This window comes from Larkinella punicea (genome assembly GCF_003334855.1).
Lineage (GTDB): Bacteria > Bacteroidota > Bacteroidia > Cytophagales > Spirosomataceae > Larkinella > Larkinella punicea.
Genome location: NZ_QOWE01000024.1, coordinates 1 through 57,256, shown reverse-complemented (window position 1 = coordinate 57,256; position 57,256 = coordinate 1). Strand labels below are relative to the sequence as shown.

General features: G+C 53.7%; 53 protein-coding genes (1 of these 53 cut by a window edge). 22 read left to right on the top strand and 31 right to left on the bottom strand.

Annotation, left to right across the window (positions count from 1 at the left end; genetic code table 11):
* The 5 genes from DUE52_RS24885 to DUE52_RS24865 all read right to left on the bottom strand — a co-directional run.
* On the bottom strand, positions 1-443 hold the 5' portion of the coding sequence (locus DUE52_RS24885; RefSeq protein WP_114408786.1) for a sterol desaturase family protein. The gene continues 178 nt to the left of window position 1, outside the view; only the first 443 of its 621 coding nucleotides appear in the window; its start codon is at positions 441-443; the stop codon falls past the left edge of the window.
* A 109-nt stretch (positions 444-552) separates the two neighbouring features.
* Positions 553-1,884 (bottom strand): NAD(P)/FAD-dependent oxidoreductase, encoded by a 1,332-nt coding sequence (locus DUE52_RS24880; RefSeq protein WP_114408785.1) that lies wholly within the window; start codon positions 1,882-1,884, stop codon positions 553-555.
* Between the two features lie 113 nt (positions 1,885-1,997).
* Positions 1,998-2,921: a bifunctional metallophosphatase/5'-nucleotidase gene (locus tag DUE52_RS24875; RefSeq protein ID WP_114408784.1), complete on the bottom strand. Its 924-nt coding sequence runs from the start codon at positions 2,919-2,921 to the stop codon at positions 1,998-2,000.
* Entirely contained in the window at positions 2,899-3,663 is a 765-nt protein-coding gene (locus DUE52_RS24870) for a 5'-nucleotidase C-terminal domain-containing protein (protein ID WP_114408783.1), read from the bottom strand. Before DUE52_RS24870 ends, DUE52_RS24875 begins: the two co-directional genes overlap by 23 nt.
* Positions 3,664-3,667: 4 nt before the next feature.
* Entirely contained in the window at positions 3,668-5,350 is a 1,683-nt protein-coding gene (locus tag DUE52_RS24865) for a M1 family metallopeptidase (protein ID WP_114408782.1), read from the bottom strand.
* Between the two features lie 139 nt (positions 5,351-5,489).
* On the opposite strand from DUE52_RS24865, the gene DUE52_RS24860 reads away from it, so the two are divergent.
* Entirely contained in the window at positions 5,490-6,146 is a 657-nt protein-coding gene (locus tag DUE52_RS24860; protein WP_114408781.1) for a DUF3267 domain-containing protein, read from the top strand.
* A 107-nt stretch (positions 6,147-6,253) separates the two neighbouring features.
* On the opposite strand, the gene DUE52_RS24855 is transcribed toward DUE52_RS24860, so the two are convergent.
* Together DUE52_RS24855 and DUE52_RS24850 are read right to left on the bottom strand one after the other, a co-directional pair.
* A complete protein-coding gene (locus DUE52_RS24855) occupies positions 6,254-7,300 on the bottom strand; it encodes a response regulator (RefSeq protein ID WP_114408780.1) in 1,047 nt (348 codons plus the stop codon).
* On the bottom strand, positions 7,278-8,894 hold the full coding sequence (locus tag DUE52_RS24850; RefSeq protein WP_114408779.1) for a sensor histidine kinase: 1,617 nt from the start codon (positions 8,892-8,894) through the stop codon (positions 7,278-7,280). The genes DUE52_RS24855 and DUE52_RS24850 overlap by 23 nt, the downstream gene beginning before the upstream one ends.
* Before the next feature lie 250 nt (positions 8,895-9,144).
* Between DUE52_RS24850 and DUE52_RS24845 the strand changes: the two genes are divergently transcribed.
* The gene (locus tag DUE52_RS24845) at positions 9,145-9,534 is read left to right on the top strand and encodes a thioredoxin family protein (protein WP_229312295.1); all 390 of its coding nucleotides are present in this window, start codon (positions 9,145-9,147) and stop codon (positions 9,532-9,534) included.
* Positions 9,535-9,544: 10 nt separating this feature from the next.
* On the opposite strand, the gene DUE52_RS24840 is transcribed toward DUE52_RS24845, so the two are convergent.
* The 5 genes from DUE52_RS24840 to DUE52_RS24820 all read right to left on the bottom strand — a co-directional run bounded on the left by DUE52_RS24840 (position 9,545) and on the right by DUE52_RS24820 (position 15,224).
* Positions 9,545-11,257, bottom strand: coding sequence for an Ig-like domain-containing protein (locus DUE52_RS24840; RefSeq protein ID WP_133299942.1), 1,713 nt, complete (start codon positions 11,255-11,257; stop codon positions 9,545-9,547).
* Positions 11,258-11,382: 125 nt separating this feature from the next.
* Positions 11,383-12,327, bottom strand: a complete 945-nt coding sequence (locus DUE52_RS24835; protein WP_114408777.1) for a 1-phosphofructokinase family hexose kinase — start codon at positions 12,325-12,327, stop codon at positions 11,383-11,385.
* 92 nt (positions 12,328-12,419) lie between these two features.
* Entirely contained in the window at positions 12,420-13,175 is a 756-nt protein-coding gene (locus tag DUE52_RS24830) for an SDR family NAD(P)-dependent oxidoreductase (protein ID WP_114408776.1), read from the bottom strand.
* 24 nt (positions 13,176-13,199) lie between these two features.
* Positions 13,200-14,027 (bottom strand): universal stress protein, encoded by an 828-nt coding sequence (locus DUE52_RS24825; RefSeq protein WP_114408862.1) that lies wholly within the window; start codon positions 14,025-14,027, stop codon positions 13,200-13,202.
* A 96-nt stretch (positions 14,028-14,123) separates the two neighbouring features.
* Positions 14,124-15,224: a hybrid sensor histidine kinase/response regulator gene (locus DUE52_RS24820; protein ID WP_114408775.1), complete on the bottom strand. Its 1,101-nt coding sequence runs from the start codon at positions 15,222-15,224 to the stop codon at positions 14,124-14,126.
* A 382-nt stretch (positions 15,225-15,606) separates the two neighbouring features.
* On the opposite strand from DUE52_RS24820, the gene ppsA reads away from it, so the two are divergent.
* Positions 15,607-18,003 carry a phosphoenolpyruvate synthase gene (gene ppsA, locus DUE52_RS24815; protein ID WP_114408774.1) on the top strand — a complete coding sequence of 799 codons (2,397 nt, stop codon included), beginning with the start codon at positions 15,607-15,609 and terminating at the stop codon, positions 18,001-18,003.
* 218 nt (positions 18,004-18,221) lie between these two features.
* Here ppsA and DUE52_RS24810 read toward each other — a convergent pair whose 3' ends face one another.
* The 7 genes from DUE52_RS24810 to DUE52_RS24780 form a co-directional block, all read right to left on the bottom strand.
* Positions 18,222-19,895 carry a SusD/RagB family nutrient-binding outer membrane lipoprotein gene (locus DUE52_RS24810; protein ID WP_133299941.1) on the bottom strand — a complete coding sequence of 558 codons (1,674 nt, stop codon included), beginning with the start codon at positions 19,893-19,895 and terminating at the stop codon, positions 18,222-18,224.
* 12 nt (positions 19,896-19,907) lie between these two features.
* Entirely contained in the window at positions 19,908-23,507 is a 3,600-nt protein-coding gene (locus DUE52_RS24805; protein ID WP_165841026.1) for a SusC/RagA family TonB-linked outer membrane protein, read from the bottom strand.
* 237 nt (positions 23,508-23,744) lie between these two features.
* Positions 23,745-24,833: a FecR family protein gene (locus DUE52_RS24800; protein ID WP_114408771.1), complete on the bottom strand. Its 1,089-nt coding sequence runs from the start codon at positions 24,831-24,833 to the stop codon at positions 23,745-23,747.
* Positions 24,834-24,924: 91 nt separating this feature from the next.
* A complete protein-coding gene (locus DUE52_RS24795; protein ID WP_114408770.1) occupies positions 24,925-25,539 on the bottom strand; it encodes an RNA polymerase sigma factor in 615 nt (204 codons plus the stop codon).
* A gap of 478 nt (positions 25,540-26,017) precedes the next feature.
* Complete coding sequence (locus DUE52_RS24790; protein ID WP_114408769.1) at positions 26,018-26,893, bottom strand: universal stress protein; 876 nt, start codon at positions 26,891-26,893, stop codon at positions 26,018-26,020.
* A gap of 99 nt (positions 26,894-26,992) precedes the next feature.
* The gene (locus tag DUE52_RS24785; RefSeq protein WP_114408768.1) at positions 26,993-27,811 is read right to left on the bottom strand and encodes a universal stress protein; all 819 of its coding nucleotides are present in this window, start codon (positions 27,809-27,811) and stop codon (positions 26,993-26,995) included.
* A gap of 51 nt (positions 27,812-27,862) precedes the next feature.
* Positions 27,863-28,108, bottom strand: a complete 246-nt coding sequence (locus DUE52_RS24780) for a hypothetical protein (RefSeq protein WP_114408767.1) — start codon at positions 28,106-28,108, stop codon at positions 27,863-27,865.
* A gap of 211 nt (positions 28,109-28,319) precedes the next feature.
* Here DUE52_RS24780 and DUE52_RS24775 point away from each other — a divergent pair, with 211 nt between their 5' ends.
* The 4 genes from DUE52_RS24775 to DUE52_RS24760 all read left to right on the top strand — a co-directional run bounded on the left by DUE52_RS24775 (position 28,320) and on the right by DUE52_RS24760 (position 31,234).
* A complete protein-coding gene (locus tag DUE52_RS24775; protein WP_114408766.1) occupies positions 28,320-29,444 on the top strand; it encodes a L,D-transpeptidase family protein in 1,125 nt (374 codons plus the stop codon).
* A 5-nt stretch (positions 29,445-29,449) separates the two neighbouring features.
* Positions 29,450-29,899 carry a pyridoxamine 5'-phosphate oxidase family protein gene (locus DUE52_RS24770; RefSeq protein WP_114408765.1) on the top strand — a complete coding sequence of 150 codons (450 nt, stop codon included), beginning with the start codon at positions 29,450-29,452 and terminating at the stop codon, positions 29,897-29,899.
* 96 nt (positions 29,900-29,995) lie between these two features.
* Positions 29,996-30,688 (top strand): hypothetical protein, encoded by a 693-nt coding sequence (locus tag DUE52_RS24765; RefSeq protein WP_133299940.1) that lies wholly within the window; start codon positions 29,996-29,998, stop codon positions 30,686-30,688.
* 18 nt (positions 30,689-30,706) lie between these two features.
* A complete protein-coding gene (locus tag DUE52_RS24760; protein WP_114408763.1) occupies positions 30,707-31,234 on the top strand; it encodes a hypothetical protein in 528 nt (175 codons plus the stop codon).
* A gap of 192 nt (positions 31,235-31,426) precedes the next feature.
* Here DUE52_RS24760 and hemN read toward each other — a convergent pair whose 3' ends face one another.
* A complete protein-coding gene (gene hemN, locus DUE52_RS24755) occupies positions 31,427-32,788 on the bottom strand; it encodes an oxygen-independent coproporphyrinogen III oxidase (protein WP_114408762.1) in 1,362 nt (453 codons plus the stop codon).
* Between the two features lie 132 nt (positions 32,789-32,920).
* On the opposite strand from hemN, the gene DUE52_RS24750 reads away from it, so the two are divergent.
* The 3 genes from DUE52_RS24750 to DUE52_RS24740 all read left to right on the top strand — a co-directional run bounded on the left by DUE52_RS24750 (position 32,921) and on the right by DUE52_RS24740 (position 36,065).
* On the top strand, positions 32,921-35,386 hold the full coding sequence (locus DUE52_RS24750) for a heavy metal translocating P-type ATPase (RefSeq protein WP_114408761.1): 2,466 nt from the start codon (positions 32,921-32,923) through the stop codon (positions 35,384-35,386).
* Positions 35,387-35,490: 104 nt separating this feature from the next.
* The gene (locus tag DUE52_RS24745) at positions 35,491-35,748 is read left to right on the top strand and encodes an AbrB/MazE/SpoVT family DNA-binding domain-containing protein (RefSeq protein WP_114408760.1); all 258 of its coding nucleotides are present in this window, start codon (positions 35,491-35,493) and stop codon (positions 35,746-35,748) included.
* On the top strand, positions 35,742-36,065 hold the full coding sequence (locus tag DUE52_RS24740; protein WP_170315709.1) for a type II toxin-antitoxin system PemK/MazF family toxin: 324 nt from the start codon (positions 35,742-35,744) through the stop codon (positions 36,063-36,065). Before DUE52_RS24745 ends, DUE52_RS24740 begins: the two co-directional genes overlap by 7 nt.
* A 70-nt stretch (positions 36,066-36,135) precedes the next feature.
* On the opposite strand, the gene DUE52_RS24735 is transcribed toward DUE52_RS24740, so the two are convergent.
* Positions 36,136-36,885 (bottom strand): acyl-CoA desaturase, encoded by a 750-nt coding sequence (locus tag DUE52_RS24735; protein ID WP_114408758.1) that lies wholly within the window; start codon positions 36,883-36,885, stop codon positions 36,136-36,138.
* Between the two features lie 194 nt (positions 36,886-37,079).
* On the opposite strand from DUE52_RS24735, the gene ccoS reads away from it, so the two are divergent.
* The 7 genes from ccoS (at position 37,080) to DUE52_RS24705 (ending at position 43,402) form a co-directional block, all read left to right on the top strand.
* Positions 37,080-37,274 (top strand): cbb3-type cytochrome oxidase assembly protein CcoS, encoded by a 195-nt coding sequence (ccoS, locus tag DUE52_RS24730; protein ID WP_114408757.1) that lies wholly within the window; start codon positions 37,080-37,082, stop codon positions 37,272-37,274.
* On the top strand, positions 37,271-39,469 hold the full coding sequence (gene ccoN / locus DUE52_RS24725; protein WP_114408756.1) for a cytochrome-c oxidase, cbb3-type subunit I: 2,199 nt from the start codon (positions 37,271-37,273) through the stop codon (positions 39,467-39,469). Before ccoS ends, ccoN begins: the two co-directional genes overlap by 4 nt.
* A 100-nt stretch (positions 39,470-39,569) precedes the next feature.
* On the top strand, positions 39,570-39,740 hold the full coding sequence (locus tag DUE52_RS32515) for a hypothetical protein (RefSeq protein WP_165841025.1): 171 nt from the start codon (positions 39,570-39,572) through the stop codon (positions 39,738-39,740).
* Positions 39,741-39,754: 14 nt separating this feature from the next.
* Entirely contained in the window at positions 39,755-40,597 is an 843-nt protein-coding gene (locus DUE52_RS24720; protein WP_114408755.1) for a cbb3-type cytochrome c oxidase N-terminal domain-containing protein, read from the top strand.
* A 12-nt stretch (positions 40,598-40,609) separates the two neighbouring features.
* A complete protein-coding gene (locus DUE52_RS24715; RefSeq protein ID WP_114408754.1) occupies positions 40,610-42,151 on the top strand; it encodes a 4Fe-4S dicluster domain-containing protein in 1,542 nt (513 codons plus the stop codon).
* Between the two features lie 122 nt (positions 42,152-42,273).
* Positions 42,274-42,699, top strand: a complete 426-nt coding sequence (locus DUE52_RS24710) for a FixH family protein (RefSeq protein WP_114408753.1) — start codon at positions 42,274-42,276, stop codon at positions 42,697-42,699.
* Between the two features lies 1 nt (position 42,700).
* Positions 42,701-43,402, top strand: coding sequence for a sulfite exporter TauE/SafE family protein (locus DUE52_RS24705; protein ID WP_114408752.1), 702 nt, complete (start codon positions 42,701-42,703; stop codon positions 43,400-43,402).
* 99 nt (positions 43,403-43,501) lie between these two features.
* On the opposite strand, the gene ahcY is transcribed toward DUE52_RS24705, so the two are convergent.
* The 5 genes from ahcY to ruvX form a co-directional block, all read right to left on the bottom strand.
* Positions 43,502-44,818 (bottom strand): adenosylhomocysteinase, encoded by a 1,317-nt coding sequence (gene ahcY, locus DUE52_RS24700; RefSeq protein WP_114408751.1) that lies wholly within the window; start codon positions 44,816-44,818, stop codon positions 43,502-43,504.
* A 123-nt stretch (positions 44,819-44,941) separates the two neighbouring features.
* The gene (locus tag DUE52_RS24695; protein WP_114408750.1) at positions 44,942-46,159 is read right to left on the bottom strand and encodes a pyridoxal phosphate-dependent aminotransferase; all 1,218 of its coding nucleotides are present in this window, start codon (positions 46,157-46,159) and stop codon (positions 44,942-44,944) included.
* Positions 46,160-46,324: 165 nt separating this feature from the next.
* Positions 46,325-47,095 (bottom strand): amidohydrolase, encoded by a 771-nt coding sequence (locus DUE52_RS24690; protein WP_114408749.1) that lies wholly within the window; start codon positions 47,093-47,095, stop codon positions 46,325-46,327.
* Positions 47,096-47,222: 127 nt separating this feature from the next.
* A complete protein-coding gene (gene def / locus DUE52_RS24685; RefSeq protein ID WP_114408748.1) occupies positions 47,223-47,795 on the bottom strand; it encodes a peptide deformylase in 573 nt (190 codons plus the stop codon).
* Positions 47,795-48,208: a Holliday junction resolvase RuvX gene (ruvX, locus tag DUE52_RS24680; protein ID WP_114408747.1), complete on the bottom strand. Its 414-nt coding sequence runs from the start codon at positions 48,206-48,208 to the stop codon at positions 47,795-47,797. The genes def and ruvX overlap by 1 nt, the downstream gene beginning before the upstream one ends.
* Before the next feature lie 92 nt (positions 48,209-48,300).
* Here ruvX and DUE52_RS24675 point away from each other — a divergent pair, with 92 nt between their 5' ends.
* A complete protein-coding gene (locus DUE52_RS24675; protein WP_229312294.1) occupies positions 48,301-48,789 on the top strand; it encodes an NUDIX domain-containing protein in 489 nt (162 codons plus the stop codon).
* A 39-nt stretch (positions 48,790-48,828) separates the two neighbouring features.
* Here DUE52_RS24675 and DUE52_RS24670 read toward each other — a convergent pair whose 3' ends face one another.
* The 4 genes from DUE52_RS24670 to DUE52_RS24655 form a co-directional block, all read right to left on the bottom strand.
* Positions 48,829-49,212 (bottom strand): hypothetical protein, encoded by a 384-nt coding sequence (locus DUE52_RS24670; protein ID WP_114408746.1) that lies wholly within the window; start codon positions 49,210-49,212, stop codon positions 48,829-48,831.
* A 346-nt stretch (positions 49,213-49,558) separates the two neighbouring features.
* A complete protein-coding gene (locus DUE52_RS24665; protein WP_114408745.1) occupies positions 49,559-49,939 on the bottom strand; it encodes a VOC family protein in 381 nt (126 codons plus the stop codon).
* A gap of 12 nt (positions 49,940-49,951) precedes the next feature.
* Positions 49,952-50,407, bottom strand: coding sequence for a GyrI-like domain-containing protein (locus DUE52_RS24660; RefSeq protein ID WP_114408744.1), 456 nt, complete (start codon positions 50,405-50,407; stop codon positions 49,952-49,954).
* A gap of 79 nt (positions 50,408-50,486) precedes the next feature.
* Positions 50,487-51,449 (bottom strand): helix-turn-helix transcriptional regulator, encoded by a 963-nt coding sequence (locus DUE52_RS24655; RefSeq protein ID WP_114408860.1) that lies wholly within the window; start codon positions 51,447-51,449, stop codon positions 50,487-50,489.
* 206 nt (positions 51,450-51,655) lie between these two features.
* Here DUE52_RS24655 and DUE52_RS24650 point away from each other — a divergent pair, with 206 nt between their 5' ends.
* From DUE52_RS24650 to DUE52_RS24640, 3 genes are all read left to right on the top strand, one after another.
* A complete protein-coding gene (locus DUE52_RS24650) occupies positions 51,656-52,837 on the top strand; it encodes an LA_2272 family surface repeat-containing protein (RefSeq protein ID WP_114408743.1) in 1,182 nt (393 codons plus the stop codon).
* Positions 52,838-53,208: 371 nt separating this feature from the next.
* Positions 53,209-53,478 (top strand): ArsR/SmtB family transcription factor, encoded by a 270-nt coding sequence (locus tag DUE52_RS24645; protein ID WP_114408859.1) that lies wholly within the window; start codon positions 53,209-53,211, stop codon positions 53,476-53,478.
* A gap of 74 nt (positions 53,479-53,552) precedes the next feature.
* Positions 53,553-54,644: an alkene reductase gene (locus DUE52_RS24640; protein ID WP_114408742.1), complete on the top strand. Its 1,092-nt coding sequence runs from the start codon at positions 53,553-53,555 to the stop codon at positions 54,642-54,644.
* A 64-nt stretch (positions 54,645-54,708) separates the two neighbouring features.
* Here the strand turns inward: DUE52_RS24640 and DUE52_RS24635 are convergent, their stop codons facing one another.
* Complete coding sequence (locus DUE52_RS24635; protein ID WP_165841024.1) at positions 54,709-55,986, bottom strand: alpha/beta hydrolase family protein; 1,278 nt, start codon at positions 55,984-55,986, stop codon at positions 54,709-54,711.
* A 224-nt stretch (positions 55,987-56,210) separates the two neighbouring features.
* On the opposite strand from DUE52_RS24635, the gene DUE52_RS24630 reads away from it, so the two are divergent.
* Positions 56,211-57,083: a DUF4595 domain-containing protein gene (locus tag DUE52_RS24630; RefSeq protein WP_114408741.1), complete on the top strand. Its 873-nt coding sequence runs from the start codon at positions 56,211-56,213 to the stop codon at positions 57,081-57,083.
* Positions 57,084-57,256: the final 173 nt, after the last annotated feature.

Sequence of the window (57,256 nt, the reverse complement as noted above, 5' to 3'; positions counted from 1 at the left end):
AGAAAACCGGGGAAAAAGGCATACGAAGCTTCGCCCAGCAACAGAAAAAGGACACCAAACAAGGCCGACGCCACGAATACAGCCGCAGCCGGGGGCATTGCCAGCCGGGTTTTGTCTTTCGGATACTCGTGGTGAATACCGTGGAAGGTATACTGAATCTTAGCCTTCGTCGGTGTGTCGGTTTCCATGTGGAATACGCCCCGGTGAACGGCGTATTCGACCAGCGTAAAAATGGTGATGCCCGCAAAAAAGAGGAAAGTAATCCAGAGAGCCGACATCTCCGTATACGCAAAAGCGTACCAGCCAAAGAGCGTCGATGTTACCAGGTAAATGGTGATCGGAACCGCAATGTGGGTACGTGACAACCGTTCGAGAATCGGGTTCTCAAACAACGGCTTGGTGCCACTATTTTTAGGTCTGGTTTTGGTTATCGTTTGTTCCATACTATAAAGAATTAAATGCCGCCAAAACGTGGGGAACGCCGGGGCGCGGGTGTGTAAACTGCAAATTTAAACTACTTTTCAATAGATGGTCAAACAAGTTGACCATTTATTATTTTGTGATTAACTGGTCTTCTACTTTCTGCTGAATGGCTTCCATGTTGCCTTTCGGGAGTTTGGGTTTGATAATCAGCCGCAGCGATTGGTCGTCGCTGAGGTAATTCCACGCCCAGTTGACCAGAATGAGCAACCGGTTCTTAACGCCAACAATGGCCATAAGGTGCACAAAAAGCCAGACCATCCACGCAAAAACGCCCTGAAAGCTCCAAAAAGGCAGATCAACGACCGCTTTTCCGCGACCAATCGTCGCCATCGTTCCCAAATCCTTATACGTAAACGGCTCCATCGGCTGATCCTTACCCATCCGCACCAGGTTTTTTGCGAGGTGTTTGCCCTGCTGAATCGCCGGTTGGGCAATTTGCGGATGACCATTTGGATATTTCTCTTCCGTCATCAACGCAATGTCGCCCAGCGCAAAAATATCCGTGAATCCCTGCACCTGACTGAACCGGTTGACGAGCAAACGCCCCCCACGGCCCGTCGCTTCGGTCGGCAGTCCGTTCAACGGATTGGCTTTTACGCCAGCCGCCCAAACCAGGTTGTTCGTCCGAATCGTGGACCCATCGGCCATGTGAACCAGCCGGCCATCGAAATCCTGAACGCGGGTATTGAGTTTAACGACGACACCCAACTTTTCGAGATATTGCTGCGATTTTACCTGCGACTCCACCGACATCGGCCCCAGCAATTCCGCCCCGGACTCGACCAGGTAAATCTGCATCATCCTGAAATCCAGTTCCGGGTAGTCGCTCGGCAGAACGGTTTTCCGCATCTCCGCAAAGGTTCCGCACAATTCGACACCCGTAGGCCCTCCTCCCACTACGACCACATTCAAAAAACCTTCTTTTTCATCTAAGGTATCGACGGAAAGGGCATCTTCAAAATTTTGCAGCACCCGGTTCCGGAGCGCAATAGCCTCAGAGACAGACTTCATCGGCAAAGCACGCTCGATGATGTTCTTCATGCCGAAAAAATTGGTATCGGCTCCGGTGGCCACCACCAGATAGTCGTAGTCGATGGGGCCTAAATCGGTATCGACGGTTTTGGTGTCGGGATGAACCGCCGTCACGGTGGTCACGCGGATGTGAACGTTCTTACAATTTTGAAAAACCGCCCGCAAGGGAAACAGGATGGAACTGGCTTCCAGCCCTGAGGTTGCCACCTGGTAATACAGCGGCTGAAATTCGTGGAAGTTATGCTTGTTGATCAGAACGACCTGAAATTCTTTGCGGCTGGAAAGTTTGCGCGCCAGTTGCAAGCCGCCGAACCCTGCTCCCACAATCACTACGCGTTTGCGGTCGGTACGTGGAATATTTGGGTTCATACGTCGGAGAATTAAGCCTTTTGACAGAATAACTGCAATCGTTTCCGTAAGGTTTCAACCGCTTACGCGAATCGGTCGATTTTCGCCGAAACTGCTTCTGAACGGTTCCGTCCTCACGATTTCACTTCCACCGCTTTGCTTTCCATCACCGGTTTCGCTTTTCCGCGCTCAAACGTCAGGTCGATCCGGCCCAGGTAAATCCCGGCAAACCCCACCTGATTGATCAAAACCGGGAGTCCGTCCTGGCTCAGTACGTTGACGGGTGCTTCCAGAAACGTATGCGTATGACCGCCGATGATCAAATCGATATTCTTGCTTTTGGAGGCAAAAACCCGGTCCGACACGGCTTTGTCGTTGTATTGGTAGCCCAGGTGCGACAGACAGATGACGTAATCGCAGTTCAGGTCATTCCGCAGCTTCGCGGCCATGTCGTTGCCGGTTTCGATGGGGTCCAGATACCGGGTTTCCCGGAATAACTCCTTCGGAATCAACCCTTCCGGTTTAATACCCACGCCAAAGACACCAATCCGCAAACCGTCTTTTTTGAAAACCCGGTACGGTTCCGTGCGGCCGTCCATCGCCGTGTTTTTAAAATCATAATTGGCAATCAGGAATGGAAATTTCGCTTTTCCGAACTGCGTCACCATGTTGTCCATGCCACCGTCGAAGTCGTGGTTGCCGATGGTGCTGGCGTCGTAGCGCATCTGGTTCATGGCCTGCACCTCGGGTTCGCCCTTGTAGAGATTGAAATAGGGCGTTCCCTGAAACAGATCCCCCGCGTCGAACAGCAGCACATTGGCTTGTTCGCTCCGAATCTGGTTGATCAGCGTGGCCCGGCGGACAACACCGCCCCGCCCGGCATTGCGACCGCCATCCATCGGAAACGGTTCCAGCCGGCTGTGTACGTCGTTGGTGTGCAGAATCGTCAGTTGGGTGAGCTTCGGTTTGGCCAGGGCTTCCGGAGCAAAACCGCCCACCACGGCAGCCGTACCGAACAGCTTCAGAAACTGGCGTCTATTGGATTGAAATGCGTCCATCGGTTGTCGGGTTTATGGGTTGACCGGGTTTGCCAAGCTGTCGAAAATAATCAATGAAAACGTCCCGGATGGGAACGTTGAAATTCTTCCGGGCCACGGCATCCTTCAAAAACGCCGTTCCTCCGCCCCGATCGGCCACGTAATCGCTCATCAAAACCGTATAGTTCTGGTTGGGATCGAACTTCTTCCCGTTTGTAAAGGCGATGTCGGTCAGGATGTTATTCTTGATCACCACCCGAACGCCACCCACCACCAGCGATTTTTCATCGATTTCACTGCCTACAAAAAACTCGAAAAATTCCCGCAGCATGGAGCCTTTCAACGTCAGCATCACCAACTGGTTGTCGAACGGCATCACCTCGTAAATGCTGCCAATCCGGATCGTTCCTTTGGGCAATCCCGTCCGAATCCCGCCATAATTCAGGTGCGAGCAATCGGCGGGTTGCCCCAGCTTCTGCTGTGCATACTGCAACATGGCGTCGGTGAGCATGTTGTTGAGGGCGCATTCCGGTTTGGAACGATTCAGAGGCACCGCCGACTGCACCAGCACCTCGTTCATGGTTTGATCCATCTGCTGCTTGTAGGGTTGCAGAAAACGGGCCATGCTGCTATCGGCCGGTGCCGCCAGCGAGTCGATCACGACGCGTTTATAACCCTGATCGGTCAGGTGGTAGCCCGTCTGGCAAGCCGTGGTCAGCACGACCAGTAGCGGAAGAAACCGTAGTTTTGAGAAGCGCGTCATAAAATTATTCCTGAGTTTTCTGAGCGGTTTCGACCAGGGGCCGGGCACCGAAATATTGCAATTCATACGCAAAATTCAACCACCCCTGCGACCGGCGGATGAGCATCGTCTGCCATTCCCGCGTGGTAAACAGGGTGTGCCAGGGGCCGTAGGCAAACCGGTATTTCAACGGCATGTTGAAACCGGGGGCATCGGCAATCCAGCGGTGCTGCACTTCGATGAAGTCCCCTTTTTCGGTCACCTTGTATTCCAGAACGGGCGGGGCGGCATAGTTCAGAAACTGATCGAAGATGGGGCGTAGGTCCTTTTCGGTTTCGCGGCACAAAATATCGATGATCTGTTTGGTGTTCACCAGCGAGTGTTTTCGTTCCAGTGCCACTTTCCGCAGCGCCATAAACCAGACATTGTCGTCGTCGACCACACACCGCATGGAATGCAGCATCCACGCTCCTTTGTAATAAATATCCGTATCCTTGTGCTGGAAATTGACACCCCGCGGTCCCATGAGCGGGAATTTGTTTTTAATCAGCGGTTTTTGCGTCATCAAATACTTGATTGCCTGCGGGGGGCCGTGGGTGTTTTCCACATAAATCGATTCCATGTAGGTGGCAAACGATTCGTGAATCCACATTTCAGCGGGGTCCGAGACACTCAGGCTGTTGCCAAAATACTCGTGCGCACTTTCGTGAATCAGGATGAAATCGAAGCCGAAAGGATTGTTCTGGTATTTATTTCCGTAGCCAATGGCACTCTGGTGTTCCATGCCCCAATACGGCGTTTCGACCACCGAATAACCGTCGCGCCAGTAGGGATAATGCCCGAAATACCATTCGTAACAATCGAGCATCCCGATCACCTGCTCGAAGTGTTTTTTGGCTTTTTCTTCGTTGTAGCGCAGGACGTGGTAGTTCAGATCCAGATACTGATAATCCCGGCTCCGGTATTGCTCCTGAATCGTGACGTAATCGCCCAGATTGAAGGTGACGTTGTAGGTGTTGATGGAATAGGAAACCGCCCATACGAACTCCGTCTGGTTGTCGCCCACCTCCCGCTCTTCCTGAAGCCTGCCGTTCGAGACGGCTTTCAGGCCCCGGGGTACGCGGAAAGTCATCTGCATCGACTCGGGTTCGTCGGACAGGTGATCCTTGCAGGGCCACCACGAACTGGCGCCCAGCCCCTCGCAGGAAACGCCCACCCAATCGTTGCCGGTGCTGTCTTTGCTCCAGGAAAAACCGCCATCCCAGGGCGGATTTACGGCTTCGCGGGGCTTTCCGTGGTAGGCTATTTTTATTTCTTCGACGTTATCTTTTTCCTGTGATGCCTTCATGGTCACAAAAATGGCGTTGCCTTCGCGGGTATACCGCAGGGATTGGCCGCCCTGCGTAATCGCATCGATGGTCAGGTTTTCAAACAAGTCAATTTGCATCCGTTTGAAGGGCGTTCGCACCCGATACCGGATGGTGTTGCTCCCCGCAATGCTTTTCGTTGCCGGATCGACGGATAAATTGAGGTCATAAAAAAGGACATTGTAACAGGTACGTTCCGGACGGAGCGAGCCCCGCAGCGAATCCTGCCGGGTAAAGGTGTCAGGCGTAAGCCGTTCGGGTTCAGAAGGTTGCTTCGGTTGTTGAGCAAAAAGAGGAAATACGCACCAAAAGGCCAGCAGGCCCACTACCCATTGTTTCATGTAAAGAAGCTGCAAATTGTATACAATGATAACAAATTATTGCCCGCCAACCAGTATTGTACCCCAAGGTTCGCTATGAATTCCGACCCATTCCGTCTTATCTTTAAGAAAGCAAAAAGCCCTCCGTATTTCCAGCGTTATGACCAAACCCCGCATTGCCGACTTTCAGGACGCCAGTCGGTTTCACCTCGTTGAATCATTCTCCGTCGACGACATGAAAGTGTTTCTGCTGCGCGAACTGGGCCTGAATCCGTCCGCAGAAAAGAAACCGGCCCGGCTAACCGTCAAGTCAGCCATTTCTGTTCTGATCATGGCAGGCTTTGGCGGTATTTTCGGCTTTCTGCTGGCGAAATCCGCTGTTTCGGTTCCGTGGTGGCACATTCCCGCAGCCTTCGCCGGACTGCTGCTGCTCCTGCCCATTCACGAAGGCATTCACGCCCTGGTTTTCAAGGCCCTTGGTGCGCCCGAGGTGGGCTTTGGGTATTCCATTAAAAGTCTGATTGTGTATGCCTACGCGCAGCGGTTTGTGATGACGCTCCGGGAAAATGCGCTGGTGGCCGTCATGCCGTTTCTGGTCATTACCACGGCTTTGGTGCTGGCCTGGATCGTCTGGCCGTCATGGGGCATGATCTGGGGAATTGTCCTCCTGATGCACACGCTGGCCTGCATCGGCGACTACGTGCTGGTGCGATACTCCATTAAAAACCGCCACCGAACAATGTTTACCTACGATGATCTGGACGAGCGGAGATCGTATTTTTACGAACAGACCGACGAACCGCCGATCCTACAGTAACTTCGAAAGGTTCACTTCCAGACCCGGCAGAACCGATTCGCCCGAAAGCGTTTCGGTAAACGATCGGGTTTCCGGTTCTTCATCCGGGCGGTAGATGGTGGTTTGTTTCACCAGTTTGCCTGGCGCAGTTTTTCGGGCTGCAACACCCGGATGGTGCCCGTTGAAGCGATTTCGAGCAAACCGTCCTGCCGGAACTCGCTCAGGGTGCGAATCAGGGTTTCGGTGGCGGTGCCGACAATGGCCGCCAGGTTGTCCCGCGAAAGCTGAATAACGCCTTCCGGATCTTGCCGGTAGAGGTTCAGGAGCGCGTCTGCCACCCGGCGCCGGATGGAGTTGTAGGCCATGTGCAGCAACTGCTCTTCGCGCTCGCCGACGTGTCCGGCCAGCATTTTAATGAACTGCCCGCTCACCGTGGAATTCGCCAGGAGCAATTGCTGAAAATCTTCTTTCGGAATGTACACCAATTCCGAATCCTCCAGCGTTACGGCGGAGTCGCCGTAATCCCGGTTTTCGAGCAGGGCGAGATACCCGAAAAAGTCGCCCGACTGGTAGAGTCCGGTGATAAATTCTTTCCCGTCGGTGTTGGTGCGAACGGTTTTGACCTTCCCGGATTTCAGAAAATACAGGCGCGTTGGCGTATCGCCTTCCGTGTAGACAAACTGCTTTTTGCGCAGCGGATGGGCTTTTCGATCCACCGACAGGCTTTCCAGATTGCCCGTGTGCCGGGCATCGTTCAGAAACTGGTCGAGACCGTCCTGTTGCAGGTTGTAGGTAGGCCCGACGTTGCGGAAGCGGTTTAACCGCCCTTCAATCGCGCTGAGCAGTTCCGACTCCTCGAAGGGTTTGGTCAGGTAATCATCGGCGCCCAGTTCCATGCCTTTGCGGAACTCCGTCCGCTCGGTTTTGGCGGTCAGGAAAATGAACGGAACACCAGCCAACTGGGGGTTTTTATTGAAAATATGCAGGACGCCATACCCATCCAATACGGGCATCATGATGTCGCAGATGACCAGATCCGGCTTTTCGGCCAGGGCTTTTTCAACGCCCACTTTCCCGTTTTCGGCCGTTTGAACGGCATAACCGACCAATTCCAGAATCTCGGCGGTATTTTCGCGAATGGCGTCGTTGTCTTCAATCAAGAGAATGGTTTTCATACGGAATAAATAATGTAACGGACGTGCCCTGATCCAACTCACTTTTTAACGATACCTGACCACCCATCAACTCCACATACCGCCCCACAATGTGCAGACCGAGCCCGGTGCCCGATATATCGGTCACATTTTGAGCCCGGAAAAACCGCTCGAAAAGGTGTTCCTGGTCTTCTTTGGAAATCCCCACGCCCTGGTCTTCCACCACCAGCTTCATCTGCCCGTCGGTGCAGGAGGCCCGGATGGTCACCGTCGATCCCGGCCCCGAATACTTGACGGCATTGGAAAGGAGATTCACCATAATTTTACGCAACAGAGACGGATCAATCCAAACCGATGTTGGGCACGACAGCTCGGTTTGGATCGTTTGTCCGGGTTTCAACAGACTCTGCATATCGGCCACAGTTTCGCCAACCAGTTGGGCAACCGCCACTTCAACAGGGTGAGCAACGACTTTTCCCTCTTCGAGTTTATCGACGGACAAAAACTCTTCGAGGATGTCGTTCAGGTGATTGACCGACGCCCGGATGCGGTCGAGGTGTTTCTGCCGGTTGCTTTGGTGTTCACTACCGGCGTAGCGTTCGATCAGCGCGGCCGAGGTCAGAACCACCGTCAGCGGGGTCCGAAACTCGTGCGAAGCCATCGACACGAAGCGCGATTTCAACTCACCCAGTTCCCGCTCCACCGCCAGGGCCTTCGCCAGTTCATCTTTTGAGTGTTCCAGTTGTTCCAGGGTGGTCATGAGCGCCTGGGTGCGGTCGGCCACTTTGTGTTCCAGGTCGGCATTGAGCCGCTCGATGTGGTCGCGGTGGGAAAGCAATTGCCGCTCGGCTTCTTTCTTAAACGTAATGTCAATAATATAGGCAACGGCGTGCAATTCGTCTTCCAGCCGGAAGTAACTCAGACTAATTTCAACCGGAAACACCGAGCCGTCTTTCCGCTGGGCGTGCAGATCGCGGTTGTGACCCATCGCCCGCACCTGCGGGTTTTCGTTGAAAGATTGCCGGAGTTTTTCGTGGTAACTGCTCACTTTCCGCGGAACCAACTGCTCGATGGTCAGGGCCATCAGTTCATTCGGGGCATACCCAAACAACTGTTCCGCCAGTTGATTGGCCGACACGATCTGACCCTGCTGGTTGCACACGATGATGCCAATGGTGGCATTGGAAAAGATGCCCTGATACCGCCGGACGCTGTTTTCCAGCTCGCGCTCGGCCTGGTGTAACGGCTCCTGGTCGATGAGCTGAACGAGTGCGTAGGGCCGGTCATATACCTTAAAAGTGCTGATGATGAGATGCCCCCAGAACATCTGCCCGTTTTGCCGCTCAATGGGTGTTCGTTCTTCATAGTGCCCATCGCGCAGGAGCTGCTCGATCAGACGATTGCGGTCTTCGTCCGGCACAGGCTGCGTCCGGATGGAACGGGAACGAACCGGGTCGGCCAGCAAGGCCTGCTCCGAAGCAAAGCCCAGCATCTGAACACCCGCCGGGTTGACATGGACAAAGTGTTCTTCGCTCAGGTCGTAAATGCCGAAAAAGTCGTCACTTTTTTCAAAAAGTAAATTGGTTAAGGCCTCAGAGTATAGATTGACTAACATAGGATACGGCTATACTGCGGTAAAGTCTCCATCGGCACCAGCCGGGCTGAACGAATACACGTACAAAGTTACTAAATAGACCTTCCAAGTTACTCCATTCTGCTTACAATCGTCTATATACGTTGACTTTTTCAAAGAATGATCATCAATTTGGCAGGAGCATTTCAATTGGGCTTCCTCCGCCAAGAATCATGACTGATCCTAACCAACATCAGTCTTTTTGGTCAACCAAATTACCACATTTGTACCCATGAGGGCAATGACCCCGGTTGACGAACGAATGTGGCAACGCAAGCAAATGAACTTTAAAGATCCATACCCGGTGCAGACGCCCACCCGCCTGGCGGTTTTGCTCCTCTTCATGCCCTCGGAGCGGACCGACCGCATGCAGCAGGCGTGGCTACGAACCCTGGCCGATTCGCTGCAACACCAATTGTCCAGCCAGGTGCAGGTTTTGAAAATAGATGAACTCGCCCACCAGGATGTTTTCCGAAGCTTCGATATTACCCAGACGCCCTCGTTCGTGCTGGTGCAGCGGGGCGTCGAACTCTGGCGGCAGGTGGGAATGCCGCAGGAAGACCTCTCGGCGTTGCTGTCGGAACGCCTGGTTGCGGCAAGCGCCCAGGTCTTCAAGGCCTAACGGCAACCGCTCAATTTTTAATCAGGTAGTTGACAGGGGCTGGTAGACAGGGAGTTAAAGAACCTGCCTTAGAGGCCGGAGAAACCGAAAGATTCGGTGCGCCTTTTGCAGCCACCCGGCCTTTGGGGCTGGATGCGTTCAAATCCGTACAGTCGAAGTTTTCGGGCGATACGGTGCGGGTTAAAAGATAAAAATAAGGACTTCTCGAAACGTTTCGAATGTCCCAGAAAGTCAAATGCGTATCGGGATAGGTGATGTATCCGGTCCACATCAGGGCCGTATGATCACACGGAACACCCGGTGATTCGCAGCCCGCGGGGTGTGGAAGTCCAAACGCATGACCAATCTCATGCCCCAGCCCACCGACATACCGGCCAATGCTTTCGTTTTCGTAATAGCCCCGCCCGCCCGAAACGCCCCGAACGTCGTATCCCGACAGCACCACCACACTCCCGGCCGCGGCACCTCCCCCCTGCCCCTCCGCCGGATCGGCGTCGATGTAATAGACCCAAACCGTTTCCGGGTCGTCGTAACGCCCGTCGGTTAACGCCATGCCCTCGTTGGCAGCATTGTACCAGAACCACCACTGCTGGCTGTCGCCGATGGGGGTGGTTGCATACCAGCTTGCGGGATGGGCGGTTTTGATCACTTCGACCACCGGATAGCTGATGCTAAACGTCTGAAAACCGCTCAGTTGCTGCTGATACCAGATTTGCAGGTGTCGAATGGCGCGTTCCATGCCTTTCACCGCCGTTGGGTTCACCACCCGGTCGGCAGGAACCAGGTAAACCAGCCGGACCCGGTGTTTGTAGGTTACGATGTTCAGGTTCTGCGTAAAAGCCCGTTCCTGGCTGCCGGTTTTGGTCGTGATGGAAAAGGACGTTTCGCCCAGGCTGGCGGTAGACGCGCTAACCGACACCATGACTTTCGCTACGCCGTCTTTCGGAACTACCACCGGGTTGGCAAAGGGCTCGACGGTGATGCCGGCCGGTACATTCTTAAAAACCAGGGTGGTGGGACCGCTGAATCCGTAGACGGACCGCAATTCCAGCAGCATCGTCGCGGTGGTGGCCTGCGGCAACACCAGCGGTTTGGCGGGTAAGGTGCTGACGATCGCTTCGGGGGTATTGACGACGGCAACGACGGTGGCGGTTTTTCCTTCGCAGGAAGCCGTGATGGTCACGTAGGCGGAAACACCGGCCAGGGCCGTCAATCGTCCGGTTGACGAAACCCGCACTTTGGTCGAATCCGAACTGGTCCAGGTCACAACCCGATCCGTTACAACTACGCCATTTGCGTCTTTTATCGCGGGTTTCAGTTGCGTTTCCGAACCCACGTTCAATGCCAACGAATCCGATGGCAGACTGACCGAAGCGACGGGAATTTTACTGATGGTGAGCACCAAAAAGTTGCTTTTCCCCTCGCTGGTAGCCGTAATCCGGACGGTTCCGGGGGCAATCGTTTTGACTAACCCGGTTTGATCGACGGTCGCCAGCGCCGGGTTGTCGACGGTCCAGGTAATGACCCGGCCCGTCAGCAGATTGCCAGCCGCGTCGTTGAGGATAGCCGTCAGGGACAAGGGCTGCCCTACGGTCACGGTCGTACCCGGAGCCACCACCCGTACCGAGAAAACCGGGGCCGGATCGACCTGTTCTTTGCAGGAAAAAATAACTACCTGCCCGATCAGGCAGAGGAAAATGAATAAGCGAAGGGAACGGTTCATGGTCGGGAGGTGCGATGCTCCGGCGAATGGAGCACCGGTTTCTTTTCCCAAAACAACAACCGAACCCCCTGATTTACTATGACTTATGTCACATCCGGAAATGAGAATAAACGATCAGGGTTCACTCACTGCCGAATCCATCTTAGCAGCCGCTCTACATCGTCTTTGTGGAACAACTCGGTGCCGGGGTTCATCGTAGCCGCCGTTCCGCAGGCCACGCCGAGCCGCAGCATTTCTTCGTAGGAATGGCCTTGGGATAACGCGAAAACCATTCCGCCGACCATGCTATCCCCCGCGCCGACGGTGGTTTGCTTTTTAACCGTTGGCGCCGGAACCCGGAAGCTCCTGCGCCGGTGTTCCTTGTGGTTTTCTTTCGTCACCAGCAAAGCCCCTGCCGGGCCCAGTGAGACGGCCATAATCTCGCACCCACCCTGTTGAATCACCGACCGGGCGGCTTCTTCCACTTCCTCCAGTTCCAGTTTCTCAACGCCGACTAGGGAGGCCAGTTCGCCCAGATTGGGTTTCAGCAAAAAGGCCCCTTCCCGAATCGCCCGTTTTAAGGGTTCGCCGGAGGTGTCGAGAACCAGCCGGATGTCCCGCTCCTTCGCCAGTTGGGCAATGGCTGCGTAATAGTCCGGTGGCAAACCGGGCGGCAAACTGCCACTGACCACCAGATAGTCGATCGGTTCGGAAAAATCGCGCAAGCTGTTCAGCATCTGTTCGCCCTCAGCCGCCGACCAGGTGGGACCCGGTAAGCCAAACCGGAACTGTTGTCCGGTCGACGTCTCCAGAACGACAAAACTTTGCCGGGTCCAGCCCGCCATCGGAATCGCCCGGTAATCAATCCCCTGTTCGGCCACCAGTTGTTCCAGCCATTGACCCGTGGCACCACCCGCCGGAAAAACCGCCCGGGATTTTGCACCCAGCCGAAGCAGGGCTTTGGAGACGTTGATGCCGCCCCCGCCGGGATCGTAGCGGGCGGTTTCACAGCGCAGTTTGTGTTCGGGCACCAGGCGGTCGATGGTGGTGCTGGCATCCACGGCGGGATTCAAAGTAAGTGTGAGAATCATCCTTTTAAATGGAAAAGCAACCCGTTTCGAAGATTACCGGACTATCCGGCGATCTCCGAAACGGGTTGCGTAAGGTACGATGTATTGCTGAATTACCGCGCCAGATAACCGCCGTCGATCGGATAATACGATCCCGTTACGAACGAGGCTTTGTCTGACGACAGCCAGATCACCAGTTCGGCCACTTCCTCCGACCGGCCCAGCCGTCCGATGGGGTGCAGGTCGACCAGCATCGTTTTGACTTCCGGCGGCAACACACCCAGCAAAGGCGTATCGATGTAGGCCGGGCCAACCGAATTGATCCGGATTCCGCGGGCGGCATACTCAATGGCGGCCGTTTGGGTCAGGCCCACCACCCCGTGTTTGGCCGCTACGTAGCCCGGCGACTGCGCCGTTCCGACCTGCCCCAGAATGGAGGCCATGTTGACGATGGACCCGGTTTTGTTCTGTTTCAGCATCGCTTCCAGTTCGTATTTCAAACAATAGAAAACGCTGTTGAGGTTGACGTTGATGATTTTCTGCCAGCCTTCCAACGAATAATCCGCCGTCAGGTTCAGTTCTCCGCCGATGCCCGCATTGTTGCAGGCCATATCCAGCCCGCCAAACGCAGAGACGGTTTCCGAGACGAGTGCTTCACACTGCGCCGGATCGCCGACATCGGCCTTGAAAAACCGGGCAACACCCCCATCGGCGGTAATCTGGTCAACCACTTTCTGCCCCAGTGTTTCGTTGACGTCCGACACCATCACACTGGCACCGTGCTGGCTATACAAAACCGCAATCGCCTGGCCAATGCCCGAAGCGGCCCCGGTTACCAGCGCCACTTTACCTTGTAAGTCCTTTTCCATGCTAAATTTAATTAAAAAGTATCCTTAAGCGCGCATGATCAAAACCGGTATGTCGGCATGATTCAGCACATCTTCGGCCACGCTGCCCTGAATCCAGTGGCGAATGCCGGTATAGCCGTGGGTGTAGAGCACGATCAGATCGGCTTTTACGTCCGTGGCATAATCCAGAATGCCCTCCGGAATGGACCGGTACGGCCATATCTGAAATTTAAAATGATCGATGCCTTTGCTCAATGCGTATTCGTCCATCCATTCCCGGATGCCCTCGGGTTGCCGGCCGTCGGTGGGCGTCAGCACATAGACAAACTGACGAAGGCCCTGATCCGTTAGCTGAAACGGATACGGATGACGTTGCTTCAGCTTGTCATCCACATCGATGGCGCAGACAATGTTCTGAGGCTGAAAGTGTTCGATGGGGTGTTTGACTACCAACACCGGGCAGTTGGCGTGCCGGACAATCAACTCGGCGTTCGAGCCCTCCAGCCACTCCGTCAAACCGGTGGCCCCTTTGGAAGCTAAAACGATCAGATCGGCCGGTTGTTCGGTAATGTTCCGAATTAAGCCATCGAGGCTGCTGCCCAGTTTCGTTTTGATGGTAACATCCGCGTATTTCGGATTGGCCGCCAGCTTCTCCAGGGCTTCTTCGGCTTCTTTCCGGGCTTCGCCGTAGTTCTCCGTAACCATCAGCGACAGTTCCGGGGTGTAGTCTATGGCGGGCTGCGGAATCAGTTGGTAGAGAACGGTATGCAGGAGGATAATTTCGGCCCGGTAGGTTCGGGCCAGGCCCACGGCTACGTCCAGTGCATAAGAGGTCATGGGGCTTAAATCCGTGGGAACCAGTATTGTTTTCATCGTGAACATCCGTTAGTTTGATAGCTCAAAGCACGTTGAAAACAGACGCTCTTCCCATGACGGAACGCACCCGGTTTGTTGAGAAAAGTCACTGGTTCAGTTGACGGATTGGCCGGGCAGCCACACCATCGCTTTCGTCCAGCCATCGGGGTAACAGCCGATGGATAAGGAACCGTGGTTCAGTTCAACCAGCTTTTTTACAATCGCCAGCCCCAGCCCAAAGCCCTGCTGCTCAAACTCCTGCCGGTCAAACTGCGTATAGGGTGCAATCTGGGCGACGTGCTCCGGTTTAAACGTCCGTCCTTTGTTGCCCACCGTAAGCCGGTATTCTTCACCTTCCAAATACCCTGTGACAACGATGCCGGTCTGATCCGAAAACTTGATGGCATTATCGATCAGTTCGTCTACAATAAGGGTCAGGTTTTCCTCCGAAATTTGTAGTGTCGCTTCTTCCACATCGACCCGCCAGCTAACTTGTTGCTCCTGCCGGTTTTCCACCAGCCGAATTTGCTCTTTCACCCGTTCCGGCCGAAGGGTGGTGGTGCCACTCGTGAAAAAGGCGTAGGACTTCTGCGAAGGATCGAGGTGCAGCAGGACGCCCATCCGGTGAACATTGTCCAGCGACCGTTTGAGCCGCAGTCCGCACACCCGGATCGTCTCCAGCATCGACACCGTGTCCTCATCATCGAACTCGTCCAGGTGATTCGCCAGCAGGGTCGACATCCCGATAATCCCGTTGAGGGTGGTGTTGTATTCGTGGCCGGCCGTCTGGGCCATCTTGAGGTGCTGTTCGGCCAGTTGAGCCTGCAGGCTGGCTTTTCGCAGGGCCTCCCGTTGCAGGCGGTTTTCGACAGCCAGGAGCAGGCTTTCGCCCGTAAACGGTTTGGTCAGGTAATCATCGGCTCCCAGCGACATTCCCCGGCGCACATCTTTCAGATCGGTTTTGGCCGTCAAAAACATGAAGGGAACCGTGGTCAGAGAACGATTGCTGCGGATGGTTTCCAGCACCTGATACCCATCCATGTGCGGCATCAGAACATCGCAGAGGATCAGATCCGGTCGTTCCAGAATGGCCTGGGTAACGCCCTGTTTTCCGTCTGGAGCGGTTTCTACCTCAAACCCATTCAGCCGCAGCCACTCGGCCACATTTTCACGAATTTGTTCCTCGTCCTCAATAATCAATATTTGTGTCGACATAAAATAGGGTAAAACAGAGAACCATCCTGTACGGACGACAGAGAATAAACGGTTCGATTTGGAAAGCTAAATAAAGTTGAAAATCAGAAACTTAATAAAGAATATGGGTGGATTTATTGAACAAAACTACGTCGCATGAAGTCCCGTTTACATGACCTGATCTATGTAACAGTATGACAAAAATCAGTAACATAGCTTTCGTAAATCATAAAACAGCACCTCTTTTCTCCGATGAAAAACCAGACTATCCTGGCTTCCAGTTCCGCATTCAGCGTCCTGCAACAAGCCGGTAATGAGCATCAGTAAACCGCCTGAGTAACGTCATAGCGGCAAGGAGGTTCGTCCGCTAGTTTGCATCCGCATCTTAAACCCTTGAACGGACATGAACACCTGGGTACTTCCTTTCAGCCAGATCAACAACGGAATGATTGCCAAAGTGGGCGGCAAAAATGCCTCGCTCGGCGAAATGTTTAACGGACTGCGGTTTTACGGCGTCCGGATTCCCGACGGTTTTGCCCTCACCACCGATGCCTACTACGAATTCCTGCATCACAATGAATTGCGGATGCCCATTCAGGCGTTGGTCGGCGAACTGGACACCCGGACGTTTTCCAACCTTCACGACATCGGCCACCAGATCCGGAGCCTGATCCGGAAAGCCGATTTTCCGCCGGTTCTTGCCGAAGCCATCAGCAAAGCGTTCATCGACCTGAAGCACCATTTTCCGAACCCGATTCAGGTAGCCGTTCGCAGCAGCGCCACCGCCGAAGATCTGGTTACGGCCAGTTTTGCCGGCCAGCACGAATCGTTCCTTAATATTCAGACCGAAGAGCAGTTGCTGCAAGCCTGCCAGGCCTGCTACGCGTCCCTGTTTACGGACCGGGCCATCAAATACCGGCATGACAATGGTTTCGATCACCTGAAAGTGGCACTTTCCGTGGGCGTTCAGAAAATGGTGCGCTCCGATCAGGCATCGGCCGGCGTCTGTTTTACGGTAGACCCTGACACCAGCCATGAAAACCTGATGCTGATTACAGGAAGCTGGGGATTGGGCGAAAACGTGGTGCTGGGCAATGTCAACCCCGATGAATTTTACGTCTTCAAACCGTCCATTGCCAAACGACCCAACGCCATCGTCAGCCGGAAAGTGGGCGAAAAATCGGTCACGATGGTGTATGCCGATTCGCCCGAAGCCAGTCAGCCGACTGTCAATACCGATACGCCCCCGGAACGCCGGGATGCCTTCGTCCTGACGGATACCGAGGTAAACCAGCTCGCCAGTTGGTCGCTGATCATTGAGGAGCATTATCGCAAACCGATGGACATCGAGTGGGCCAAGGACGGCATCGACCAGCAACTATACATTGTGCAGGCCCGGCCCATTACCGCCTTCGGATCATCGACGCTGCAACTGACCGAATACCGCCTGCAGGCGCCGGGCAAAACTCTGACGCAGGGAAAAGGCATCGGCCACCGGATCGTTACGGGAACCGCCCGGGTGGTGGCGTCGCCCAAAGATGTGCCGGCCACCATCGGCGCGTCAGACATTCTGGTTACTGACATCACCACGCCCGACTGGGACCCGATTCTCAAAAAAGTGTCAGCCATTATTACCAACCGGGGTGGCCGGACGAGCCACGCGGCCATTGTGGCCCGCGAAGTGGGCGCGCTGGCGGTGGTCGGCACCAACAACGGCACGCAGGTCATTGCGGACGGAGCTACCATCACGGTTTCCTGCGTCGACGCCCAGGACGGTTTTGTGTATGAAGGCGCGCTGCCCTTTACGCAGGAAACCATCGATCTGACGGAACTGCCCAAACCCCGCACCCAGTGCAACCTGATTTTGGGCGACCCTTCTCAGGCCCTGCGGCTGTCGCAACTCCCCAGTCAGGGCGTGGGGCTCATGCGGCTGGAATTCATCATCACCAATGCCATTGGCATTCACCCGATGGCGCTGGCGCGTTTCGACCAACTGACGGATGAAACCGTGAGACAGGAAATTACGCAGCTCACCCACCATTACACCGATAAGAAAGAATTTTTTGTGGATAAACTGGCCCAGTCCGTCGCGCTGGTAGCTGCCAGTTTTTACCCCCGGCCGGTGATCGTTCGCATGAGCGATTTCAAAACCAACGAATATGCCAACCTGCTGGGTGGTCGTGATTTCGAGCCCAAAGAAGAAAATCCGATGCTGGGCTGGCGCGGGGCGAGTCGCTACTACGATCCGCGGTACCGCGACGGGTTCCGGCTCGAATGTGACGCCATGCGCCGGGTGCGCAACCAGATGGGGTTCACCAATGTCAAACTGATGATTCCATTCTGCCGGACGGTGGAAGAAGGCAAGCGGGTGCTTCAGGTGATGGATGAATACGGTTTGGCGCGGCACGAAAACGGGCTGGAGGTGTATGTGATGGCCGAAATCCCCAGCAACATCATCCAGGCGGAAGCATTCGCCGAACTCTTCGACGGTTTTTCGATTGGTTCCAACGACCTGACCCAACTGGCGCTGGGTGTCGACCGGGATTCCTCGACCGTGCAGGGGCTTTTTGACGAAAACAACCCCACAGTGCAGACGTTGATTGCCATGCTCATCCGGAAGGCCCACCATGCCGCCCGCCCTGTGGGCATCTGTGGACAAGGCCCCAGCGACAATCCGGCTTTTGCGCGTTTCCTGACCGAAGAAGGCATCGACAGCATTTCGCTCACGCCCGACGCTTTTCTGCGCGGACTCACCACCATTCATGAAGCCGAAATCATGCTGGCACTCGATGCGTTGTAACGGAAAGAGGCTTAAAAAAGGCGGATGTAAAATTTCAAATGATGAACATTGAATGTAAAAGTGGAAGCTGGCGGGATACTTTTAGAGAAGGTTTTGAATCGATCAATTACACTATTGCCTGCAATTTGAGGTTGCATGGCATGCGCTCTCCTGGCGAACCAGGCAGGCTACGTATTAAACAGATGAGCCCGGTCTGGACGCAGACCGGGCTCATCTGTTTAATACGGTTTGTTTGTACCTTGTATGAGCCACATCTTGGCATAATGGTGATCCTTACTTTGGCCGGCCGGAATAAAGTTGGTATTGCCCAACCGGCTTACGGCATCCGTGTAATTTGCGATGTATTTGGGATCCAGGTTGGGCGTAGGGTACATGTAACGGATCGGCAGTGCCGGGCCGAACTGTGCTACCGGACCGGTTTTCAGTGCGGGGTAGCCCGTCCGTCGCCAGTCGAACCAGGATTGGACGCTGAACCAGGACGAGATCCATTTTTGCTCCAGAATCCGTTCCTGCTTGTTGCCGGCGCTGGCGTAGCTTACTCCGGGTTGCGCATAATACGTTTCAAAGTTGAATGAGGTGGCCGCCAGCGCCCCTTCTTTGTCCATCGACGCCTGGACGGCTTTTTTATAGTGACCTTCCGCGTCAGTGGCGCCAAAACCGCCCAATAAGGCCGCTTCAGCCAGAATAAACTCAACCTCGGGGTAATTCATAAAATTCATCGCCACGTAGGGGTCGGTGTTTTTACGGTATCGGTCATGGATGAACGAAATGTAGGGATTCTGTTCGTTGGGATACACCGACACGTCATTTCCTTTGTTGTAGACGATTCCCTGCGTAATGGGAAGACCGACGGGCAAACCCACATACAGGTTGGTATCGGCACTGGAGGCCACACTCGGCACATAGACGACGGAATATGTTTCGCCGAAGAGGTTCGTGACCGTTCTGGTGGTTACCTGGGTCACGTTGGCATCCCATTTTCTCCGCACCGGATTGGCCCAGCGCTGCAACCTCGGATCTTTCAGTTGAAGCAACTTGTCGACGAGTGGTTTTGCCGGTTTTGTCAGCCAGTTGAAGGTAGCCGATGCCAGCGGGCCACCGGGTTGGGTGTTGTCGGAGTTGGTACCCAGAAAAGCAAGGGTTGCATCGTCAGCCTTGCTGGTGAATGCTCCGGCGGCAGCCTCCTTAAACTCGGTTTCAAGATTGATACCCAATGCCGCCATTTCCGCCTTTTTATCCGCCAGGCGAAGGGCGTAACGCAGACGCAACGAATTGGCAAACTTTCTCCACTTCGCGGCATCTCCCTTGTACATTACATCGGAAGTTGCGCTCACCACATCCTTGGGCGTCAGGTTTTGAAGCAGCTCGTTGGCTTGTTTCAGGTCAGTCAAAATGCCCTTGTAGACATCGGCTTGTTTGTCATATTTTGGAAAAAACGCTCCGGTGCTGGCCTTCAGTGCCTCGCTGTACGGGATGTCGCCATAGAGGTCGGTCAGCAACCCGAAGAGCATGGCTTTCATGGTCAGCCCGATACCCTGGAACAGTTTGTTGTCATCCCGCACGCCATTGTCATAAATGATCTGCACGTTCCGCAGGATATCGTAGTAGCTGCCCCAGCCTTCCTGACCCCACGCATACTGGTTCGTTTCGGCAGCCCCTTCGTTTGTTCCCGCCTGCATGTACTGCATGGTAGCTGCGATTTTGGAACTGTTCTTACCCAGACCAAAGACGAGCTTTCCACTATTGACCAGTGAATAGGTGAGGACGTAATTCGACGACACATTTTCAGGACTGTTGGGGTTTTTGTTAACCTCGGTAAGATCCTCACAGGCGGATAGCCATAGACCCATTATCGCCAGTAGGGGAATTCTCAATGCTTTTATCGTTTTCATGTTCACTTCCAATTAAAAGTCCACGTTCAATTTAGCCCCGAACGAACCCGTGAAAGGCAATACGTTGTAATACTCCACCCCCTGCGTCCAGCCCACACCGTTGGGTCTGAAAGCCCGTTCGGGATCAAGTCCCTTAATGCCCGCTGCCGTCCACATGAAGATGTTGTTGGCGACGAACCCCACCGATGCATTCTGCAAATGCAGCCGATTGACAAACGCTTTGGGCAGGCGGTAGGTAATCGAAACTTCCCGCACTTTCACGTAGGTGGCACTGTACATGTTCTTTTCGGCAAACGGACGGTTGGCGTAGCGGTAGGCACTGAAAGGATCGAGCCATTTGCTACCCGGGCCTCCCAGGTTTTCGGTATAAACCGTATTGCCGTTGGCATCTTTGGTGGCCAGTACGCCGGGATTAAGGCTGGCATCCTGCACCCTTCGGCTTGCTTCCACACTGCCTTCCGGCCAGGCAAACCCGTGGTATTCGGCATTGCGGCCACCCACCCAGCTTCCCAGGTATTTATCCGGATTTTCCTTGATCTGCTCGGCCAGGCTGCGGTTCGGATCGTAGCTTTCACCCGTCAGGGTCTTTTCCAACTGTCCATTGTTGCCCAGGAACATCATCGTATTGGAGTAGAATGACCCGCCCAGGCGCCAGTCGACATTGGCGAACAACGTTATATTTTTGTAGGTGATCGACGGCTGAACGCCCATCAGGAACTTGTGGTTAAAGTTTCCGATCTTTTTCAGGTTGTTCACATCGTTATCAGTCTGGTAAAGTCCTCCATTGGTCACGATCGGGTAGCCGTAGTACGGGGAATTGGTATCTTTCACCCGCAGGATCGGTGCGGCATAGATATCACCCAACTGGTCTCCTTCGTAGGTCCGAACTTCAGCCCCTGAGTAAGACGCAAAAGAGAAGTACTTGATCCCGTCCGCCAGTCTGGTGATGTAGGTGCGGTTGCGGGTCAATGTAAAATTCATGTCCCAGGTAAAGTTCTCGGTTTTGATCGGGGTCGTGTAAAGGGCCAGTTCAAAGCCTTTGCTTTCCACCAGTCCGGCATTGATCTGCTTGGTGTTCGCACCGGATTCAATCGGTGTCACGATCGACAGTACCTGGTTTTTATTCCCTCGCTGATAGAAGGTTGCATCCAATCCCAGGCGGTTGTTCAGAAACTTCAGGTCTACACCGATTTCGCCGGAAGTGGCGATCTCAGGTTTCAGATCCGGGTTGGTAAGCGTTCCACCCATATACATGCTCTTGGCAGCGCCCCAGTCGAGGGCGGTCTGGTAGATACGGCTGTAAGCGTAAGGGGCTACATCGTTACCCACCTGCGCGTAGCCCGCCCGTACTTTGGCAAAACTTACCCAACGCGGCATGGTGAACATTTCCGAAGCGATAACGCTCAGCGAAGCGGATGGATAAAAATAGGAATTGTTCCCTTTCGGCAGGGTGCTGGTCCAGTCGTTACGCGCGGTCAGATCGAGGTAGACCCTATCTTTGAACCCAATGGAGGCCGATCCATACACGCCGTAAAGTTTCTTCCGGTTCAGCAGGCTGTTGTAGGAAACCGCTCCCGGCGCGCCATTGGAGATGTTGTAAACCCCGGGCACCACCAGGGCGGTTGCCGAGGTCGCCAGGCTCCGTCCATATTGCTCCAGCCGGTTTAACCCGGCCAGTGCGTTCAGGCTCCAGGCTTCGCCAATGTTTTTCTTGTAGCTCAGGATCAGATCCAGGTTGGTTTCCTTGTTGTAGTTGTTTGAAACCTGGTAGGCTCCATTCACAGCCTCGAAGTTGTTGTAGGCCTTTTTCGCTTCCAGAATCTCGGTATACGAGTCACGCGAGTACCGGCCGATGATCGAGAACTCCTTCGTGATGTCGTAGTCGAGTTGGATCTTGCTCACAACCCGGTCACGTTTAAAGCCGGTGGGATTTTCGTACACCAGGTAGAAAGGGTTATTTTGTTTGTCTTTGTACTTCCGCTGCGCAATGCCTTCCTGGCCGGGAAGCCAGTAGTCGCGCAGGTCATTGATGTTTACCTGGGAGCCGGTCTCGTATACGCTCCGTACGACGTCATTGCGGCTTTGATCGATGATCGGCCGGTTGTCGGAACCCGACTCGGTGAGGTTCACATTCACCGAAGCCCGCAGCTTGTCGGTCAGGTTATAGGTGGTATTCAGGGCGATCGTCAGGCGGGACAGATCCGTGTTCGGGATGATGCCGGTATTCTTCATATTCCCGAGCGACAGCCTGAAATTTCCTTTTTCGTAGTTACCATTGACCGAAACGTTGTTCGTGTTGGTGATGCCGGTTTGGAAAAAATCCCTGAAACGGTTGGGATAAGAAACCAGGGGCACTTTTTGTCCGTTGCTGTTCCACAACGCCCACTGTTCCCCTTTGTCAAGTGCGGCTCCCCAGCTTTCATTTTCCGGCTCCTCCAGAATGTGCGCACCCGTTTTGCCCGATCCAAATTTGTTTTGAACCGCCACATACTGCAAAGGCACATCCGCCACCACCGAGGTGTTCAGAGACACACCAATCCCCTTTTTACCACCCGTGCCGGATTTTGTCGTGATCAGAACCACTCCGTTGCCGGCTCGTGAACCATATAGGGCTGCGGCACTGGGTCCTTTCAGGATCGACACATTGGCAATGTCGTTCGGGTTGATATCGGAAATGGGATTACCCATGTCAGCGCCGGCAAAACCGTTGGAAAGCTTGTTGGCCACCGGTACCCCGTCGATGACAAAAAGCGGCTGGTTGTCGCCATTCAGCGAGTTGGCACCGCGGATGATCATGCTCACCGAAGACCCAACGCCCCCGCCCATCTGCGAAATCTGGACACCGGCGATCTTGCCGGCCATGGCGTTCAACACGTTATTCTGAGGGGTTTGCGTAATGGACGTTCCTTCAATCGTGCCCACGGAGTATCCGAGCGACCTTTTATCGCGCTTGATACCGAGGGCCGTCACGACAGCTTCCTGTAGGGTGTTGACACTTTCGACCATCACCACGTCAATCACGCTGCGATTACTGACCGCAACCTCCTGTGTCTGGTAGCCGATATAGGAAAAGATCAACACGGCGGCCTCGCCGGTGACGTCCAGGGAAAACCTACCCGTAGCATCGGTGGTTGTTCCGGACTGTGACCCTTTCAGGATGACGTTCACGCCCGGTATTCCCGCCTTGTCTCCACTGGAAGTAACAACGCCTGTCACCGTTTTTGCCGGTGCTGTACGCGCTTCGGACACCGGGATGGTCACTGCCCCTGATTCATGGGGTGCGTTGCTGATCTTTTTGAAAAGCAGGATTTGTTTTCCTTTCACCTCATACCCGGTCTGCAAAGGGCTAAGCAGTTTGGTCAGCACATCACTCAACCGCTCGTGACGGGCAGAGATGTTCACTTCCAGAGACGACTGAATTTCGCCGGGGTTGTACACAAAACGGGCGTCCGACCGGGTTTCGAGCGCTAAAAGCACCTTTTTCAAGGTCATGCCCTCCATTTGAAGGCTTATTCTTTTCTCAAGGATTTCTTGTCCACGCGCGTCGGCGCCGGCAAAAGAAAGGCTGGAAAAAACAAGGGCGATACAGAGCTGGAGTACCGATAGTTTCATAGTAGTGCGCCATAGGGTTTTGAAACGCTGGGTTTGGTTCATATTTTTAACTGTTTTTACAACACGTGCTAATGGGGCAAAAGACCGCTGTTTACCCGGATCAAGGCCTTGTCAACGGAAGAGGTTAAAGAGGTTTAGGAGTGAATGATGGTTGCGACATCATTTGTTTTTTGCAGATCAGGTTTTATTCATAGGGTTAAGGCAGGGTTTTGTGAATTAATGAGGCTTCTGAGGCAGTTATCGATCGGTTTCAATGATCACCCTGCCTTCTTCAATATGATAGGTGCCTTTGATAATGCGGCAGATGAGATGCAACTCGTCATGCAGGCTCATCTCCGAAAATGTGGCTGTCAGCCGATAGCCGTCCAACTTTTCAGGCTCGTATTCAATGTCGATCCCATACGCTTTTTCAAGGGCGCTAAAAACGTCTGCAACGGGTGTTTCGTCGAACGAAAACCGGGGCGGATGATACAGGTTAGCCAGCCCTTGAATCCTTGATTTGGTAAACCTGGCCTTATTCTGACTAAACGTAACCTGCTCATTGGGCGATAGAACCAGTCCGCCCGCCCCCGGGCGGATCGCTATCCTGTCCATTTTTTCCAGGTCTTTTTTCGTAAATACGGTAACCTTGCCCGTGAGCACGCTTACCGAAGCCTGTTTTTCCCGCTCATAGGCCACTACGCGAAAAGAAGTACCCAAGACTCTGGTAATTAGCTGGTTTGAATAAACGAAAAAAGGGTGAGCCGGATCTTTCACGACATCAAAGAAGGCCTCGCCGTCGAGATACACGATGCGTCTGGGCTCTTTTTCCAAAGCCGAACTGAACGAGAGCCGGCTGCCCGGCTGCAAGATGACGGTACTCTTGTCACCCAGCAGCACCGTCATCGGCCGGTCTGTATCATTGGTTCGTTCCACACGGATTTCCGACGGTGATGACGTTGTGGAGATTGCCTTGAAAGAAGCACCCAAGGGAAACTTTTGCACCAGCCAGCCAAGTCCGGCTACCACCAGAACAGCGGCTGCCACCCTCGCCCACACCAGATACATCCGCCTGACGGTTGGCTGGCCCGTTTCCGTGTTACTGCTGAGCTTCCCAAGCGTGCCTTCGACGATCGTGTCGAGTTCATCGTCGGAAAGCATTTGTCGTTTTTCAGCCATCGCCAGCAAAAGCGCTCTCGCGTCCTCAACCATTGCCGACCGGTCCGGATTGCCAGCCAGCCAGTGTTGCCAGAAATCGGTCGCCTGGGCGTCACCGTTCAGGACCCATGCCCTGAACAGAGGGTCGGTCAGAAAATCTTCGACGATAAACTTGCGGTAATCGGTCATAGAAATAGGCTTCAATGATGAGATGCAGGGAATGCGTCTCCCATACCAGATTTTTGTATTATTTTTTGAAAAATTATGGGGAAGGCTTTTCCTAGACCAAAAACAGGGTCAATATGATGAAGAGGCTGATCGCAACCGTCTTGATACGGTCCCGCAGATTCACGAAAGCCAGATGAATCAGGTTCGATACCGTTTGGGGAGAAATGGACATAACCTGCGCGATTTCATCCCGGCTGAGTTCCTGATAGTATTTTAAATAGATCACCTCGCGTTGACGCTTGGGGAGGAGGTTGAGCAGGTGTCCCATTTTTCGGGTACGTTCTGCCAGACTTTCTTCTTCAATGAGCCACCATTCCGGGGAAAATTCAACGTGTAGACCGCTGTCTTCGGCATCCGCGCTTTCAGGGTGGGAGAAAAGCGGGAGTTTGTGAACCTCCCGGTATATTTTGCGCCGGAGTGAAGAAAAAAGATAGGCTTTGACGTTGTCGGGGCTCGACAGCGTTTGTCTCCGGTTCCAGATTTCGATGAACAATTCCTGGATGCAATCCTTGAGGAATTCTTCGTCCCGGTTAAATTTTTGCCCGTAATTCAGCAAAGACCGATAGTAGATCCGCATGAGAGATCCCAACGCCTGCTCGTTGCCAAGCACAAGATCTTTCCAGAGCTGGGAATCTCTCGATCTGTTGGTTTCAGGCAGATTGGACATGGTTTCGGGCTTAGCTGATGGTAAGGGGTCAGAAGGGAGTGGTTCCCCGGGAAAGCGTGTGGCTGTTTATCGTTTCAATATTAGGAAAAGTACGAAAGAAATGACGCTGCATCAACATCTTTGTATTAAGAAAAAGTGAACCCTTGCGATCGGAATAGATGCCCAATTTTTATTCCCTGGTTAGCAAACTGACAAAAAACGATCAAGTCAATTCAAAACCCACGCTTACATTCAGCCTTCATCATTTAAAAATTCACATTTACGTCTCTAGGACTTCCTCTTTCTGCCCCTAAATCCCCCTAAAGGGGACTTGGACGCAGCCTAATCCGGATGCTATAAGTCCCCTTTAGGGGGATTTAGGGGCAAAAAGAGGAAGCCCAATGAATTATCAGACATAAGTCCTGGTTTCTTTTCTTCACCAAAAAAGCAGGAGTCATCGACCCCTGCTTTTCCATCAATCCATCCTAGCTTACTTTTCTTACGCTTCGTCAAAGAAAGGTTTCTCCGCCGATTCTCCCCGGCTAACCGGTTCCGGGTCATACAGGGCCAGCAGCGGAACGGGCGGGCGGAACGCCAGCCGACGCGTCAGGCTGCGGTTCCAGACCGCGTCCATCAGCGTTTTCCGGTGCGGAACGGTCACCAGCAAATCGACCGAATGGGTCGTCAGGTAGGTGTTGATCCCGTGTTCCACTTCATCGTCCAGAATAAAATACGGCCCGGTTTCCACCGAATCGAACACCTGCGCGAGCCGCTGGTTGTAGTCATCAAACTCTTCGCCGACCAGCTTCGGCGTCTGGCTGTTCACGATGGACAAGGCCGTCAAACGCGCACTTTTCCGCGTCACCAGTTCATTGAGCGGCTCTAAACAGGGCACATGCTGGAGGGTGCTGGAGTCGGTGGCCAGCACCACCTCCCGAACGGGTCGGATGGCGGTTGTGTGGGGCACCACCAGCACATTGGTTTTGGCGTGTCGAACCAGCCCGGTTGCCACGCTTCCCAAAACCGCCATGAATCCGGAACCACTGGCACCCACCACCACATAGTCGAACGTTTCCTGCTCCAGAGCGGCTTCCACCGCCCCGATAGGGCTCCCGGGAGCGGTTCGAATCTGGTAGGAATGAAACGGCGGGTGGTAGTTGGCCATCAGTTCCGACAGCATTTCCTGCAGGCTGCGGTAGGCATTTTGTTCGGCCTCTTCCATCAGAAACGTTGTTCCGTACATGGTATCGGATTCGAGCGGATACGCGTGCAGCAGACAGAATTCGGCCGCCGTGTCGTCAAACAGGGCCTGGGCAAAGTGAATTGCCTTTTTCGATGCTTCCGAGAAGTCGGTAAGCAACAGTATCTTTTTCATAACCAGGGAATAAGGGTTTTCTTTTCTCCTGCAATTTCAATGCCGCTAAAAACCGCCTTGGTGAGTTTTCGGCACAGCAGGGCCTTAAAACTACCAATTTTATACAATTGCCAAAACCGGCACGTCGGATTGCCGCGCCATCTGTTGGGTGTTACTTTCCAGAATGGAAAACAGAAACCGGTTGTGGGATTTGGGCAACATCATGACCAGGTCCGCGCGGTTCGCCTGCGTAAATTCCAGAATGGTCCGCGTCAGGTCGTCTCCGCCAACAACCGTTACCGTGTGCGGACGATGCCGGAGCAGATCCCGAACGGCTTCCGCAGCCTGCTGAATGGCGGGATCGGCGGGTTTGTCGCTGACGCCGAGGATGTTCAGAAACGCATCGAACCGGGTGGCAAACCGGAGAACACCATCCAGTGCCAGGGCATCGACCGGTTTTCCGAAATCAATCGCTACGACAATGTTTTTAAACGGCACAAAATGGGCCGCTGGCGGAACCAACAGTAAAGGCACCAGCGTGTGCAGAATCATTTCCGTGGCCTGGCTCCCGAAATACCGCGCACCGGGCGAGTTGGCTCCGGCGGTGCCCATCACCAGCAAATCCGCTTTTTGTTCTTTCACCACCGCGTTGATGGTTTCCAGCGTCGAGCCCTCCCGGGCCATGACCGAGATCGTCAGCCGTCCGCCCGCAGCGGTTTGCAGTTTGTCCCGCAGCCGGTAGAGTTTCCGCCGGGCACTTACTTTATTTTTTTCCTCCATGGGCGTAAACACGGCCTGTAGAGCCGGGATACGGAGCGGATGGTGATAGACGTTCAGCAGAACCAGCCGGGCCTTGAGAAGCATGGCGAGCTGGAGGGCAAAGTCCGACGCGGGCTTGGCACTTTTGGAAAAATCAGTCGCTAGAACAATGGTTTTCATCGGTAAAAGTAGGGTTAAAGTGGGGACATGCGACAACTGCCTTTGCCCCGTTTAGTGGATAAGAATATCTTTTTCGGCCCAGTAATGCCTTTTTCCATCCCACCAGTCCAGAATGACGTGCCAGAGTCCGCTGCTCAGTTGCTGCGTTGAAACCACCTGCCGGGGCCGTTGATTCGGCTGAACCACCAGATGAACTTCTTCGCTGTGATCAAATCGTTTCTGAAAAATCACTTCCGCTTTCCGGAAGGAGACGGGCAGCACAAAGGCCAGTTGATTTTGGGCGGGTTCAAAAGTCATGGCGGTCTGGGTGGTTTAGGGCTGGATAAGGACTTTCGTTCAATCTGTCGCAAAGCTAAAGGCCCCGCTCCGGTAACGCCCTGATATTCATCCGCCAAAAAGCTGACATAAATCACCTCGCCTGCCTATAATTATTAGGACTTCCCAGGCTGCGACCCCCTTCCTTTGATACCGGTTACCGCAGCGATCCCGTCTCTTGATACCGCAACCGATGAATCTAAAAACGCTTTGGGTTATCCTGATTCTCCTGACCGCCCGGTTTCCGACCGTGGTGGGTCAAACCCTTCCCGAATGGCAAAATCTGCTGTATCGGTCGGGGCTTGACACAACGGGTGTTCGGCTGGATAGCGCTACCCTGAGTCGGCTGGCGTATGAACTGGCCTACGGAAACCGCCCCAACCGGCTGAGTTACTGGAACCTGCCGGAACAGATCGATTCGGCCCGCGTCAATCAGGTGGTCGAGCAAATTCGACAGAAAACGCCCGATTGGGTGGCCCAATGGCACTCACTGGAGCCGGTTTTCGAGCCCTACCAAAAGCTGCGGGCGGGGTTGGACTCGCTGATGTTTTTCGGTGGCGATTCGATTCCGCGCTGGCACGAGATCAAAACCGCCCTGAACAATTACCGCTGGCTGAATCGGGTGACTTCTGACCTCGTGGTGGTGGTCAACATTCCTTCCGCAACGCTCCGGGTTTTGAATCGCCAGGGGAACGAAGTGCTGCTGTCGCGGGTGATAGTCGGCAATCCCCGCACCCCAACGCCCCTTTTCGGCGCGCAACTCACCCGAATCATTACGTACCCGTACTGGAATGTGCCCCGGTCGATTGCGGTCAAGGAATTTCTGCCGAAAATCAAACGCAATCCGGCGGGGTTTCTGGATGCGATGAGACTACAGGTACTCGATGCAAAGGGCCGGATCGTTGCGCCCGAATCCGTCAACTGGACGGCGCTTTCGGCCCAAAATTTTCCGTATCGTCTGCGCCAGTCTACCGGTTGCGATAATGCGCTGGGCGTAATGAAGTTCGACGTGAACAGTCCGTTTGATATTTACCTGCACGACACCAACCACCGGGAGTTGTTCAGTAGTAATCGGCGGTTTTTGAGCCACGGCTGCATCCGGGTGGCCAAACCGGTCGAACTGGCGAATCTGCTCCTGCAGTCACCGTATTTCAAACCGGCTTTTCTGGAAAGCCGTCAGGTCAATCTTCCCTCCCGAACCGTTCCCTTACCCGGCCCGGTTCCGGTCCTTATTCAGTACCAAACCGTCGATGTGAATTCGGCCGGCACGCTGGTTTTTTACCCGGATGTGTACGGCTGGCAAACCGTAAAACGCTAAATCCGATGTTAACCGAACTTACCAACGAAGTAATGGACTCCATGCTGGTCAACCAGTATATTGGCCGCATCGGCTGTGCCGCCGACAACCGGATTCTGATCGAACCCGTCATGTATTATTACGATGGACACGCCATCCTGGGTCTCACCCGCGAAGGCACTAAAACCCAGTTGCTGCGCAAGAATCCGCACGTCGCTTTCGAAATCGACGAAATGATCAGTCCGGGTCTTTGGCACAGCGTGGTCATCGAAGGTCTGTTTGAAGAATTGCAGGGTGATGACCGGGATTATGCCCTGTATCTGCTCGAACACCGGAAAATCCCGGTTTTTGCCGGCGAAAAAATGGGGTATCCCGGCGAAAAAGAACCGGTCGACCACAACGTCGTCTACCCGGTGGTCTACCGAATTCAGATTCAGAGCAAAACCGGCCGGTGTTATACCCACTCGCTAACCTGACGATGATCAGCCGGTTACCTCTCATCCGTCATTCTCTTTTTCCCGATTCCGAAGGAGTTTTATACCGGTTTACACGCTCCTTCATTTACCAAGACGATGAAACGGATTACTTCAGTAGGGATCATGCTCGGCCTGTTGCTGGTCGGCTGCACGGGGGCATCGGCGCAGACTGTCCGGGGAAGTATCGGCTTTTTTCAGATGGGCTACCTCAATGCCCCGCAATCCGGTGCCGTCGCCCAAGCCTTCGCTCCCGACTGGTTTCCCACGCTCCACAACCATTTCATCTACAGCGGAGGAGAAGGGTGGCTGCGCCGAAACCGGTGGATGGCCGGTTTCAGCGCGTCGGCTCTGACGGCCCGCAGCATTTCGGTTCAGCAAACCCGCGTCGAACGCGTGGCCGGTCTGGGGCAGCTCAAGCTGGGCTACGTGCTGTTCGACAACCGTCGGTATCTGCTCTATTCGTCTTTTAGTCAGGGGCTTTCGTCATCCGTCATCAGCGTCAACCAGTCGGGTTCTGAGCCGGTGGTGTGGATGCTACCCAGCCATTCCACCGATCTGGCGGTTCATTTCAACCGCTTGATCGCCCGCAATCCGTCCGACAATCCGGATGAAGTCCGGGGTCTCTGGCTGGGGTTGCGCGTTGGGTATCTGGTCAGTTCGAAATCCGCCCACTGGGTACAAATTCCGGAAGGTGTTCAACACCAGTTCAAGCCGACCTATGCCCTCAACGGCCTGTATGTAACCCTGTCCATCGGCGGGGGCCGATTCCGTTATCCTCACGCTTTGTAACCGATCTCCAAAACCGCCATGTTTTTCTCCCTGACTTTTTTCTGGACGGCCTACACCGTCGCCAACCTATTGTTCCTCGTCGCCATCTGGGGAAGTAAAGAATGGCCCCGGATCACCCGGCTGTTTTTCCTGCTCCTGTTTGGCTGGGCCGCCTGGTTCAATGCGTCGATGGCCTTGATTTCCCCTTCGGTGTATCAGGATTACGCCGACACCGCCATTCCGCTGTATCGCTGGTTTATCATGGGTCCGTTTGTAACGATCATCAGACCCATGATCCTGGTGATTGCCGCTGGTCAGGCCCTGATTGCCGTGTCGATGCTTCTAAAAGGAGAGCTTTTCAAACTGGGTTGCTGGGATGGGCTGGTTTTCGGGCTGGCCATTGCGCCACTGGGACTGTATGCGGCTTTTCCGGCTACGGTTCTGATGGCCATTGCCTTTTACCGGCTGCAAAAAAACCACGATAATACGTATTTGTGGGAGACCAAAAACGAAAAACCGGGGAGAAGGACGAGTAAATCCTTTTCAACCCGGCATGTGGCCTCCTGATTCCGCCACCGCAGGGAGGGTGTCGGCAGCCCTGACAGCGGTTATACACCCTGTCAGCGGCTTCACTCTTTTTTATAAATTGCCCTATTTTGTTCTACCCAATCCCCTGAAGGGAGACTTGAGCGCGTGATACCGCCACCGCTGACAGGGTCTTCGACCGCTGTCAGGGTGGCTTAACTCTTCTTCAAACACCTAAACCGTCTGAGAAAACAGCCGCGTCCGGGGTTGGGCCTGGTTGAGCCGCGCGTCGAACGCCATGCAGATATTTCGCAGGAACGGGCGACCTTCGGGCAGTACCCGCAAGCCTTCCGCGTTGTAATCAATCAACCCGTCGAACCGGAACGACTCCAGCCGGTCGCACAAAACCGCCCACTCGTCCTCCGTCCAGCCATCCCAGGTCCACCGGGTTTCGCCCTGGCACATGATGTTCAGAATCTGCCGACGCAGAAACTGATCCTGCCGGCTCAGGACATGGCCGCGCAGAAGCGGAAGTTCGCCCGCCCGAACCCGGTTCAGGTACGCATCGAGGTCTTTTTCATTCTGGGCAAACGCCGACCATACATCGCCGATGGACGAGGTTCCGAGGCCAATCAGGACGCGGGTTTGGGTGGTCGTGTAGCCCATGAAATTCCGGTGCAGCGTCCCGGTTTGCAGGGCTTTGAACAAGGCATCGTGCGGGAGGGCAAAATGGTCGATGCCGATTTCGACGTACCCCGCCTGTTCCAGCAACGCCCGCCCGGTTTCGTAAAGAATCCGTTTCTGCTCACCCGACGGCAGGTCTTCGTCCCCAAAACCGCGTTGCCCGTTGCCTTTGATCCAGGGAACGTGCGCGTAGGAATAAAACGCAATGCGGTCAGGCCGCAGCATCAGGGTTTTGTAGAACGTATCGGTAATGGAATCCGGTGTCTGAAACGGCAGTCCAAACACGATGTCGTGGCTAATCGATTGGTAGCCCATCTGTCTGGCCCAGGTCGTCACCTGCTGCACGTTTTCGAACGGCTGAAGCCGGTGAATGGCCTTTTGCACCACCGGGTCGTAATCCTGAACGCCAAAGCTGACCCGCCGGAAACCGAAATGATAGAGTACCCGAAGATGTTGGTAGGTCGTATTGTTCGGATGGCCTTCCCAGCCGTAATCCGGAGATTCGGTGGGTGTTACCCGTTCGAAAATGCCCGTCAGCAACCGTTCAAGCTGTTCGGGAGCAAAAAAACTGGGCGTTCCTCCCCCCAGGTGCAGTTCGGCAAGGCGCGGTTGTTCGGGCAGCAAATCACAGTAGAGATTCCATTCCGCCAAAACCGCATCGATGTAGGGTTCTTCGACGCCGTGGTTGCGGGTGATGCGCTTGTTGCAACCGCAAAACGTACACAGGCTTTCGCAATACGGCAGGTGAATATACAGGCTCAAACCGGTCGTGCTGTTGCTGATCGAAACCGCCTGTTTGAGATTTTGCACCCAGGCGGTTTCGCTGAACGTGGTTTCGTCCCAAAACGGCACAGTCGGGTAGCTGGTGTAGCGCGGGCCGGGAACGTCGTATTTCTGAATGAGAGACTGCATACGATTTGGAGATTGAAGCACCAAAATTGGCGGAGATTCGCACGCCGTACCCTGACCGGTATCACTCGGTTTGCTGACGCTCGTCAGGGTTTAACGACCTGTTCCGACCCAATTTGCCAAGAAAAATATGGTATGCGTACAGCAACGATTTCAGCGACTACCTGTTACCACTGCGGCAACGACTGTGCAGAGCACAACCTTGAATACGATGAAAAACCGTTCTGCTGCGAAGGCTGTCAAACGGTTTATAGCATTCTGAATCAAAACCAGCTTTGTCAATACTATTCGATTGAACAGGAAGGCAACGGCGTTCGGCCCGGCAACCCCCTTAAAACGGAAAATGCCCCAAAAAACCGGCTCGAATTTCTGGACCATCCCGCCATCGTTGCCCAACTGCTGGAGTTTTCCAGTACGTCGGTTGCCCGGGTTACATTTTACATTCCGACCATCCATTGCAGTTCGTGTTTGTGGTTGCTCGAACACCTCTACCGCATCCATCCGGGCATTCAGCAGTCGCGGGTGGATTTTCTCAAAAAGCAGGTTCACCTGACCTACCAGCCCGATCAGCTCACGCTCCGGCAGGTGGTCGAACTGCTCGCGTCGATTGGCTACGAGCCCCTGATCAGCCTGAACGATGTCGTTAAAGAACAGCAAAAACCGTCGTACCGCCCCTTGCTCTACCGGCTGGCACTGGCGGGTTTTTGTTCGGGCAACATCATGCTGTTCAGCTTTCCCGAATACCTCGGCCTCGACGATCCATCGTTCAAACACCTCTTCGGTCTACTCAATATTGTGCTGGCCATTCCGGTCGTCTTTTACTCGGCATCGGGCTATTTCGAATCGGTCTGGACGAGTCTGAAAAAAGGCATCATCAACATCGACTTTCCCATTCTGCTCGGGATTCTGGTGGCGTTTTTCCGGGGCACCTACGAGGTTTTGTTTCTCAACGGTGCCGGTTATTTCGATTCGCTGACGGGCCTGATTTTCTTTCTGTTGTGCGGCAAATGGTTCCAGCAGCGCACCCACGAATTTCTGTCGTTCGAACGGGATTACAAATCGTATTTTCCGCTGGCCGTAACGGTTTTAAAACCGGATGGCGAAACCGCCATTCCCGTAGCCGAACTCCGCAAGGGTGATCGAATCCGGGTTCGTAACCACGAACTGATTCCCGCTGACGGCTTGCTGTACAAAGGAGAAGCCCTGATCGATTACAGTTTCGTGACGGGTGAATCGCAGCCGGAAGCCCAGAAACCGGGGGCGTTGCTGTATGCCGGTGGCAAGCAGATTGGCGAAGCCATTGAACTGGAAGTGGTGCGGGAGGTATCGCAAAGTTACCTGACCCAACTCTGGAACAACGACGCGTTCCGCAAGGGTGACACCTCCCGAATGCGCACCTTTGCCGATGCCGTCGGGAAGTATTTTACCCTGACCGTCATTGCGTTAGCCACAATCGTGGGCTTATACTGGTATACGCACGACCCCGCGCGGGCCATCAATGCTTTTACGGCGGTTTTGATCATTGCCTGTCCGTGTGCGCTGTCACTCTCGTATCCGTTCGCGCTGGGGAATGGAATTCGGAAGCTGAGCCAGCAGAAATTGTACCTCAAAAACGCGAACGTCATCGAGCACATGGCGGATTGTGACACCATCGTTTTCGACAAAACCGGTACGCTGACGGAGACGGTGAGTGAAAGAGCGATTGAGCGATTGAGTGAAGACAAACACGGGAGCGTTGTGGAGGAGTTTTCGGTAGCTTTGACGGACTTTGAACAGGCGCTGGTCGTATCATTGGTGCGGCAGTCGGCTCACCCGCTCAGCCGGAAACTGGCCGCTCATCTGGCCGACGTTCAACCGCTGGTGGTGGATGATTTTACGGAAATACCGGGCCGCGGCTTGCACGGGTTTGTGGATGGCTGGGAAGTTAAAATCGGCTCGGCTTCGTTTGTAAATCCGCAGTCGGTGTCCGCACCATCCGCGAAAGAAACCCCAACCGATTCAGCCGGAGCGCGTGTTCATATTGCCATCGAGCAGCAATACCGGGGCTGTTTCCGGTTTCCGAACCAATACCGTCCCGGTCTCGATGCGATGCTCGATTCGCTGAAATCCACGCACCGCTTGTATCTGCTTTCGGGCGATACCGACACGGCCCGGCCCGAACTGGCGCGCTGGTTTACCCCGGATCATATGACGTTCAACTGCCAGCCGCAGCAAAAGCTCGACATCGTGCGGCACCTGCAAAACCGGGGCCACCGCGTGTTGATGGTGGGTGACGGCCTGAACGATGCCGGGGCGTTGAAACAGGCCGATGTCGGCATTGCCGTCACGGAAGACACCGTTCAGTTTACACCCGCCAGCGACGCCATTCTGGAAGCATCCTCATTAAGAAAACTGCCCGAACTGCTGGCGTACAGCCGCTTCGGTATGCGGCTGATCCGGTTTAGTTTTGCGGTTTCGCTGTTGTATAATTTCATCGGCCTTTCCTACGCGCTGACGGGGAATCTGTCGCCGGTTGTGGCCGCCATTCTGATGCCCGTCAGTTCCGCGACGATGTTGCTGATTGGGACGTTGGGAATGCGGTGGAAAGAGATTAAAAACTAAGCCCATACAAGGTTGACTAAAATAAGTAAATTGTAAATCAGCGTTTGCCATAGACTTGTCTCTGGTTTGTTATACCTTTGTTATAACAAACCAGAGACAAGTCTATGTTACAGGTCATTCGTAAAATCGGTAATTCACAGGGTATTCTCCTGCCTCGAACGGTTCTGCAACAGGCAGGCATTGAAGGTGCTGTTGACATTGAAATAACCGAAGGAGCGCTTATCCTGCGTGCTGTCAAAAAACACCCAAGGGATGGCTGGGAGCAGGTTTTTGACGAAGCAATCAAAGCCGGAGATCAGCCCGAAGGCGATCTGTTTGATGGCACACCAAACCAGTTTGACCAAACTGAGTGGACATGGTAATCGAGCGGTTTGACGTTTGGCTGGTTTCATTAGATCCGACCCAGGGCAGCGAGATTGCCAAAACACGTCCTTGTTTGATTATATCCCCGGATGCGATTAACCAACGGCTCAATACCGTGATAGTAGCGCCCCTAACCAGCACACAAAAGCGTTATCCTACCCGAGTCAACTGCCATTTCTCCGGTCAGGCTGGTCAGGTAGCTTTAGATCAGATCCGCACGGTTGATAAAGTTCGATTGGTAAAACACATCGGTAGCTTAGACGACGCGGTATGCCATCAGGTGTGCCAGACGCTGGTTGCCATCTTTACGTACTAAAAAGAAAAACGGCGTTGTTTTCCAACAGGATAACCCATTGAAAAACAACGCCGTCGCCAATTGAATTACCCTACATATACGCTTCGTCGCGCCCACGCCGGAGCTTCACGATGCCCAGTTTATTCATCAATAAAATCAGCGGATAAGCCGGGTCGAATTCGTGCCAGCGGAAACCGCCGAAGTTAGCCCGACCGCCGTAGCGGTGGTGGTTGTTGTGGTAGGATTCGCCCATCATCAGAAAGTCGAACGGCAGCAGGTTTTTGGCCGTATCGTCCACTTTGAAGTTGATGTAGCCGTAGCGGTGGGCGCACCAGTTGATGATGGCACCATGCACCGGGCCCATGAAAAAATGGAATGGCAGCAGCAGAAACAGCCAGGGTGAGGTGGCAAACTGGATGTAGAACAGCACATAGAACGTTCCCCAGGCCACCCGAACCGGCCAGCGATCCCCGAACCATTCCATCCACGGCCAGTTGGGCACGCCCTTTTTGAACTTCGCCGGAACGGTGTCGCGGTTATTCAGGATGTCGTTGTAAAACTGCCGGGTCTTCCACATCATATCCATCATGCTCTTGGAATATTTCGGCGAATGCGGGTCTTCTTCCGTATCGGCGTAGGCGTGGTGAAGCCGGTGCATAATACCGTATGCGCGTGGACTCAAAAACGACGATCCCTGGCTAATGAACGTCACAACGTAAAAAAACTTCTCCCAGCCCTTGCTCATCGTGAACATCTGGTGGGCGGCATAGCGGTGGAGAAAGAGGGTCTGCATCAGGACCGACAGGTACCAATGCGCGAGAAAAAAAGCGAGAATGATCATTCGAAACAAGATTCTGGTGTAATGCGCCAAAAGTAGTTCCTGCCACTAAGCGCGGGCCTAACACGGGTCAGCCGACCGGATGAGTTTTGTCAGCCCGCCTGGTTTACCTGAATTCTATCACCCCCCTGCCTGACGAACCTCATACGTTGCCCACCGGATAAGCCGCACTTTTGACCCGGCAAACGCTCACGAATATGAACATTATCTTCTTCATGATTGGCATTAGTCTGCTACTGGCACTGGGGTTTTTCGGGGCTTTCCTGTGGTCTATGAAAACCGGCCAGCAGGATGACCTGTACACCCCCTCGATGCGGATGCTGCTCGACGACAACGAACCAACTACTACCTCCTCCATAGATACCCCGCATAACAGCTCGTTACCACTATGAATGTCTCGCAAAAACCGCCTGTTACGATTTCGCCTGAACACCCCCGACCGGGGAACGGAGCCGCTCCCGCCGTGGAACGCTTCGAGTATGACAACCGCATTGTCCGGGATTTCGCCGTTGCCACCATCATCTGGGGCGTCGTCGGCATGTTGGTCGGAGTGCTGATTGCCAGCCAGTTGTTCGCTCCGGCGGCCAACCTCGGCAACCAGTATACGACCTTCGGACGGATTCGGCCGCTGCACACCAATGCGGTTATTTTCGCCTTCGTCGGCAATGCCATCTTTATGGGGGTGTATTACTCTTTGCAACGGCTTTGCAAAGCCCGGATGTTCAGCGATTTGCTCAGTAAAATCCACTTCTGGGGCTGGCAGGCCATCATCGTAGCCGCGGCCATTACGCTGCCGCTGGGTCTGACCACCTCCCACGAATACGCAGAACTCGAATGGCCGATCGACATTGCCATTACGCTGATCTGGGTGGTTTTCGGGATCAACATGTTCGGCACGATCATCAAACGCCGGGAGCGCCACCTGTATGTCGCCATCTGGTTTTACATCGCCACGTTTGTAACGGTTGCCGTCCTGCACATCGTCAACTCATACCAGATGCCGGTGAGTCTGTTCAAAAGTTATTACGTCTACGCCGGGGTGCAGGATGCGCTCGTGCAGTGGTGGTATGGTCACAATGCGGTAGCATTTTTCCTGACCACGCCGTTTTTGGGGCTGATGTATTACTTCCTGCCCAAGATGGCAAACCGCCCGGTTTACTCCTACAAGCTGTCGATTCTGCACTTCTGGGCGCTGATTTTCATCTACATCTGGGCCGGTCCCCACCACCTGCTCTATTCATCGCTGCCCGACTGGGCGCAATCGCTGGGGGTGGTTTTCTCCATCATGCTCATTGCCCCGTCCTGGGGTGGGATGATCAACGGGTTGCTGACTTTGCGCGGAGCCTGGGACAAGGTTCGGGAAGATACCATCCTGAAATTCATGGTCGTCGGGATTACCGCCTACGGGATGGCCACCTTCGAAGGGCCATTGCTATCGCTCAAGAATGTCAACGCCATTGCGCACTTTACCGACTGGATCGTGGCCCACGTACACGTCGGGGCTCTGGGCTGGAACGGTTTTCTGACCTTCGCGATCCTGTACTGGCTGATTCCGCGCATGTACAAAACGCCCTTGTATTCCAAAAAACTGCTGAGCATCCACTTCTGGATCGGCACGCTCGGAATCCTGTTCTACGCCATTCCGATGTACATTTCAGGCTTCACACAGGGCATGATGTGGAAGGAGTTCACACCCGAAGGCACCCTGCGTTACCCGAACTTCCTGGAAACCACCATTCAACTGCTGCCCATGCACCAGATGCGGGCGCTGGGCGGTACGTTCTACCTGCTGGGTGCAATTCTGATGGCCTATAACCTGTTCAAAACGATGGCAGCCGGGCAACTGGTGGTCAACGAAACCGCCGAAGCACCTGCCCTGGAGCAAGCCTATGTGCCGACGGGAACCGATACCTACTGGCACCGCTGGCTGGAGCGCAAGCCCATTCCGCTGCTGGTTGCCTCGCTGGTGGTGATTCTGATCGGATCGATGGTGGAATTGATTCCGACGTTTATGGTGGAGTCCAATGTGCCGACCATTTCGGCCGTACAACCCTACAGCGCCCTCGAAGTGCAGGGCCGCGACCTCTACATCCGCGAGGGTTGCGTCAACTGCCACAGCCAGATGGTCCGGCCTTTCCGCAGCGAAACCGAACGTTACGGGGAGTATTCCAAAGCGGGCGAATTTGTGTATGACCACCCGTTCCTGTGGGGTAGCAAACGAACCGGGCCAGATCTGCACCGCGAAGGCGGCAAATACCCCGACTCCTGGCATTACCACCACATGCGTGACCCAACGTCGATGTCGCCGGGGTCAATCATGCCGGCTTATCCGTGGCTGCTGGACCAGAAACTCGACATTTCGAATACGTCGGATAAGCTGAGAATACTGGAAAAAGTGGGCGTTCCCTACGACGACGCCACAATCAGCTACGCCAACGAAGATTTGCAAAAACAGGCCCAGGAGGTCAGCGACCGCCTGGCGAAAGACGGGATCAAAGTCGACGCCGACCGCGAGATCATCGCCCTGATTGCCTACCTCCAACGGCTCGGCACGGACATCAAGAAAATGGAAAACGCAACCAAATGAGTGAAGAGTTAAAAATTAAGAGTTAAAAGTTAAAAATAGGCTGACTCACATTAACTCATCACTCTTAATTCTTAACTCATAACTCTTCCCTCCCAAGATCATGTTCAAGCAATTCATCTCCAAAATTCCCGGCGCGGACGTCTATATGGTCGGCTCGTTTGTCACCTTCCTCGCCTTTTTCATTCTCGTTGGCCTGTATCTGGTTTTGGTGGATAAAACGTACATCCGCCAGATGAGCCGGATGCCCCTCGATGAATCGTCAACCGATTAACCATTCCTCTTTCCATGAATTCATTCATTTTACTCAATGGTGGCCTGCTGGGCCAGGAACCGGCAAAATCCATCTGGGACATTTCATCCGGTCAGGATCTGTTGCTGGTTACCGTCGCCCTTTTTCTGCTGGTGGGCATGGTAGCCGTCGGAGCGGTAGCGCTGAACCTGGTGTTCCTCCTCAAAAAAATAATAGAACCCGACGCCCAACCCGTTGCCAAACCGGCCGATACGCGCTCCTGGTGGCAACGTATGGCGGGATTGCACGAACTGAATCAGGAAAAAAACCTGACGATGGAACATGCCTACGACGGCATTGCCGAACTCGATAACCCAACGCCCCCGTGGTTTATGGGGTTGTTTTATGGAACCATTGTGGCGGGTGTCATCTACCTGCTCGTCTACCACGTCTTCAACCCGGGCGACATCATGGTGCAGGAATATACCCAGGAAATGGCCATCGCCGATAAACAACGGGAGGATTACATCAAAAAAGTGGCCGGTTCCATCAACGAAAATACCGTTACGGTCTTGAAAGATGCGAAAGGGATCGACGCGGGCAAAGCGCTGTTCACCCAAAACTGCGTGGCCTGCCACGGTGCCAATGCAGAGGGGAAAGTAGGGCCAAACCTGACCGATGCCTACTGGCTGCATGGCGGTGACGTCAAGGCGGTTTTCCACATCATTACAGAAGGTGTTCCCGAAAAAGGGATGATGTCCTGGAAAAAACAACTGAATCCGCTCCAGGTGCAGCAAGTGGCCAGTTATATCCTGTCGCTGCAAGGCACGAACCCCGCCGGAGCGAAAGAACCGCAGGGCGAAAAAGTGGCCACCGGCGAACCCGTTGCAACCCGCTAACTCAACACTCCTATGAAATCCAACGTAGCACTTCCCCCCTCCGATTTCCGCGATACGCTGCCCACAGCCGATGCCTCCGGCGGTCGGCGGTGGTTGTATCCGCGTGAAACCACCGGCCGGTTTACCCGCTGGCGGACGGTGGTGGCAGTGGTGCTGCTGATCGTGTTGTTTGCCGGGCCTTTTGTGTGGATCGACGGGCATCCGTTGTTCCTGTTCAACGTGCTCGAACGCCGGTTTATCTTTTTCGGCGTACCGTTCTGGCCGCAGGATTTTTACCTGGTTGCGTTTGGGTTGATTGCCTTCATCGTGTTTGTGGCGCTGTTCACGGTCGTCTATGGTCGGGTGTGGTGCGGCTGGGCGTGTCCGCAGACGATTTTTATGGAAATGGTTTTCCGGAAAATCGAAGGCTGGATCGAGGGCGATTTTAACGCCCGGAAACGGCTGGATGCCAGCCCCTGGACAACCGAAAAAGTGGTCAAAAAAGGCCTGAAACACGGCGTTTTCTTCCTGATTTCGTTCGCCATCAGCAACACTTTTCTGGCCTACATCATTGGCCGTGACCAGTGGCTGACCCTCATCACCGACAACCCGGCACAGCACCTCGCCGGTCTGTCGGCCATTGTCATCTTTACGGGCGTATTTTACCTCGTTTTTGCCTGGCTGCGCGAAATCGTCTGCACGACCATCTGCCCGTACGGAAGGCTGCAAGGCGTTTTGCTGGACAAAAACTCCCTGATCGTCGCCTACGACTACATCCGGGGAGAACCGCGCGGGAAAAGAGTTAAGACCGAGCCGCCGGGCGGTGAAGAGTTAAGAGTTAAGAATGATGAGTTAAGAGTTAAGAATGATGAGTTAAGAGTTAAGAATTTAAAATCGGATCATCCCGAGGCCCAGCCTTCACTCATAACTCTTAACTCTTCACTCTTAACTCCTAAAGCTCCGAAGGGCGATTGCATTGACTGTAAGCTTTGTGTGCAGGTCTGTCCGATGGGAATCGACATTCGGAACGGGACGCAACTGGAATGCATCAACTGCACGCTCTGCATCGACGTCTGTGACAGTGTCATGGACAAAATCGAACTGCCCCAGGGGCTGATCCGCATGGATTCGCAGGCCAATATTGAACAGGGAAAACCGTTCCGGTTTACCGCCCGGATTCTGGCCTACAGTGGCGTGTTGCTCGTTCTGTTGGGAATCATCGGTTTTCTGCTCGTCAGCCGGCCGGTGATGGACGTGACGGTTTTGCGGGCACCGGGGCAGTTGTACCAGCGCGAAACAGGCGGTAAGGTATCGAACCTGTATCTGGTGGAAGTGATCAACAAGACCTACCGGACCTTGCCGGTTCAATTCCGCCTAAGCCGAACGGATGCCAAACTGCGCTTCGTACAGCCGCTGTCGTCGGTGCCGGCCGGGGAGCTAACCAAGGGAATGTTCTTCATCGATCTACCGGAGAAAACCATCCGGCAAAACAGCACGCCACTTCACATCGACGTGCTGGCCGGTAACGAAGTTGTCGACCAGATCGAAACGACGTTTTTGGGACCTGTAAAATAATGATAGAATGAGTGAATGATAGAATGAATGAATGAATGAATGGGTATTGCCCGAACTTCCTTCAATCGTCAGCTCTTTTTTATTCACTCATTCTATCATTCACTCATTCTATCATTGAATCCATGAACTGGGGAAAAGCCATCGTACTCGTTTACATCCTATTTGCCGGATTTATCGGCACCCTGGTGTATCTCATGTGCCGCCAACGGGTCGATCTGGTGCGCGATGATTATTACCAAACCGAAATCGCCTTTCAACAACAGATTGACCGGGTAGCCCGAACCGCCAAACTGGCAGAATCGCCGACCATTCACTTCGATGCCTCCCGGCAGGTGGTCGAACTGACGCGATCGGAAGCGGGTTCAACCAGTGGCAAACTGACCTTTTACCGCCCTTCGGATCGCCGACAGGATCGGAGTGTTGCCTTGCAGCCCGGCCAAACCACGGTTTCGACCGCCAAACTGGCGTCCGGTTTCTGGCGTGTGCAACTGAACTGGCTGGAAAACGGGCAGGAATATTACAGCGAACAAACCGTAACCATTCCGTAACGTGCAGAATGTCTGGATCATCGCAGCCCTGACCACGGGTTTAGTCGGCAGCCTGCACTGCGTCGGCATGTGCGGACCGCTGGCGATGGCCTTGCCCGTCGGACGATTGCCCCGTTCACAACGGGTGCTGGCGATGGGACTGTATCATGTGGGGAGAATTACCGCCTATTCCGGACTGGGGTTGCTGGTCGGCACCATCGGTCAGGGGCTGTTGCTGGCCGGTTTGCAGCGATCGGTGTCAATCGCTGGCGGTCTGTTTCTGCTGATCTGGGTTCTGTTCCAGCACGGAAAACTGACCGGTTTGTCTCTGAATGGGGGACGAAGCTGGGTGACCAAACCGATGTCTCGGTTTTTGCAAAGCCCTAATTTAAAGACATTTACTGGATTGGGCTTTCTGAACGGTTTATTGCCCTGCGGTTTTTTGTACGTCGCCCTGACCGGAGCCATCACAACCGGAAGCGCGGCAACCGGCGCATTCTACATGGCGTTGTTCGGCCTGGGAACGGTGCCGGCTTTGCTGCTGGTCCGGTTTGTCCCGACGTTTTTTCCCGTAAACCTGCGACGCCGGTTTACGGTCTTGATGCCGGTCATCACGATTGCCCTGGCCTTTCTCTTACTGGTTCGGGGTTTCTATCCTTCCACTGTCATTGACCAGACGGGCCACGAAGTTCCGATTTGCCACGGGAAGGGAGTTAAGAATTAAAAGTGAAGAGTTAAAAATTAAGAGTTAAAAGTAGGCTGACGCCTTCAACGGCGCAGTCCCATTCTAACTCTTAATTTTTAACTCTTCACTCTTAACTGTTTAATACCGGTACAGATCCGATTTGTAGGGGCCTTCGGTCGTTACACCGATGTATTCCGCCTGCTCCTGATCCAGTTTTTCCAGTTTTGCGCCTACGTGATCGAGGTGCAAAGCCGCTACTTTTTCGTCGAGGTGTTTCGGCAGAATGTAGACCTTGTTTTCATATTTGTCCGAATTGGCCCACAGTTCCAATTGCGCCAGCGTCTGGTTCGAGAACGAGCAGGACATCACAAACGACGGGTGACCCATCGCAACGCCCAGATTCACCAGACGGCCTTCGGCCAGCACGATGATTTCTTTGCCATCAATTTCATACAGATCGACCTGCGGTTTGATCTGGCTCTTCGAATGACCGTAGTTTGCATTCAACCACGCCATATCGATTTCGTTGTCGAAGTGACCGATGTTACAAACCACCGCCTTGTCGCGCATCGTCTTGAAGTGACGGTCTTTCACGATGTTGATGTTACCCGTTGCGGTTACGAAAATATTGGCGCGGGTCGCAGCCTCGTCCATCGTGACCACTTCATAACCGTCCATCGCGGCTTGCAGCGCACAAATCGGGTCGATTTCCGTCACCAGCACGCGGCAACCGGCACCACGGAGTGATTCGGCAGAACCTTTTCCTACGTCACCATAGCCGGCGACAACCGCTACTTTACCAGCCAGCATCAAATCGGTTCCCCGACGGATGGCATCCACCAGCGACTCGCGGCAGCCGTATTTGTTATCGAATTTCGATTTGGTAACCGAGTCGTTGACGTTGATGGCGGGCAAATGCAGCGTCCCGTTTTTCATGCGCTCATACAAGCGGTGAACGCCCGTCGTCGTTTCTTCCGACAAGCCTTTGATGTTGGCAATCAGTTCCGGATAGAGGTCGAAAACCATGTTGGTCAGGTCACCACCATCGTCCAGAATCATGTTCAGCGGTTTCCGCTCTTCGCCAAAAAACAACGTCTGCTCGATACACCAGTTAAATTCTTCTTCGTTCATACCTTTCCAGGCATACACCGAAATACCGGCAGCGGCAATCGCGGCTGCAGCATGGTCCTGCGTCGAGAAGATATTACACGATGACCAGGTCACTTCGGCACCCAGCTCAACCAGGGTTTCGATCAGAACGGCGGTCTGGATCGTCATGTGCAGACAACCGGCAATGTAGGCACCAGCGAGGGGTTTCGACGGTCCGAACTCTTTGCGGAGGGACATCAAACCCGGCATTTCGGCTTCGGCCAACCGGATTTCCTTGCGGCCCCATTCGGCCAGCGCGATGTCTTTAACTTTGTACGGAACGTACGTGGATGTTTCTGTAGACATAAAAAGGGAGTAATTAATGCTTGATGATTTTTAAGAAAAAAGAAGTAAGACAAGAGAATAGAGACAAAATGTCAATCGGTGAAGTCTGTCTTTATTCTCTTGTCTCACTTCTATCGTCTCTATTTATTTTAAGGTAGCAACCGCGTCTTTAATGCGTTGTACGGCTTCGGTCAGGGCTTCGTCGGAGGCTGCCGTTGAAATCCGCAGACCGTAGGGAGCACCAAAACCTGAGCCGGCCACGGTTGCCACATAAGCCGTATTGAGCAACCAGGCGGCAAAATCGTCCGAGTCGTTGATGGTCGTTGTTCCGTCCGATTTGCCGTAATAGTAGCTGATGTCGGGGAACGCGTAGAAAGCGCCTTCCGGCACGTTCACTTTAAAACCGGGAATTTCTTTCAGCAGTTTGACCACCAGATCCCGGCGACGTTCGTAGGCTTTCGACATTTCACGCGTCGGTTCCATCGGGCCGTTCAGGGCGGCCAGGGTAGCCCGCTGCGAGATCGAACCGGTTCCGGAAGTGACCTGTCCCTGCAATTTTTCCACGCCGTCGGCGATCCATTTGGCCGCTCCGATGTAACCAATCCGCCAGCCTGTCATCGCAAAACCTTTCGCGACGCCGTTAACGGTAACGACGCGGTCTTTGATTTCGGGAATGGAACCGATGCTGAAATGGCCTTTATCCGTAAAATTGATGTGTTCGTAGATTTCGTCGGCCAGCACAATCACGTTTTCGTGCCGGGCCACCACGTCGGCGATGGCGCGCAGTTCGTCTTCGCTATACACCGAACCGGTCGGGTTGTTGGGCGATGCATACATCACGATTTTGGTGCGATCCGTAATGGCTGCTTCCAGTTGATCCGCCGTTACTTTGAAGTCATTATCAAAAGCCCCTTCGAGGATAATCGACTTTCCTTCAGCGAGTTTCACCATTTCGGAATAGCTTACCCAATAGGGAGCCAGAATGATCACCTCGTCGCCGGGGTTCACCAGCACCTGAATGACGTTCGCCAGCGAGTGTTTGGCACCCGTCGAAACCACGATATTTTCCGGTTTCCAGTCAATATTATTTTCCCGTTTAAACTTATCTGCAATGGCTTTCCGCAGATCGGCATAACCCGCTACGGGCGAATAACCGTGGTAGCCTTCGTCGATGGCTTGTTTGGCGGCTTCGCAAATGTGTTTCGGCGTCTTGAAATCAGGTTCTCCAACGCTGAGACTGATTACTTTGTGGCCCTGAGCGGCCAGTTCGCGGGCTTTTTTGGTCATCGCCAATGTTGACGACTCCTCCAGCGCGATGATGCGGTCTGCCAATAAACTGACAGTTTCTACCGATGCAGACATGAGATATGAGGTGATTGATTCAATAAACGGGCCTATTCAACCTGACTTTGCGTCCCGGACTGCGTATCCCGGGCACAAAATTACTAACTATCTAACGATAAGTGCGTAAAATTTGAATTTTTATAGTTATCGGGCAGAAAATTGGAGTCACTGCATTTCCGGTTTTTATCCAATTATCCGAAAATCATCCGCATCGCGGTTGGCCGGAAACCGCTCGCGGTAGACGCTTAATTCGTCGAGTGAGAGGGTGGTTTGGAACACCGTTTCGGTCTGGTTTTGCCGGAAAAGCACCTCGCCTTTCGGATCGATCAGGCTTGAATCACCCGCGTAGGCATGTCCGTTTCCATCTTCACCAACGCGGTTCACACCCGCCACATACGCCAGATTTTCGATGGCGCGGGCTTGCAGCAGGGCATTCCAGGCGGTGCTGCGGGCGGCAGGCCAGTTGGCCACATACAGTAACAGGTCGTATTCCAACCCGGCATTCCGGCTCCAGACCGGAAACCGGAGGTCGTAGCAAATCAGCGGGCAAATGTTCCAGCCGCGCCAGGATTTCACCAGTCGCTTCGTGCCACCGGCATAGGTCTGCTCCTCCCCCGCCATTCGGAACAAATGCCGTTTGTCGTAGACATCGAACGAACCGTCGGGTTCCATCCAGATCAGGCGGTTGTAGAACTGGCCCTTTTCCTGCACAATGTAACTTCCCGTCACCACGGCGTCGGTCTGGGCCGCCATCTGTTTGAGCCAGCGGAACGTCGTCAGGTTCATCGGTTCAGCCAGGGCTTTGGCGTTCATCGAAAAACCGGTCGTAAACATTTCCGGCAACACAATGAGGTCGGTTTTTTCGGGCAGCGCGAAGATTTTCTCTTCGAGCATCGCCCGGTTGGCCGTCGGATTTTCCCAGTGGAGGCTGGTTTGCAGCAGGGTGAGGTGCATAAAGGGAGGAAGGGAATAAAGGGGAGAGAGGAGGAAGGGGGGAAGGAAGAGAGAAGGAATTTGACAGCGGAATGCGGCTTTTCCTTCCTCCTCTCTTCCTTTACTCCCCTTCCTCCTCTCTCCCTCTTTACTTCGGAAACTTCATTTTATAATCCGCTTTCACGTTGCCGCGCGTGATGTCGGCCAGTTTTTTCTTCATCAACTGGCGTTTCAACGGCGGCAGGTAATCCGTAAACAGTTTGCCTTCGAGGTGGTCGTATTCGTGCTGGATGATGCGGGCGGCCATGCCGTCATATTCTTCGATGTGTTCGTTCCAGTCGGTATCGAAATACTGAATTTTGACGAATTCGGGCCGAAAAACCTCCCCCCGGATTTGCGGAATGCTCAGACAGCCTTCCTCAAAACCCCATTCGTCGCCGTCTTCTTCCAGAATCTGCGGATTAATAAAAACCTTCTTGAAACCCATCAGGCTGGGGTCCTTGTCTTCTTCCGGTTCGTCTTCGTTCAGGGCCGTTCCATCGACCACAAAAATGCGGATGCTTTTGCCGACCTGCGGAGCCGCCAGCCCGATGCCGGATGCGTTATACATCGTCTCGAACAGGTCTTCACTGAGTTTTTTGACATCGGTAGTCCCTTTGTCGATGTTCTGCGCCCGTTTCCGCAAAACGGAATCACCGTAAGCTATTATTGGGTAAATCATCACCTTTTGGATTCCATAAAGGATTGTAAAATAATTACTGCACTCACTTTGTCGATATTGCCTTTGACGCGCCGGTCTTTTTTGCTGACGCCACTGGCAATCATGGATTGTAAGGCCATCGCCGACGTAAACCGCTCGTCGTGCCAATGCACCGGAATGTCCGGAAAAGCCGCTTTGAGTCTGCCGACGAAGCCCTTCACCCGGGGCGTATTGTCCGTATCCGATCCGTCCAGGCGCGTGGGCATTCCCACCACAAACGCTTCGACCGGTTCGGTGGTAACATACCGTTTCAGGTAGTCCAGCAACTGATGCGTCGGAACGGTTTCCAGCGCCGTTGCGATAATCTGCAACGGGTCGGTAACCGACAAACCGGTACGCTTCGTTCCGTAATCAATAGCCAGTAATCGGGGCAAAGTAACTTTTGTTAAATGAATTGCAAATATACGGAAATCCGAACGGGGGTGTTTATATTGACCGCAAATCCTTCGTTGAACCGATGCCAAAGATGAATTTTTGTCCCCAATGCGGTAGTTCGCTTACGCCCGGTTTTGCCGGAGGACGCGAACGGCTCGTGTGTTCAGCCGCCTGTGGTTACATTTTCTGGAACAATCCGCTGCCGGTCGTGGGTGCCATTGTCGAGTACGACAACGATACCGTCATCCTGATTCAAAACCGGGGCTGGCCGGCCGAATGGTTTGGTTTGGTAACGGGTTTTCTGGAACCGGGTGAGGAACCGGATCAGGCGGTTTTGCGGGAAATTAAAGAGGAAATCGGTCTGGATGCCGAAATTGTGGAGCGACTGGGTGTCTACACCTTTTACCAGCGCAACGAAATCATCATCACCTACCACGTCCGGGCGTGGGGCACGATTCAAATTGACGAAGAAGAACTTCAGGATTATAAACTGGTACCCATTTCGGAACTAAAACCGTGGCCTTTCGGAACCGGCCCGGCGGTGAAGGACTGGCTGGAAAAACGAAAGGAACCGTCTTGAACCGGGATTCCGCAGCTTAAAAATGGATTGATAAGGTTGCTACCATTTGCCCCAAAGATTCGTCCCATACAGTACCGCGATCTCCTCCCGATCTTTTTTGAACTGCGCAAAGCTGCCCGGACCATCCAGGTTCAATTTTTCCCCATCACAATAATATTGATGCTGATTGGTGGAACTGGCTAGGCCGTTTTGCACTTCAATTACCTCTTTGTCTTTGTAGCGGTACAACACAATTCCATTGATCAATGGGCCTCCCAGAAATAGTTTAAACTGGTCATTCAGCCATTTCAAATTGTTGATCGGATCCTTGACGCCACACACCTCCAACTGCCTATTGGCGACTCCTTCTAGCTCAGCATCTTTATCACAGGCCGTCAGGATGACAAATAGCAGCAGGGACAGATAATAGGTATATTTTTTCATCAGCACATGAAGGGCTTGTTCCTTTGCAAGACCCTGAAAAGCATCCGGAAGTTGGAAACGGCAAACGCAAAGAAACAACAGTAGTACGAATCAACCCGGTCTTGCCCCATCGGGGCTCAACAGCGCAGCGTCGGTAGCCCAACGTAATGGTTATTTTTCCCGCGTGCCGATAGGTTCGCGACTGGCTGTTTGATGGGAATCGTTGCGTGCCTCACGGCACGCGGGAGCGCTGGGAGAATCGTCGTTGCTACCGACGCTGCGCTGTTGAGCCCCGATGGGGCAAGACCGGGTCGATTCGTTGAAGTATAGATTTAGGCTGAACCGCTGACAGGGTTTTCAACCGCTGTCAGGGTTCGGGGGGCGCATATTTCACGATATCGATTCCAATCCCGTTGGGGTCGACGATGGCGAAATGGCGGTCGCCCCAGGGTTCGTCGCGGAGTTCGATTTCAATCGGCACGTTCAACGATTGGATGTGTTCGTATTCCGCATCGACATCATCCACTTCAATCGTCAGATAGACGCCTTCACCGGTAAAGGGTTTCTGGAAAACCGGTCGCTGCGACGGGTGGTTCGGTTGCAGAAAACTAAGTTCGGCCTGCTGATTGGGCGTGTGCAGCAGCAGATAAAAATCATTTTCAAACGTGATGCCGAAGTTCAGGACGGTCTGGTAAAACGCTTTGGTTTCGGCCAGTTTGGCGGTAATAATGCCTGCGTTCAGTTTCATAACGGTGCGGCTTTAATGGATTCCCAGATAGATTTGCGTCACATTATTGGCCGGATTTTCAAAATCCATGTGGACATACACCTCCCGGTTGACGGCACTCAGCCGGTGTCCTTCCTGCAACAAACCGCCCACTAATGGTCCGTAGGTGGCAGCCAGGCTGTCCCAACTGCCAGGGTGTTCGGCAAAACCGCTGTTGAACGAATCCAGCTTTTTAAACGCCATACCATCAGCCGGTTCACCCTCAGCCGACTGAACGGGCAGCACAATATCCAGGCCGAAAACCGTGTCCGGTTTGCCATCTACGCCGGTATATTGCCAGCAAATCGGCCCGGTGATTTCGAGATCGAGTCGGACGGCTTCGCGGTACAGTTGCCGGGCCACGGTCCGGACGAAGGGGGTTAAACCCGCCAGGGTGGTTCGGGTTGAAAAAGCCAGGGTGGTGAGCGGTTTCGCTTCTTTGAGTTGCATCGGAGTGGTGTTTGATAGAAGATGCAACAAAGTAAAAACCCGGTTGTGACAGCCGTATGTCAGCAGGCTTGCGGTATTTTCAGGAATTGACGCGTTCCGACAAATAATGCGCCTGCACTTCCTGCGCCAGTTCTTTCATGGTTTCGTGCAGCGCATCGGGCGATTCTACCGCCACCCACTGGCCGAACATCAGCAGCCAGCGACCCACTTCCCGCACACACTGGGTCATGAACTTCATCCGAACCCATCTCCCGGCGTCCTCCTCTTCCGAGACGTAGCCGTAGTGGTACTTCATTTCCTGAATATGCCGCACCACTTTTTTGTCAAACCGCACCACCACCTCCTCCAGATGCTGCGTTTGCTGGATTTTTTCGAGGTAGGCCGTCAGCGTAAGTCGGTTTTGACTCGAATAGGTATGGCCGGTATGGTTCAGTTGCCGGATTCGGTCGACCCGAAAATCGCGGTAGTCCTGTCGAAGACGGCAAAACGCAATGAGGTGCCAGCCCGCTCCGTAGTGATACAAGCCCACGGGTTCCACTTCCCGGTCCGTCGTTTCGTCCTTGTAAGCCGACCGGTAATCCAGTTGCAAAACCTGCTGCTGCCCAATGGCCCGCTGAATATCAACCAGCAGGGCATCCGAAAACGGGGGCGTCGTGGGGCGTTTGGCCACCTGAACGCGCGGTTCCAGGTCTTCCAGGTGTTCCTGGTCCTTGCGTTTCAGCACCGATTTGATCTTGTACAAAGCCGATTCAAACTCCGCCCGGATCGATTCATCCGCAAATTTTTCAATCACTTTGGCCCCAAACAGCAGCGCACTGGCTTCTTCGCGGGTGAGCATCACTGGCGGCAGGTGGTAATCTTCCAGAAAATAGCCAATTCCGGCTTCGGCGCCAATCGGCACGCCCGCTTCCTCCAGCGAACGAATGTCCCGGTAAATCGTCCGCAAGCTGGTGCCGAAGCGTTTGGCCAGTTCCTGCGCTTTGACAACGCGTTTGGTCTGGAGGTGAATCAGAATGGCGGTCAGGCGGTCGATGCGGTTCATTTCGGGGCGTGGTTTTCTGCAAAGGTAACCAGCCTGCGGTTTCAGGGGCAATCCGATCGGTTTGTTTCCGGTAAACATTTTTTTGAAAGCCGCGTGGGGGTAGGGCGCGGGATGGCGGTCATAGGAGCAGATTCGGGAGAACAGAACCCGGTTTTATCAAATTCATATCGCACAACAGTAAACACACATAAAAAGGAACGATTACCATGAAAAAATTACTCGTACTAGCCACCTCCTTATTTTGTTTTGCCTTACAGGCCTATTCGCAGGATGCGGATTCACTGCGGACCGGATTGAAGGAAGCCCGGCAAAACCGGTATCCCATCCGCCCCGCCCAGATCGGCTTTGTGCCGCCCCTGAGCACCAACGGACTCGACAACGCCCTGTTCAGCAACCGGTTTTCGTTGAATTTGCTCGGCGGTTATGCCGCGGCCTTAGACGGCATCGAATTCAGCGGTTTGTTCAGTCTGGAGAAAGATTATGTGAAAGGCGCGCAGTTTTCGGGTATTCTGAATGGCGTTCGTAATGAAGTCGATGGTGCGCAATTCGGGGGAATTGTCAACGCCGTGGGCGGCCCGCTCTACGGGGTTCAATTCGGCGGCATTGTCAACGTCGTCGGAAAAAGCGTGAAAGGCGCGCAGTTTGCCGGGATTGCCAACCTCTCCGGGGCGCAACTGACCGGCGCGCAGTTTGGCGGCATCGCCAATATCACGAAGGGAAATGTCAAAGGCGCACAGGTGGCCGGTATCGCGAACGTCGCGGAATCGGTCGAAGGCTTGCAGATCGCGGGCATTGCCAATGTGGCGAAACGCGTGAAAGGCACCCAGATCGGGCTGATCAACGTGGCCGAAAACGTCGATGGCGCGCAGATCGGTTTGCTGAATCTTTCCAAAAACGGCTACCACCGCTTCGAAATCTGGGCGGGTGACGCCCTGCACGCCAACATCGGCTTCAAAATGGGCGGAAACCGCAAGTTTTACAACATCTTCGCCCTCGGAGCCGCCTGGCCCGAAAACGACAACGTCCGCTGGAACACCCTCCGTTGGGGTTATGGCTACGGGATTGGCACCAACCAGTTTATCGGCAAACGCAACCAGATCAGCATCGAAGCCCTGAGCTACCAGATTCAGGAAGAAGGCAACCACTGGGAAGATCTCAACTTACTGAATCAGGCCCGGGTGAGCTTCATTTTACCGATTCATAACCGCATTGCCGTCACCGTAACGCCCACCTTCAATGTGCAGGTAACGAAATTTGAAACCGGTGAAGGAACCGGAACGGAATGGGTCAAATGGGAAGTATATGACAAGACGTTCAGCCGCCGGTGGTCGGACGAAGAAGTCCGGGTTCGGATGTGGCCGGGGCTCAATGTCGGGATTCAATTTTAGCGCACACTGTTGTAGCAAACCACCCACCAGTAGGGATCAATCGAATCGGTTGGAAGCCAGGTTGCTTTCAACCGATCCTGTTTTTCAGCCTTTACTTTACCACCGATTAACCAAAACACTTTCAACGACAACTTTACATTTAACGAATTTGGGGATTGTATTCGATAAATTTTACTCAATTTAGAGACCGACCAACCCGAGGTGCTGGAAGTTCTGCATCGGGATAATTTTGACAAGTTTGTGGGAATAGAGTAGAATATTTGAAGAAACTTCATCAATTTTACAACACCGTGAACGGTGACGTTCAGCACTTTGTAGTATTTCTAAATGCCCTGTTTCGTTTAAACCGGACCCAACATCCGGGCAAGCTAATGGATAATAAGTTTATTGAAAAAGCGTCTGGTGCCATTGCCGATAAATACCGGTTGCAAATTTTGCTGGCCCTTTCCGAAAAAGGAAGTTTGAACAATTCGGATATTCAGGAAATGACCGGACTGTCGCAACCCTGCGTTTCACACCACGTTAAAACGCTCATCGACAGCGGACTCGTCAACTCCCACAAAGAAGGACGCAACCAGAACCTGAGTTTAAATAAAGAAGGATTGAAGGACTTGTCGGGCTTCCTGACGAAGCTGACTTAAAAAATTTCCCCTAATACATTCAAACTTTTAAATGTATGGATGCGTTATTCTCCCGAACCAAGACATCCATTGCTATGCATAATTTACTTTTTTCCCCCGTTCAACTCGGTACGCTAACGCTCACCAACCGAATCGCCATGGCTCCGATGACCCGCAGCCGGGCTTATAACAACATCCCCAACGAACTGATTGCCAACTATTACGGCCAACGGGCTTCGGCGGGTTTAATCATTTCCGAAGGTGTTTCGCCTTCCCCCAACGGTCTGGGTTACGCCCGGATTCCGGGTATTTTCAGTGCCGAACAAGTGGCGGGCTGGAAACTCACGACACAAGCTGTTCACGAGAAAGGCGGCCATATTTTTGTGCAATTGATGCACACCGGCCGCATCGGCCATCCACTCAACTTGCCAGCCGGAGCCGAGGTGATTGCCCCGTCGGCAATTGCGGCCGACGGCCCGATGTGGACCGATCAGGAAGGGATGCAGACCAACGCCCAGCCCCGCGAGCTGACCACCGACGAAGTGAAGCAAACGATTCAGGAATTTGTTCAGGCGGCTAAAAACGCCGTGGAAGCCGGTTTCGACGGTATCGAGTTACACGGTGCCAATGGCTATCTGATCGAGCAGTTCTTAAATCCGAACAGCAACCAGCGCACCGATGAATACGGCGGCAGCGTCGAAAACCGCGCCCGTTTTGCCCTGGAAATTGCCGAACAATCGGCGCAGGCCATTGGAAAAGATCGCGTTGGCATCCGGTTTTCGCCCTACGGAGTGTTCAACGACATGCCGAACTACCCGGAAATCGACGAAACCTACACCTACCTGGCCGAAAAACTGAACGACCTGGGTATCGTTTACCTCCACGTCATCAATACCGCAGCCCCGGAAGGAGCCGAAACCACCGTTCCGCTGCTCAAAACCATTCGGGAAAAATTCAGCAATACGCTGATTCTGAACAGCAAATATACCGCTGAACGCGCCGAAGAAGACTTGCAAAACGGCCTGGGCGACCTGGTTGCGTTTGGGTATCCGTTCATTGCGAACCCGGATCTGGTCGAACGGTTGAGCACCGGTGCCGAACTGGCCCAGGCCGACCCCGCAACGTTTTATGCCGGTGGCGAAAAAGGGTTTATCGACTACCCCGCGCTGGTCGAAGCGCAGGTGTGATATAGACAAGAGAGGATAGACAAGAGAGTAAAGAGTCTCACTTCTCTTGTCTATCCTCTCTTGTCTATTTTTTCACCTGCCGATCGGCGAAGTCCAGAAATTGCTCCCAATCATATCGCTTGACGTCATGCTCGCCCGCGCGGATGTGGTAGCGAACCGTCTCGCCGACGGGGGTGTGAACGGGCGGCCAATCATTGGTACCAATGCCTTTTTTGCCGTATAGTTTGTAAACCGGATCGGTTTGGCGGGCGCTCATAAATTCGCCTTTCGGATCGGCCCACTGATCGCCTTGCGCACTGGCAACGTAAAGCGGACGGGGCGCGATCAGGGCCAGGAGCTGGTGCTGATCGAACGGCAGGGCTTCGGGCCGGTTGTTGTAAGTCTGGTATTGCGGACAAAACCAGTGCGGAAAACTCGTGTTAAGCCGCAGAATGGTTTCTCCAAAAACGCGCTTCGATAAAGCCGCTCCGCCTTCGCCGGATTCGTTGGCAATAACGGCTGCAAACCGCGTATCCTGCGCGCCCGCCCACAAAGCGGCTTTTCCCTGGCGCGAATGCCCCAGCGCAATCGCCCGTCTGGCATCCACCAGGCCGTCGGTTTCCAGGTAATCGAGCATCCGGCTCATGCCCCACGCCCAGACCCCAATCGCCTGCCAGTCGTCGCTTTTCTGTGCCGTCGGTGGTCCCAATACGGAACGAATACCGGTTTTCCAGCCCTCCGGATGATCCGGTTCCAGATCGCCGTAATAGGCCGTTGCCACACTGTAGCCCTTCGAAATGATGAGTTCCAATGGCCAGCGGGATTGCTGAACACCCCGCGCGGCTTCCGTCGCCCGGTTGTTGATGACTTTCCCATCGGGCCGGTTGGGTAACCAGCGCGTAGAGAGGGCAATACCGGGTTCGGTGCTGATGCTGTGATTTCCCATGTAATTGAACCCGACAAAAACCGGCGGTTTTTTCACACTTTTGGGCACAAACAGCAGAATATCCAGCGACGGCAGATTGGGGTATTCCGTCCAGATGATGGAAATCTGTTTGCGAATCGCCGTTCCGCCGAGCGCGGAGGAATCCACCGATTTTACTTCATACCGGGCTGCCAGTCGGCGTTCGGGCGTTACGCCGTAGACCTGCGTAGCAAATTGTTTCAACAAGACCGGTCGTTGACTTTCCCACTGGCGAGCGGTTGTGATGCGCTTCCCGGACTGTGTGACGAGGGGATCGGGCAAGGTGTAAGGCGGTATTTTGGTTTCGTCGTAGTTGGGTTCAGGCGCCTGCGCATACAGGGTGACCTGATGGCATAGAAGTCCTGAAAGCAGGAGGAATCTGACAAACGAAGTCTGCATGGCGTTCAATACCGTTGAAACCGGTCATTTCCTAAAGGCTTTTCCAGTTTTGTTTTACTCCGCTGACCGCTGATCAAGATTTGCAATCCTGACCAGCCTAACCAACTGCCCGCTCTTTCCCGCTCGTTATTTACCCCAACCCACTTGTTACCGACTCCGGCTAGCCGACCGAACAGCGGCAATCTACCTTTGTTGCACTTACCTACCAAAACAACAAAGAACCAATGAATCTCACCAAAATCAGCGCTCTGGCGCTCTGTAGTATCCTGATCAGTTTGTCATCGTGCGAAAACCAGCAGCTTGAACCTTCGGCGCCCCGCCAGTCGAACACGGGCCAGTCGGCTGAATCCAACACACTGGGGATGGACGACATCATCGTATCGGTAGCAAAAAAACACACCCTCGTGAAACAAGGCAACGCTACCTTGTCGTATGATGCAAACGGGAAATTGGTGAAAGTCATGGAAGGCAACCGCACGACCACGTATGCCTACAGCCCCGGAAAAGTTACGACGCTAACGCTGGTAGCGGGTAAGAAAACACAGGATGGTACCTATTTTCTAGATGCAAACGGCCGCTGTACGCATTCCGAAGTGCCGGATTATTCCGTCGTGGATGGCATCCCACACATTACCATGAACTCGTTTAAATACGATTACGACGCCAAGGGCCGATTGATCAACCGCTACCATTCCATTTATCCCAACATGCGCGTAGAATTTGCCTACAACGCTGACGGTGATCTGACTGAGGTAAAGCGATTCAACAACCCCAATGATGTGATCCAGAAGAATATCTATGAATACCAGTTTGCGGGTTCATCCATCCTGACCGACAATAACCGTCTCAATGCGGTTGGCGTGTTCAACCTGGATCCCTACCTGCGTATTTTTGGCAAAACCAGTAAACACCTGATGCAACGTCTGAAAACGATTCAAACCGTGTATGGTGGTACGACGACCGATTACCGGTTTACTTATATCCTCAATGCCGACGGGTACGTAACGACCAGCAAAAAATACAGCCTATCGAACGGAGCCCTGCTTCAGGTATCGCCGTACGAATATGTGGTGTCAAATCTAACCGTATCGCTTTAATCCGATCACCGGCAACAGCCATTACTAACCCATCCTCTTAAACGAAACATGAGTCATCCCGAATTTTGAGTTAAGGCAAAATCGACCATAAGCGCGTTGGTGATGGCTAAGCGTAATCTGTAAATCGGCACTGAAGCAGTTCGGTGCCGATTTCCCGTTCTGGGCACCCACTG

Bases quoted from the DNA above. Each gene is read 5' to 3' on its own strand.
- DUE52_RS24720 (WP_114408755.1), top strand. From the start codon at position 39,755: ATGAATTCATTCATTTTACTCAATGGTGGCCTGCTGGGCCAGGAACCG.
- DUE52_RS24690 (WP_114408749.1), bottom strand. From the start codon at position 47,095: ATGCACCTCACCCTGCTGCAAACCAGCCTCCACTGGGAAAATCCGACG.
- DUE52_RS24645 (WP_114408859.1), top strand. From the start codon at position 53,209: ATGGATAATAAGTTTATTGAAAAAGCGTCTGGTGCCATTGCCGATAAA.
- DUE52_RS24850 (WP_114408779.1), bottom strand. From the start codon at position 8,894: ATGTTAGTCAATCTATACTCTGAGGCCTTAACCAATTTACTTTTTGAA.
- DUE52_RS24750 (WP_114408761.1), top strand. From the start codon at position 32,921: ATGCGTACAGCAACGATTTCAGCGACTACCTGTTACCACTGCGGCAAC.
- DUE52_RS24635 (WP_165841024.1), bottom strand. From the start codon at position 55,986: ATGCAGACTTCGTTTGTCAGATTCCTCCTGCTTTCAGGACTTCTATGC.
- DUE52_RS24735 (WP_114408758.1), bottom strand. From the start codon at position 36,885: ATGATCATTCTCGCTTTTTTTCTCGCGCATTGGTACCTGTCGGTCCTG.
- DUE52_RS24865 (WP_114408782.1), bottom strand. From the start codon at position 5,350: ATGAAACAATGGGTAGTGGGCCTGCTGGCCTTTTGGTGCGTATTTCCT.
- DUE52_RS24765 (WP_133299940.1), top strand. From the start codon at position 29,996: ATGAAACGGATTACTTCAGTAGGGATCATGCTCGGCCTGTTGCTGGTC.
- DUE52_RS24630 (WP_114408741.1), top strand. From the start codon at position 56,211: ATGAATCTCACCAAAATCAGCGCTCTGGCGCTCTGTAGTATCCTGATC.
- DUE52_RS24875 (WP_114408784.1), bottom strand. From the start codon at position 2,921: ATGGACGCATTTCAATCCAATAGACGCCAGTTTCTGAAGCTGTTCGGT.
- DUE52_RS24880 (WP_114408785.1), bottom strand. From the start codon at position 1,884: ATGAACCCAAATATTCCACGTACCGACCGCAAACGCGTAGTGATTGTG.
- DUE52_RS24655 (WP_114408860.1), bottom strand. From the start codon at position 51,449: ATGAACCGCATCGACCGCCTGACCGCCATTCTGATTCACCTCCAGACC.
- DUE52_RS24760 (WP_114408763.1), top strand. From the start codon at position 30,707: ATGTTTTTCTCCCTGACTTTTTTCTGGACGGCCTACACCGTCGCCAAC.
- DUE52_RS24745 (WP_114408760.1), top strand. From the start codon at position 35,491: ATGTTACAGGTCATTCGTAAAATCGGTAATTCACAGGGTATTCTCCTG.
- DUE52_RS24695 (WP_114408750.1), bottom strand. From the start codon at position 46,159: ATGTCTGCATCGGTAGAAACTGTCAGTTTATTGGCAGACCGCATCATC.
- def (WP_114408748.1), bottom strand. From the start codon at position 47,795: ATGATTTACCCAATAATAGCTTACGGTGATTCCGTTTTGCGGAAACGG.
- DUE52_RS24670 (WP_114408746.1), bottom strand. From the start codon at position 49,212: ATGAAAAAATATACCTATTATCTGTCCCTGCTGCTATTTGTCATCCTG.
- DUE52_RS24840 (WP_133299942.1), bottom strand. From the start codon at position 11,257: ATGAACCGTTCCCTTCGCTTATTCATTTTCCTCTGCCTGATCGGGCAG.
- DUE52_RS24790 (WP_114408769.1), bottom strand. From the start codon at position 26,893: ATGAAAAAGATACTGTTGCTTACCGACTTCTCGGAAGCATCGAAAAAG.
- DUE52_RS24810 (WP_133299941.1), bottom strand. From the start codon at position 19,895: ATGAAAACGATAAAAGCATTGAGAATTCCCCTACTGGCGATAATGGGT.
- DUE52_RS24715 (WP_114408754.1), top strand. From the start codon at position 40,610: ATGAAATCCAACGTAGCACTTCCCCCCTCCGATTTCCGCGATACGCTG.
- DUE52_RS24775 (WP_114408766.1), top strand. From the start codon at position 28,320: ATGAATCTAAAAACGCTTTGGGTTATCCTGATTCTCCTGACCGCCCGG.
- ppsA (WP_114408774.1), top strand. From the start codon at position 15,607: ATGAACACCTGGGTACTTCCTTTCAGCCAGATCAACAACGGAATGATT.
- DUE52_RS24650 (WP_114408743.1), top strand. From the start codon at position 51,656: ATGAAAAAATTACTCGTACTAGCCACCTCCTTATTTTGTTTTGCCTTA.
- DUE52_RS24830 (WP_114408776.1), bottom strand. From the start codon at position 13,175: ATGGAAAAGGACTTACAAGGTAAAGTGGCGCTGGTAACCGGGGCCGCT.
- DUE52_RS32515 (WP_165841025.1), top strand. From the start codon at position 39,570: ATGTTCAAGCAATTCATCTCCAAAATTCCCGGCGCGGACGTCTATATG.
- DUE52_RS24860 (WP_114408781.1), top strand. From the start codon at position 5,490: ATGACCAAACCCCGCATTGCCGACTTTCAGGACGCCAGTCGGTTTCAC.
- DUE52_RS24795 (WP_114408770.1), bottom strand. From the start codon at position 25,539: ATGTCCAATCTGCCTGAAACCAACAGATCGAGAGATTCCCAGCTCTGG.
- DUE52_RS24805 (WP_165841026.1), bottom strand. From the start codon at position 23,507: ATGAAACTATCGGTACTCCAGCTCTGTATCGCCCTTGTTTTTTCCAGC.
- ccoS (WP_114408757.1), top strand. From the start codon at position 37,080: ATGAACATTATCTTCTTCATGATTGGCATTAGTCTGCTACTGGCACTG.
- DUE52_RS24640 (WP_114408742.1), top strand. From the start codon at position 53,553: ATGCATAATTTACTTTTTTCCCCCGTTCAACTCGGTACGCTAACGCTC.
- DUE52_RS24770 (WP_114408765.1), top strand. From the start codon at position 29,450: ATGTTAACCGAACTTACCAACGAAGTAATGGACTCCATGCTGGTCAAC.
- DUE52_RS24660 (WP_114408744.1), bottom strand. From the start codon at position 50,407: ATGCAACTCAAAGAAGCGAAACCGCTCACCACCCTGGCTTTTTCAACC.
- DUE52_RS24665 (WP_114408745.1), bottom strand. From the start codon at position 49,939: ATGAAACTGAACGCAGGCATTATTACCGCCAAACTGGCCGAAACCAAA.
- DUE52_RS24785 (WP_114408768.1), bottom strand. From the start codon at position 27,811: ATGAAAACCATTGTTCTAGCGACTGATTTTTCCAAAAGTGCCAAGCCC.
- DUE52_RS24820 (WP_114408775.1), bottom strand. From the start codon at position 15,224: ATGTCGACACAAATATTGATTATTGAGGACGAGGAACAAATTCGTGAA.
- DUE52_RS24780 (WP_114408767.1), bottom strand. From the start codon at position 28,108: ATGACTTTTGAACCCGCCCAAAATCAACTGGCCTTTGTGCTGCCCGTC.
- hemN (WP_114408762.1), bottom strand. From the start codon at position 32,788: ATGCAGTCTCTCATTCAGAAATACGACGTTCCCGGCCCGCGCTACACC.
- DUE52_RS24835 (WP_114408777.1), bottom strand. From the start codon at position 12,327: ATGATTCTCACACTTACTTTGAATCCCGCCGTGGATGCCAGCACCACC.
- ccoN (WP_114408756.1), top strand. From the start codon at position 37,271: ATGAATGTCTCGCAAAAACCGCCTGTTACGATTTCGCCTGAACACCCC.
- DUE52_RS24825 (WP_114408862.1), bottom strand. From the start codon at position 14,027: ATGAAAACAATACTGGTTCCCACGGATTTAAGCCCCATGACCTCTTAT.
- DUE52_RS24870 (WP_114408783.1), bottom strand. From the start codon at position 3,663: ATGACGCGCTTCTCAAAACTACGGTTTCTTCCGCTACTGGTCGTGCTG.
- ahcY (WP_114408751.1), bottom strand. From the start codon at position 44,818: ATGTCTACAGAAACATCCACGTACGTTCCGTACAAAGTTAAAGACATC.
- DUE52_RS24800 (WP_114408771.1), bottom strand. From the start codon at position 24,833: ATGACCGATTACCGCAAGTTTATCGTCGAAGATTTTCTGACCGACCCT.
- DUE52_RS24855 (WP_114408780.1), bottom strand. From the start codon at position 7,300: ATGAAAACCATTCTCTTGATTGAAGACAACGACGCCATTCGCGAAAAT.
- DUE52_RS24675 (WP_229312294.1), top strand. From the start codon at position 48,301: ATGAATTTTTGTCCCCAATGCGGTAGTTCGCTTACGCCCGGTTTTGCC.
- DUE52_RS24845 (WP_229312295.1), top strand. From the start codon at position 9,145: ATGAGGGCAATGACCCCGGTTGACGAACGAATGTGGCAACGCAAGCAA.
- DUE52_RS24740 (WP_170315709.1), top strand. From the start codon at position 35,742: ATGGTAATCGAGCGGTTTGACGTTTGGCTGGTTTCATTAGATCCGACC.
- DUE52_RS24710 (WP_114408753.1), top strand. From the start codon at position 42,274: ATGAACTGGGGAAAAGCCATCGTACTCGTTTACATCCTATTTGCCGGA.